Annotated in this window: 53 protein-coding genes, 1 tRNA gene and 1 pseudogene (1 of these 55 running past the window's edge); 31 read left to right on the top strand and 24 right to left on the bottom strand. The window is 67.5% G+C overall.

Translation table 11 applies throughout. The annotated features are described in order from the left end of the window. The 3 genes from AUL34_RS12900 to AUL34_RS12890 all read right to left on the bottom strand — a co-directional run. Positions 1–357 carry the 5' portion of a phosphatase PAP2 family protein gene (locus tag AUL34_RS12900; protein WP_156420914.1) on the bottom strand. The gene continues 387 nt to the left of window position 1, outside the view, so the window shows 357 of its 744 coding nt (coding positions 1–357); the start codon lies at positions 355–357; the stop codon falls past the left edge of the window. Between the two features lie 73 nt (positions 358–430). After that, positions 431–817, bottom strand: a complete 387-nt coding sequence (locus AUL34_RS12895) for a DUF305 domain-containing protein (RefSeq protein WP_061934426.1) — start codon at positions 815–817, stop codon at positions 431–433. Then, the gene (locus tag AUL34_RS12890) at positions 814–1146 is read right to left on the bottom strand and encodes a four-helix bundle copper-binding protein (RefSeq protein WP_061934424.1); all 333 of its coding nucleotides are present in this window, start codon (positions 1144–1146) and stop codon (positions 814–816) included. The genes AUL34_RS12895 and AUL34_RS12890 overlap by 4 nt, the downstream gene beginning before the upstream one ends. Before the next feature lie 242 nt (positions 1147–1388). On the opposite strand from AUL34_RS12890, the gene AUL34_RS12885 reads away from it, so the two are divergent. Further along, positions 1389–2054 (top strand): sulfite oxidase-like oxidoreductase, encoded by a 666-nt coding sequence (locus AUL34_RS12885; RefSeq protein ID WP_061934422.1) that lies wholly within the window; start codon positions 1389–1391, stop codon positions 2052–2054. 93 nt (positions 2055–2147) lie between these two features. Then, complete coding sequence (locus tag AUL34_RS12880) at positions 2148–2939, top strand: SDR family NAD(P)-dependent oxidoreductase (protein ID WP_061934420.1); 792 nt, start codon at positions 2148–2150, stop codon at positions 2937–2939. A gap of 61 nt (positions 2940–3000) precedes the next feature. Here AUL34_RS12880 and AUL34_RS12875 read toward each other — a convergent pair whose 3' ends face one another. After that, positions 3001–3915 carry a D-alanyl-D-alanine carboxypeptidase family protein gene (locus AUL34_RS12875; RefSeq protein ID WP_061934418.1) on the bottom strand — a complete coding sequence of 305 codons (915 nt, stop codon included), beginning with the start codon at positions 3913–3915 and terminating at the stop codon, positions 3001–3003. A 174-nt stretch (positions 3916–4089) separates the two neighbouring features. Here AUL34_RS12875 and AUL34_RS12870 point away from each other — a divergent pair, with 174 nt between their 5' ends. Next, positions 4090–4938 carry an oxidoreductase gene (locus AUL34_RS12870; RefSeq protein WP_061934416.1) on the top strand — a complete coding sequence of 283 codons (849 nt, stop codon included), beginning with the start codon at positions 4090–4092 and terminating at the stop codon, positions 4936–4938. Between the two features lie 249 nt (positions 4939–5187). Here the strand turns inward: AUL34_RS12870 and AUL34_RS22845 are convergent. Together AUL34_RS22845 and AUL34_RS12860 are read right to left on the bottom strand one after the other, a co-directional pair. Next, positions 5188–5529, bottom strand: a pseudogene (locus AUL34_RS22845) (cell wall hydrolase); the annotation flags it as partial. Between the two features lie 229 nt (positions 5530–5758). Further along, positions 5759–6736, bottom strand: coding sequence for a malate dehydrogenase (locus AUL34_RS12860; RefSeq protein WP_061934414.1), 978 nt, complete (start codon positions 6734–6736; stop codon positions 5759–5761). A gap of 500 nt (positions 6737–7236) precedes the next feature. Here AUL34_RS12860 and AUL34_RS12850 point away from each other — a divergent pair, with 500 nt between their 5' ends. The 4 genes from AUL34_RS12850 (at position 7237) to AUL34_RS12835 (ending at position 11527) form a co-directional block, all read left to right on the top strand. After that, a complete protein-coding gene (locus tag AUL34_RS12850) occupies positions 7237–8280 on the top strand; it encodes a substrate-binding domain-containing protein (protein ID WP_061934410.1) in 1044 nt (347 codons plus the stop codon). A gap of 110 nt (positions 8281–8390) precedes the next feature. Beyond that, positions 8391–9440, top strand: coding sequence for an ABC transporter permease (locus AUL34_RS12845; protein ID WP_061934408.1), 1050 nt, complete (start codon positions 8391–8393; stop codon positions 9438–9440). 43 nt (positions 9441–9483) lie between these two features. After that, positions 9484–10491 carry a hypothetical protein gene (locus tag AUL34_RS12840; RefSeq protein WP_202814952.1) on the top strand — a complete coding sequence of 336 codons (1008 nt, stop codon included), beginning with the start codon at positions 9484–9486 and terminating at the stop codon, positions 10489–10491. Positions 10492–10495: 4 nt separating this feature from the next. Further along, positions 10496–11527 carry a carbohydrate kinase family protein gene (locus tag AUL34_RS12835; RefSeq protein ID WP_061934406.1) on the top strand — a complete coding sequence of 344 codons (1032 nt, stop codon included), beginning with the start codon at positions 10496–10498 and terminating at the stop codon, positions 11525–11527. Between the two features lie 18 nt (positions 11528–11545). On the opposite strand, the gene AUL34_RS12830 is transcribed toward AUL34_RS12835, so the two are convergent. From AUL34_RS12830 to AUL34_RS12820, 3 genes are all read right to left on the bottom strand, one after another. Continuing rightward, complete coding sequence (locus AUL34_RS12830) at positions 11546–13300, bottom strand: ABC transporter ATP-binding protein (protein WP_061934404.1); 1755 nt, start codon at positions 13298–13300, stop codon at positions 11546–11548. A gap of 125 nt (positions 13301–13425) precedes the next feature. Next, positions 13426–13872, bottom strand: coding sequence for an RbsD/FucU family protein (locus tag AUL34_RS12825; protein ID WP_061934402.1), 447 nt, complete (start codon positions 13870–13872; stop codon positions 13426–13428). A 10-nt stretch (positions 13873–13882) separates the two neighbouring features. Next, positions 13883–14908: a hydroxyacid dehydrogenase gene (locus AUL34_RS12820; protein WP_061934400.1), complete on the bottom strand. Its 1026-nt coding sequence runs from the start codon at positions 14906–14908 to the stop codon at positions 13883–13885. 169 nt (positions 14909–15077) lie between these two features. On the opposite strand from AUL34_RS12820, the gene AUL34_RS12815 reads away from it, so the two are divergent. The 6 genes from AUL34_RS12815 (at position 15078) to AUL34_RS12790 (ending at position 21090) form a co-directional block, all read left to right on the top strand. Next, positions 15078–16118 (top strand): Ldh family oxidoreductase, encoded by a 1041-nt coding sequence (locus AUL34_RS12815; protein ID WP_061934398.1) that lies wholly within the window; start codon positions 15078–15080, stop codon positions 16116–16118. A gap of 92 nt (positions 16119–16210) precedes the next feature. Beyond that, positions 16211–16999 carry a FadR/GntR family transcriptional regulator gene (locus AUL34_RS12810; protein ID WP_061934396.1) on the top strand — a complete coding sequence of 263 codons (789 nt, stop codon included), beginning with the start codon at positions 16211–16213 and terminating at the stop codon, positions 16997–16999. Continuing rightward, a complete protein-coding gene (locus AUL34_RS12805) occupies positions 16996–17970 on the top strand; it encodes a sialic acid TRAP transporter substrate-binding protein SiaP (RefSeq protein ID WP_061934394.1) in 975 nt (324 codons plus the stop codon). Before AUL34_RS12810 ends, AUL34_RS12805 begins: the two co-directional genes overlap by 4 nt. 106 nt (positions 17971–18076) lie before the next feature. Continuing rightward, positions 18077–18649: a TRAP transporter small permease gene (locus AUL34_RS12800; protein ID WP_061934392.1), complete on the top strand. Its 573-nt coding sequence runs from the start codon at positions 18077–18079 to the stop codon at positions 18647–18649. A 3-nt stretch (positions 18650–18652) separates the two neighbouring features. Then, positions 18653–20059: a TRAP transporter large permease gene (locus tag AUL34_RS12795; RefSeq protein ID WP_061934390.1), complete on the top strand. Its 1407-nt coding sequence runs from the start codon at positions 18653–18655 to the stop codon at positions 20057–20059. After that, a complete protein-coding gene (locus AUL34_RS12790; protein ID WP_061934388.1) occupies positions 20056–21090 on the top strand; it encodes an L-idonate 5-dehydrogenase in 1035 nt (344 codons plus the stop codon). Before AUL34_RS12795 ends, AUL34_RS12790 begins: the two co-directional genes overlap by 4 nt. Positions 21091–21117: 27 nt before the next feature. Here the strand turns inward: AUL34_RS12790 and AUL34_RS12785 are convergent, their stop codons facing one another. After that, positions 21118–22254, bottom strand: coding sequence for a siderophore-interacting protein (locus tag AUL34_RS12785; RefSeq protein WP_061934386.1), 1137 nt, complete (start codon positions 22252–22254; stop codon positions 21118–21120). 186 nt (positions 22255–22440) lie between these two features. On the opposite strand from AUL34_RS12785, the gene AUL34_RS12780 reads away from it, so the two are divergent. Genes AUL34_RS12780 through AUL34_RS12770 form a run of 3 tightly spaced genes read left to right on the top strand, consistent with a single transcriptional unit; the run spans position 22441 to position 25726 of the window. Beyond that, on the top strand, positions 22441–23946 hold the full coding sequence (locus AUL34_RS12780; protein ID WP_061934384.1) for an ABC transporter substrate-binding protein: 1506 nt from the start codon (positions 22441–22443) through the stop codon (positions 23944–23946). 14 nt (positions 23947–23960) lie between these two features. Further along, complete coding sequence (locus tag AUL34_RS12775) at positions 23961–24908, top strand: ABC transporter permease (protein ID WP_061934382.1); 948 nt, start codon at positions 23961–23963, stop codon at positions 24906–24908. After that, on the top strand, positions 24905–25726 hold the full coding sequence (locus AUL34_RS12770; protein WP_244492551.1) for an ABC transporter permease: 822 nt from the start codon (positions 24905–24907) through the stop codon (positions 25724–25726). The genes AUL34_RS12775 and AUL34_RS12770 overlap by 4 nt, the downstream gene beginning before the upstream one ends. Before the next feature lie 59 nt (positions 25727–25785). Here AUL34_RS12770 and AUL34_RS12765 read toward each other — a convergent pair whose 3' ends face one another. Next, the gene (locus tag AUL34_RS12765; RefSeq protein ID WP_061934378.1) at positions 25786–26487 is read right to left on the bottom strand and encodes an endonuclease/exonuclease/phosphatase family protein; all 702 of its coding nucleotides are present in this window, start codon (positions 26485–26487) and stop codon (positions 25786–25788) included. Continuing rightward, complete coding sequence (locus AUL34_RS12760; protein WP_061934376.1) at positions 26465–27028, bottom strand: sugar transferase; 564 nt, start codon at positions 27026–27028, stop codon at positions 26465–26467. The genes AUL34_RS12765 and AUL34_RS12760 overlap by 23 nt, the downstream gene beginning before the upstream one ends. 52 nt (positions 27029–27080) lie before the next feature. Between AUL34_RS12760 and AUL34_RS12755 the strand changes: the two genes are divergently transcribed. The 3 genes from AUL34_RS12755 (at position 27081) to hemA (ending at position 29552) form a co-directional block, all read left to right on the top strand. Then, positions 27081–28013 carry an NAD-dependent epimerase/dehydratase family protein gene (locus AUL34_RS12755; protein WP_061934374.1) on the top strand — a complete coding sequence of 311 codons (933 nt, stop codon included), beginning with the start codon at positions 27081–27083 and terminating at the stop codon, positions 28011–28013. Between the two features lie 9 nt (positions 28014–28022). Then, positions 28023–28199, top strand: a complete 177-nt coding sequence (locus tag AUL34_RS22590; protein ID WP_192845746.1) for a hypothetical protein — start codon at positions 28023–28025, stop codon at positions 28197–28199. 75 nt (positions 28200–28274) lie between these two features. After that, on the top strand, positions 28275–29552 hold the full coding sequence (hemA, locus tag AUL34_RS12750; protein ID WP_061934494.1) for a 5-aminolevulinate synthase: 1278 nt from the start codon (positions 28275–28277) through the stop codon (positions 29550–29552). A gap of 48 nt (positions 29553–29600) precedes the next feature. On the opposite strand, the gene AUL34_RS12745 is transcribed toward hemA, so the two are convergent. The 4 genes from AUL34_RS12745 to AUL34_RS12730 form a co-directional block, all read right to left on the bottom strand. Beyond that, positions 29601–30713 carry an AbrB family transcriptional regulator gene (locus tag AUL34_RS12745; protein ID WP_244492550.1) on the bottom strand — a complete coding sequence of 371 codons (1113 nt, stop codon included), beginning with the start codon at positions 30711–30713 and terminating at the stop codon, positions 29601–29603. After that, positions 30710–31879 carry a pyridoxal phosphate-dependent aminotransferase gene (locus tag AUL34_RS12740; RefSeq protein WP_061934372.1) on the bottom strand — a complete coding sequence of 390 codons (1170 nt, stop codon included), beginning with the start codon at positions 31877–31879 and terminating at the stop codon, positions 30710–30712. The genes AUL34_RS12745 and AUL34_RS12740 overlap by 4 nt, the downstream gene beginning before the upstream one ends. 108 nt (positions 31880–31987) lie before the next feature. Further along, entirely contained in the window at positions 31988–32446 is a 459-nt protein-coding gene (gene mscL, locus AUL34_RS12735) for a large conductance mechanosensitive channel protein MscL (RefSeq protein ID WP_061934370.1), read from the bottom strand. Positions 32447–32547: 101 nt separating this feature from the next. Next, positions 32548–32985 carry a secondary thiamine-phosphate synthase enzyme YjbQ gene (locus AUL34_RS12730; RefSeq protein WP_082653348.1) on the bottom strand — a complete coding sequence of 146 codons (438 nt, stop codon included), beginning with the start codon at positions 32983–32985 and terminating at the stop codon, positions 32548–32550. Positions 32986–33052: 67 nt separating this feature from the next. On the opposite strand from AUL34_RS12730, the gene AUL34_RS12725 reads away from it, so the two are divergent. From AUL34_RS12725 to AUL34_RS12710, 4 genes are read left to right on the top strand one after another with little or no spacing between them, the layout of a single operon-like run. Further along, positions 33053–34066: an alpha/beta hydrolase gene (locus AUL34_RS12725; RefSeq protein WP_061934366.1), complete on the top strand. Its 1014-nt coding sequence runs from the start codon at positions 33053–33055 to the stop codon at positions 34064–34066. Positions 34067–34098: 32 nt separating this feature from the next. Next, entirely contained in the window at positions 34099–34452 is a 354-nt protein-coding gene (locus AUL34_RS12720; RefSeq protein ID WP_061934364.1) for a DUF952 domain-containing protein, read from the top strand. Next, positions 34449–35570, top strand: a complete 1122-nt coding sequence (locus AUL34_RS12715; protein WP_061934362.1) for a quinone-dependent dihydroorotate dehydrogenase — start codon at positions 34449–34451, stop codon at positions 35568–35570. The genes AUL34_RS12720 and AUL34_RS12715 overlap by 4 nt, the downstream gene beginning before the upstream one ends. 13 nt (positions 35571–35583) lie before the next feature. Continuing rightward, on the top strand, positions 35584–36483 hold the full coding sequence (locus AUL34_RS12710) for a histone deacetylase (protein ID WP_061934360.1): 900 nt from the start codon (positions 35584–35586) through the stop codon (positions 36481–36483). Positions 36484–36487: 4 nt separating this feature from the next. Here AUL34_RS12710 and AUL34_RS12705 read toward each other — a convergent pair whose 3' ends face one another. From AUL34_RS12705 to AUL34_RS12695, 3 genes are all read right to left on the bottom strand, one after another. Beyond that, the gene (locus AUL34_RS12705; RefSeq protein WP_061934358.1) at positions 36488–36757 is read right to left on the bottom strand and encodes a DUF6460 domain-containing protein; all 270 of its coding nucleotides are present in this window, start codon (positions 36755–36757) and stop codon (positions 36488–36490) included. 91 nt (positions 36758–36848) lie between these two features. Beyond that, positions 36849–38516, bottom strand: coding sequence for a cisplatin damage response ATP-dependent DNA ligase (locus AUL34_RS12700; protein WP_061934356.1), 1668 nt, complete (start codon positions 38514–38516; stop codon positions 36849–36851). A gap of 146 nt (positions 38517–38662) precedes the next feature. Next, positions 38663–39475: an exonuclease domain-containing protein gene (locus AUL34_RS12695; protein WP_061934354.1), complete on the bottom strand. Its 813-nt coding sequence runs from the start codon at positions 39473–39475 to the stop codon at positions 38663–38665. A gap of 178 nt (positions 39476–39653) precedes the next feature. Here AUL34_RS12695 and AUL34_RS12690 point away from each other — a divergent pair, with 178 nt between their 5' ends. Together AUL34_RS12690 and AUL34_RS12685 are read left to right on the top strand one after the other, a co-directional pair. Beyond that, complete coding sequence (locus AUL34_RS12690; RefSeq protein ID WP_061934352.1) at positions 39654–40607, top strand: nitronate monooxygenase family protein; 954 nt, start codon at positions 39654–39656, stop codon at positions 40605–40607. Positions 40608–40700: 93 nt separating this feature from the next. Beyond that, a tRNA-Thr gene (locus tag AUL34_RS12685) sits at positions 40701–40776 on the top strand. A gap of 360 nt (positions 40777–41136) precedes the next feature. On the opposite strand, the gene AUL34_RS12680 is transcribed toward AUL34_RS12685, so the two are convergent. Further along, positions 41137–42174, bottom strand: coding sequence for an NAD-dependent epimerase/dehydratase family protein (locus AUL34_RS12680; protein ID WP_244492549.1), 1038 nt, complete (start codon positions 42172–42174; stop codon positions 41137–41139). 242 nt (positions 42175–42416) lie between these two features. Here AUL34_RS12680 and AUL34_RS12675 point away from each other — a divergent pair, with 242 nt between their 5' ends. Continuing rightward, the gene (locus tag AUL34_RS12675; RefSeq protein WP_061934350.1) at positions 42417–43679 is read left to right on the top strand and encodes a glycosyltransferase family protein; all 1263 of its coding nucleotides are present in this window, start codon (positions 42417–42419) and stop codon (positions 43677–43679) included. A 2-nt stretch (positions 43680–43681) separates the two neighbouring features. After that, the gene (locus AUL34_RS12670; RefSeq protein ID WP_061934489.1) at positions 43682–44974 is read left to right on the top strand and encodes a glycosyltransferase; all 1293 of its coding nucleotides are present in this window, start codon (positions 43682–43684) and stop codon (positions 44972–44974) included. Here the strand turns inward: AUL34_RS12670 and AUL34_RS12665 are convergent. The 3 genes from AUL34_RS12665 to AUL34_RS12655 are packed head-to-tail and all read right to left on the bottom strand — an operon-like array spanning position 44964 to position 49344. After that, positions 44964–46310, bottom strand: coding sequence for a nucleotide sugar dehydrogenase (locus tag AUL34_RS12665; RefSeq protein ID WP_061934348.1), 1347 nt, complete (start codon positions 46308–46310; stop codon positions 44964–44966). The two genes, AUL34_RS12670 and AUL34_RS12665, sit on opposite strands and share 11 nt — an antisense overlap. Beyond that, positions 46307–48211: a glycosyltransferase gene (locus AUL34_RS12660; protein WP_061934347.1), complete on the bottom strand. Its 1905-nt coding sequence runs from the start codon at positions 48209–48211 to the stop codon at positions 46307–46309. The genes AUL34_RS12665 and AUL34_RS12660 overlap by 4 nt, the downstream gene beginning before the upstream one ends. Further along, on the bottom strand, positions 48199–49344 hold the full coding sequence (locus AUL34_RS12655) for a glycosyltransferase family 4 protein (protein WP_061934344.1): 1146 nt from the start codon (positions 49342–49344) through the stop codon (positions 48199–48201). The genes AUL34_RS12660 and AUL34_RS12655 overlap by 13 nt, the downstream gene beginning before the upstream one ends. Before the next feature lie 179 nt (positions 49345–49523). Between AUL34_RS12655 and AUL34_RS12650 the strand changes: the two genes are divergently transcribed. Genes AUL34_RS12650 through AUL34_RS12635 form a run of 4 tightly spaced genes read left to right on the top strand, consistent with a single transcriptional unit; the run spans position 49524 to position 54839 of the window. Then, positions 49524–52238 (top strand): ABC transporter transmembrane domain-containing protein, encoded by a 2715-nt coding sequence (locus tag AUL34_RS12650; protein WP_156420913.1) that lies wholly within the window; start codon positions 49524–49526, stop codon positions 52236–52238. A 27-nt stretch (positions 52239–52265) separates the two neighbouring features. Further along, positions 52266–52730: a cyclic nucleotide-binding domain-containing protein gene (locus AUL34_RS12645; protein ID WP_061934340.1), complete on the top strand. Its 465-nt coding sequence runs from the start codon at positions 52266–52268 to the stop codon at positions 52728–52730. Between the two features lie 25 nt (positions 52731–52755). Continuing rightward, entirely contained in the window at positions 52756–53598 is an 843-nt protein-coding gene (locus AUL34_RS12640; protein ID WP_061934338.1) for an MBL fold metallo-hydrolase, read from the top strand. An 8-nt stretch (positions 53599–53606) separates the two neighbouring features. Beyond that, positions 53607–54839, top strand: a complete 1233-nt coding sequence (locus AUL34_RS12635) for an adenylate/guanylate cyclase domain-containing protein (RefSeq protein ID WP_061934336.1) — start codon at positions 53607–53609, stop codon at positions 54837–54839. Positions 54840–54848: 9 nt separating this feature from the next. On the opposite strand, the gene AUL34_RS12630 is transcribed toward AUL34_RS12635, so the two are convergent. Then, positions 54849–55925, bottom strand: a 1077-nt coding sequence (locus tag AUL34_RS12630) for an ABC transporter permease (protein ID WP_061934334.1), incomplete at its 5' end; no start/stop codon positions are given.

Genomic DNA, 55925 nt, shown 5'->3' with positions numbered 1-55925 from the left:
CATCGCCGAAGCCCGCTTGCCCTTCATGAGAAGGTAGGTGATCGCCAGAACCGTCAGCAGTGCCAACACGGTGTAGCCGCCGAGTGCCGTGAGGTCGCGCATCACCGCCTCGACCCAGAACGGTCCGATCGGATCGGCCGCGTCGGCCGGGTTGCGCAGCGCCCGAAGGATCGCGTCGTCGAAGGCGTGGGTTTCCCCTTCCCTCACCTCACTCGCGATCGTCAGAAAGCCGAAGAGCGAAGCGGACACGACGCCGAGAATGAGAAGCCCGCGGACCTCGACCTTGCGCAGGATCGGGACGCGCCCGATCGCTCGGGATGACTTGGCGAGGTTGGCGGGTGCGTCGATGGGTTCCATCGGCGGCAACATATGGCGCGGCCGCGAGCCGGCGAGACGCGGACCGCGTGGATAAGCCCCGCCTCAATCGCTCCTAGCGGTTGCGGTTCGCCTCGATCCAGGCCCTGAGCTCCGCGATCTCCTTTTCCTGCGAGGAGATGACGTCGCGCGAGATGCGTGTGAGCGTCGGGTCCGTCTCGCCGCTGTCGAGATAGGCCTTCGCCATGTCGATCGCGCTCTGGTGATGCGGGATCATCATGGTGGCGAAGTCGAGGCCCGGCTTGCCGGTCATCGGCGTCTTCGCCATCGCGGTGTTCATGTCGTCCATGGCCCGCATCATGCGTTGGCTGGCCGGGCTGTTCGAGCCGTCGGCCTGGACGCCGTGCCCCATCGCACCGTGATCGACCTCCTGTGCCGCAGCGCTTCCCAGCGCCAATGCCATGGCCAGGAGAGTTGCGGCGGCGCCGCTCGCCCGGATCATCGAGCCGCCCCCATCTCGCGGCAGAGGCGCGCGCATTCGCGGCAGGCCGCGACGCATTCGTCCATGTCGCCGACGCGCTCGCAGTCGGCCGCGCAGGCGTCGCAAATCTCGGCGCAGGCGGCACAGGAATGGCGGTGCGCCTCCGATCCGGTCAGCATGATGTGCGCCGAGGCACGGCACATCTCTGAGCAGGCCGCCATCAGGCGGAAGTGCGAGGGCTCGGTATGCCGGCCGCCGGCTTCGAGGCAATGGTGCATGGCCGTGGAGAGGCATGTCCGGTAGCAGGCAAGGCAGGCGTCGATGCAGGCCTGCATGTCGTGATGGGTCATGGTGCAATCCTGTCCGGTTCGCGCAGGGATCGGCCGGGCTCGTCGCGGGAACGCCCCGCGGGCATGCCACCGGCCCGACACCGGTTCATCGAGGACAACGTGCCGTCGCGGGCCGCCATTTCAAGGTGGTTACGCGGGCGGCGGACGGAAGATCGCCCGTTCATCCCCGATCTTGCAGACTGGCCTGATTTTGCAGACGGGCGCCCCATCTTCCGCGCAGACGTTTCAACGGAGGCTTCGCCATGGCCGATGAACCCGAGGACACCCCGCCGGAGTCCAAGCTCACCCGCACCAAGCAGGAATGGGCGAGGCTCGGGCGCTTTCTGACCGGCCGGCAGGAGCGGGCGGAGAGCGACCGCCTTCCCCCCGGTCAGCACCTCGTCAAGAACTGGCCGGTGCTCGACCTCGGGCTCCAGCCGAACGTGTCGACCGAGCGCTGGCAGCTGCAGATCAACGGCGCGGTGGACGCACCCCAGATCTGGGACTGGGCTCGCTTCCAAGACCAGCCGCAGAGCGAGGAGACCACCGACATGCACTGCGTGACCACATGGTCGCGCTTCGACAACCGCTGGGCGGGCGTACTGACGCGGGATCTCATGGCCGTCGTGCGACCTCGAGACGACGCGGCCTTCGTCGTGCTCGGCTCCTACGACGGCTATACGACCAACCTGCCGCTTGCGGATTTCGCGGCGGCCGACGCGATGCTCGTGCACTCCTGGGAAGGCCGGCCGCTCACCAAGGAGCACGGCGGACCCGTGCGGCTGCTGGTGCCGCATCTCTACCTCTGGAAGAGCGCGAAATGGCTGCGTTCGATCGAGTTCCGCACCGCGGATCAGCCCGGCTACTGGGAAGTGCGCGGCTATCACGAGCGCGGCGACCCGTGGACGGAAGAGCGGTATTCCGACTGACGAGCGGGCACGCTTAGCGCTGGCCTTCCCCGCCCTGCCCGGCCCACAATCCCCATCACGAATCGGCCGGGAGGGCCGAAGGGAGATACGCTGATGGACATGGGTCTGAGGGAGAAGGTCGCGATCGTCACCGGCGGTTCGGTCGGCATCGGGCTGGCGGTGGCCGAGGGGCTCGCCGCGGAGGGTGCGAACGTCGTCCTCGCCGCGCGCGGCCGCGAGCGGGCCGAGGCGGAAGCCAGACGCATCGCGGACGCCCACGGGGTCCAAGCGCTCGGCGTCGAGGCGGATGTCTCCACCGTCGAGGGCGTCGACGCGCTCATGCGCGCCGTCGAGGAGCGGTTCGGCGGGACCGACATTCTCATCAACAACGCCGGCACCGGTTCCAACGAGACGGTGATGGATGCGCCCGACGACAAGTGGCAGGCCTACTGGGACCTCCACGTCATGGCGGCGGTTCGCCTCGCGCGCGGCGTGATCCCCCAGATGCGCCGGCGCGGCGGCGGCGTGATCCTGCACAACGCCTCGATCTGCGCGGTGCAGCCGCTGTGGTACGAGCCGATCTACAACGTCACCAAATCCGCCCTGATGATGTTCTCGAAGTGCCTGGCGACGGAAGTCGTCGGCGACAACATCCGCGTCAACTGCATCAATCCCGGCCTGATCCTGACACCCGACTGGAAGAAGACCGCGCGCCAGCTGACCGAAAATTCAGGAGGCGACTGGGAGGGCTACCTCCAGGGCGTCGCGGACGAGCACGCGCCGATCAAGCGCTTCGGCACGCCGGAGGAACTCGCGAACTTCTTCGTGTTCCTGTGCTCGGACAAGGCGACGTATTCGATCGGCTCGACATACTTCGTCGACGGCGGGATGCAGAAGGGGCTCTGAAACGTCACCGGGCGATGCGGGCGCGCATCGCCGTCGGACCATGCGACGACGGAGAGAGCTCTCAGCTGCCGGGGCCGAGATAGGTGTCGATCAGCGCCTCGACCGAGGCGTCGCGCTCGCGCCCCGTCCGGCCGCCCAGCACCACCACGATGACCCCGCGCCCGTTGCGGCGGGCGCTGGCCACGAGGTTGAAGCCCGAGGCGTTGACGTAGCCGGTCTTCATGCCGTCGACGCCCGCGACGCGGCCGAGCAGCTTGTTGGTCGCGGCATAGTGCCGGCCGCCGTATTCGAAACCCTCTGTCTTGAACAGCGCGGCATATTGCGGGAAGCGCTTCCGGATCTGCTGGCCGAGGATCGCCATGTCGCGCGCGGTCGAGATCTGCGCCTCGTCGGGCAGGCCGCTGGGGTTGGCGAAATTGGTGCGGGTCATGCCGAGCTGGCGCGCCTTGCGCGTCATCGCGAGCGCGAAGGCGTCGTCCGTGCCGCCGAGCGCCTCGGCGACCACCGAGGCGACGTCGTTGGCCGACTTCACCGCAAGCCCGGACATCGCGTCGCGCACGCGGATCGTCTCGCCGGGCCTCAGGCCGAGCTTGGACGGCGCGCGCGCGGCGGCGAAGGCCGTGACGGGCATGGCGTCGTCGAGGCCGATGCGCCTGGCCTCGATCGCCTCGAACAGGAGGTAGAGCGTCATCAGCTTGGTGAGCGAAGCGGGATGGCGCAGGCCATCGGCGTCGTCGGCATGGAGCACCCGGCCGCTGTCCATGTCCACGACAATCGAGGCCGGCATGCGCTCCGCCACGACCTCGGCGCCGACGCTCAAGGCCGGCGCCTTGGACGGGGGGATCAGCCCGGCGCGAACGTCGCTGCGCGACAGATCCATCGACTGGCACGAGGCGAGCGCGACGGACAGAAGCAGGGCGGACGCGAGGTACAGGCGCCGGACGAAGGACGAGCGGCCGAAATGATGCGACGACAAGGGCTGAAATCCGGCTGAATCCAATCTCGAAGGATCGAGTAGCACGGCAAACGTTTCGGTAAGCTTTCCGAATCGTTCGCTTCCCACACTTGCGTCTGGCAGGACGCTCGGCCGCTCCCAGATACCGGGCTCAGTCGACGAAGATCCATCCCTCACCGATCGAAAGCCGAGCCCATGTCCTCCATCGAAACGCCCGTTTGGTTCATCACCGGCTGCTCCACCGGCTTCGGCCACGAACTCGCCAAGCTGGTGATCGGCCGCGGATGGCGGGTCGTCGCCACGGCGCGCGACAAGGAGCGGCTGTCGAGCCTGACGGCGCTGGCCGGCGACAACGTCCTCCCCCTTTCGCTCGACGTGACGGACCGGGTGGCGATCGACGCGGCGGTGAAGGCCGCAGAAGAGCGGTTCGGACGCATCGACGTCCTCGTCAACAATGCCGGCTACGGCTACCAGGCCTCGATCGAGGAGGGCGACGACGCCGAGATCCGCGAGCAGTTCGACGCCAACGTCTTCGGCCTCTTCGCGATGACGCGCGCCGTGCTGCCCATCATGCGGCGACAGCGCTCGGGCCATATCCTCAATCTCACGAGCCAGGCCGGCTTCATCGGCTTCGCGGGGTCCGGCTACTACGCCGCGACCAAGCATGCGGTGGAGGGCTTCTCCGACGCCTTGGCGGCGGAGGTCGCAGCCTTCGGCGTGCAGGTGACCTGCGTCGCGCCCGGCCCCTTCCGGACGGACTGGGCCGGCCGTTCTTTGCGCCAGACGCCGAACCAGATCGCGGAATACGCCGAAACGGCCGGCGCGCGTCTGAAGATGACGGCCGATATCAGCGGCAAGCAGGCCGGCGATCCCGTGCGAGCCGGCGAGGCCATGATCCGCGTGACCGAGATGACGAAGGCCCCGCGCCATCTGGTGCTCGGCAAGGTGGCCTACGAGGGTATCACCGCGAAGCTCAAGCAGCGTCTCGCCGAGATCGAAGGCCTGAAGGCGGAAAGCCTGTCGGCCGACTTCCCCGACGCCTGAGCGAGCTCAGCCGCCGTTCTCGCGGATCAGGTCCTCGATGCTCATCGTCTCCAGCGCCGGCTGCGCGCTGGTGGCGGTGGTCGCCATCCGGCGGGCGATGCGGCTTTCGCGGACCGGCGCGCGCATCCCGGCCGGGGCCGGTGCCTGGGCAGCGGCCATGGCGCGTTCGCGCGGGGTGAACGGCAGTCGCCCCGCCTTCGCCGCCTCCATCCGCTCGGCCACCATGGATTGCGTCGACGTCGCGTTCTTGCGCTTCTCGTAGAACGAGTTGCCGCCCTGGATCGTCACGTAATGCATGTTCGAATAGGGGTATGAGTAGCCCGCGGTGTGGAAGAACATGGCCTTCTGCACGTCGGAATGACGGGCGCCACGAAGCACCTGCCGGGCCGTCTTGGTCGCGAGGTCCCTGCCCTTGCCCATGGGCTTCGACAGGACGCCGGGCGCGAACTGGTTCTTCTGGCCGACGACACCGCAGACGGATTTCGGGTATTTGCCCGACTCCAGCCGGTTCATCACAACGGTACCGACCGCGAGCATGCCCGCCTCGGACGAGCGGTTCGACTCGAAATACATGGCGCGCGCCAGGCACTCCTCGGCGCCCATGCGTGGCTCCATCCGCGCGCAGCCGCCCGCGACGCTCAAACCCGCGGCGGCCATGATGAGTGTTAGGCTTCGGCTCCGAGACATCCTGCGGCCCGTTTGCAACGTCGGGTGAATTTCGCGCCGGAAGCTTAAGGACCGGTTGATCCTTTCGGATGCGAAAGGGCCGCCCCGCCGAGACAGCGGGACGGCCCTTTCGAACGGCGTCAGTACGCTGGGATCAAAGAAGCGCCGAGACGGCTTCGCGTTCTTCGGAAAGCTCGGCGACCGTGCGGTCCAGCATCTGGCGCTGGAACTCGCCGAGTTCGAGACCGGTGACGCGCTTGTAGGAACCGCCCTCGCAGATCACCGGCACACCGGCCATCAGGCCCTCCGGGATGCCGTAGGAGCCGTCCGAGGAGACGCCCATCGACACCCAGTCGCCGTCCGAGCCCTGGATCCAGTCGCGCATGTGGTCGATCGCAGCATTCGCGGCCGAGGCGGCCGAGGATGCGCCACGCGCCTCGATGATCGCCGTGCCGCGCTTGGCGACGGTCGGGATCAGCGTCTCCTTGTACCACGCCTCGTCGCCGATCACCTCGGAGAGCTTGCGCCCGTCCGCCGTGGCGTTGGTCCAGTCGGCGAACATCGTCGGCGAATGGTTGCCCCAGACCACGAACTTCTTGATCGCGTCGACCGAGACGCCCGCCTTCTGGGCGAACTGCGTGAGGGCGCGGTTGTGGTCGAGCCGGAGCATCGCGGTGATGTTCTCGGTCGGGAAGTCCTTGGCGTTGGCGGCCAGGATCATGGCGTTGGTGTTGGCCGGGTTGCCGACCACGATCACCTTGGCGTCGCGCTTGGCGCCCTCGTTCAGGGCCTCACCCTGGACGCGGAAGATCTCGGCGTTGGCATTGAGCAGATCGCGGCGTTCCATGCCCTGCGTGCGCGGGCGCGAGCCGACGAAGAAGCCTGCGTCGATGTCGCGGAAGGCAGCCTTCGGATCGTCCGTGATCACGACGTCCTGCAGCAGCGGGAAGGCGCAATCCTCCAATTCCATCACGACGCCCTTCACGGCCTTCTGCGCCTGGGGCAGATCGAGAAGCTGAAGGGAGACCGGCGTGTCCTTGCCGTAGACGTCGCCGTTGGCGATGCGGAACAGCAGGGAGTAGCAGATCTGACCGGCCGCGCCGGTGACGGCGATGCGTTTGGGCTGCGTCATGGATGAACCTTTCGTACCTGTCGGTCGAGCGAGGATGCGGCCCTGCCCTACCGCGACTTGGGTTAGCAATCCACGACGAAGTTTGCGGAAAAATCGATGTTTGCGGCTCGAGGGTGGGCCTAATGCCGTCACACTCCGCGCCCGGACACCTTGCATGATCGGTTTCGACATGTTTTGCGCAGATGCGATGACGCCCGCCGACCAATCGCATCGGTTCGTATGCCGACCATATCGATTGAACCCGTAAACCTTCCAACCGCGCGCAAAAAGTTCTGAACCTGAGCAGATGGCGATTGTGTTTTCAGCCGATCGCGATTTTACTTCGATCCTGGGAGGCGTGCCGGGCGGAAAGGCGCGCGGGCATGGCGGCGGCGAGCCGTCTGCCGTGAAATCGCGGCACCGTCGGCCAGTCGGTTCCGAGACGAATGTCGGGCGCGAATCGCCGGGCAAGGGAGCGGGCACGCCCGAAGAGGCGTCCCATGAACCACAAGGGAGGAAGCATGACGTCGCGCAGCACCATCCACCGCCTCACCGGCCTCATCGCCGGCACGGCCTTGGCCACCTGCCTCATCGCGGCGGCGCCCGCCCGTGCCCAGGAGGACATCCTGGTCGGGCTCGTCGTGAAGACCGAGGCCAACCCGTTCTTCGCCAAGATGCGCGAGGGCGCCAGCCAGAAGGCGGCCGAACTGGGCGTGAAGTTCCAGGGCTTCGCCGGCAAGTACGACGGTGACCACGACAGTCAGGTCACCGCCGTCGAGAACCTCATCTCCGCCGGAGCGAGCGGCATCCTCATCACCGCGAGCGACCCCAAGGCGATCGCCCCTGTGCTCGACCAGGCGCGCCAGGCCGGCATCCTCGTGATCGCGCTCGACACGCCGCTCGACCCCGCCGACGCCGCCGACCAGACCTTCGCCACGGACAACGTGAAGGCGGGCGAGCTGATCGGTCAGTGGGCCGCCAAGACGGTCGCCGATCCGAAGACCGCCAAGGTCGGGTTCCTTGACGCCATCGAGACGCAACCGACGGTCGACGTGCAACGCGACCAGGGCTTCATGAAGGGCTTCGGCATCGATCCGAAGGACATGAGCCGCTATCTCGACGAGGACGACGCGCGCATCGTCGGCCACCAGTGGGGCGCGGGATCGGAGGAAGGCGGCCGCACCGGAGCCGAACTGCTTCTCCAGAAGGACCCCGATCTCAACGTCTTCTACACGATCAACGAGCCGACCGCCGCAGGCGCGTACGAGGCGCTGAAGGCCGCCGGCAAGGAAGGCTCGGTCGTCATGACCTCGGTGGACGGCGGCTGCCCGGGCGTCGAGAACGTGAAGGCCGGCGTGATCGGCGCGACCGCCATGCAGTACCCGTTGCTGATGGCCTCGAAGGGCGTCGAGGCGATCGTGAACTTCAAGAAGACGGGCGAGAAGCCGGCGGCGACGCAGGGGCTCGACTTCTTCGATACGGGCGTGACCCTCGTCACCGACAAGCCGGTGGACGGGGTGGAGTCCATCACCTCCGCCGAAGCCCTCAAGAAGTGCTGGGGCTGATCCCCTCGTCCTGACGATGCGCGCGCCGGCTCCGGCGCCGCAACCGCGGTCGGTGCGAAAACCCCTTTCGCACCGACCGTTTCGACAGGCGCAGAGAAAGGTGTGGGACCATGGCCAGCATCGAACCGGCAGCAAACAACGCGGACGCCGTCGCCCATTTCGCCGAAGAGCGCCGGTCGCCGCTGCGGCGCCTGCAGCATCTCCTGCACCAGTATCCGACGATCGTGCCCTTCGTGGTCCTGGTCGCGGGGCTCCTGGTCTTCAGCGCGATCGTCGGCTCGCGCTTCTTCCAGCCGTTCAACCTGTCGCTGATCATGCAACAGGTGACGATCATCGCCGTCATCGGCATCGCGCAGACGCTGGTGATCCTGACGGCCGGCATCGATCTGTCCGTCGGCGCGATCATGATCCTGGCGACCGTCGTGATGGGCCGCCTCGCCGTGATGATGGGCGTCCCGGCCGAACTGGCCTTCTGCATCGGTCTCGGCGTCGGCTTCGCCTGCGGCTTCGTGAACGGGCTCCTGATCACCTACGTCAAGCTGCCCCCCTTCATCGTGACGCTCGGATCCTGGAGCATCTTCGGCGCGATCTTCCTCTGGTACAGCGGGTCGCAGACGATCCGCGCCCAGGAAGTCGCGGCGGAAGCGCCGTTCCTCCAGCTGACCGCCACCGCCATCCAGGGCGGCGGCGCGCGCCTCACCTTCGGCACGGTGTTCACGCTCATCGTCGCCGCGGTCGTCTGGTACATCCTGAACCGCACCGCCTTCGGCCGCCACGTCTACGCCACCGGGGACGACCCGGAGGCGGCGCGCCTGTCGGGCATCGACACGCGGCGCGTGCTGCTGGCGGTCTACTCCCTGTCCGGCGTCATCTGCGCGCTGGGCGCCTGGGTGCTGATCGGGCGCGTCGGCGCGATCAGCCCGACGTCCGGCGGCACGGCCAACCTCGATTCCATCACCGCGGTCGTGATCGGCGGCACCTCGCTCTTCGGCGGGCGCGGCTCGATCGTCGGCACCCTCATCGGGGCCCTGATCGTCGGCGTCTTCCGCAACGGGCTCGCCCTCTCCGGCCTCGACGCCCTCTGGCAAGAATTCGCCGTCGGCGTCCTCATCATCGTGGCCGTCGGCCTCGACCAGTGGATCCGCAAGGTCTCGGCCTGATCCCCCTCCACCACGTTACCCGCATTCCTCGGAGCGCATACCCATGACCACAACCGCCAAGACCATGGACCTCAAGCTCGCCCGCATCCGGCGCGGCGAATACACGCCGAAGGACTTCATCATCGCGGACGCCAAGGACGGCGACATGGCGCTCGGCGTCGGCGTGTCCGGCCCCGAGCACGACGCCGAGGGGAAGCCGACGGGCCGCATGCGCCCGCTCAAGGTCTATCGCGACGCGATGGAGGAGATGGTCCAGTCCGGCCTCGTCGACATCATGCTGACGTCGCTTTCGTCCGCCGAGCACCTTCAGTCGCGCGGCGCCTATGCCCATTCCGATGTGACGCCCGCCGTGCGCCTCAACGACGGCAGCGACATCTGGCACTGGCGCGGCGCGAACTACAAGCACCTGCCGACCGTGCCCTTCCGCACAGCGCGCCTCGACCGGGTGAAGCCGGTTTCGGACCTCGGCCTCTACGCCGTGACCTTCTTCAACGAGCTCGACCAGGACCTGCGTACGATCGAGGCCTATGCGAAGTTTCGCGACGAGGCGTCGGCGTCCGGGGTGCGCCACTTCCTCGAGGTGTTCAATCCGCAGTTCGAGGTGAAGGCGCCGGGCTCGGACTTCTACACCTACAACAACGATTTCATCGCCAAGATCCTCGCCGGGGTGTCGAAGCACGACCGGCCGGAGTTCCTGAAGGTCGTCTACAACGGCCCGAAGGCGACCGAGGAGCTGGCGTCCTTCGACCCCGGCAACCTCATCGTCGGCATCCTGGGCGGCGCTTCGTCGACCAACCGCGACACGCTGGAAATGGTGAAGCAGGCCGAGAATTACGGCGCGCGCGTCGCCCTGTTCGGCCGCAAGATCTTCTTTGCCGAGGACTCAAAGGCCATCGTGCGCGCCATGCGCTCGGTGATCGAGGACGACGTTTCCTCAGAGGAGGCGACCAAGGCCTACCACGATCATCTCCAGAAGAACGGCATCCGCCCGAAGAAGGCGCTGGCCGAGGATCTCGAGATCACCGATCCGTCGCTGAAAATGGGAGCCTGACCCCATGGCGGCAGCGCAGCGGCGCGGCTTTCTCACCGGGGGAACCTGGTGCGCCGACCACAACAAGCTCCTCGACCGCTGGCCGGTCGAGGAAACCGTCACGCGCATCCTCGAGGAAAGTGTCGAGGGCGGCGGATCGGCCTGCAACTTCGGCATCGACATCCGCCGGCTCGACCCGTCGATGCCGGTGGCCACCATCGGCTGCGTCGGCGACGACGAGGACGGACGCATCCTCCTTCGCTATGCCGACGAGAACGGCATCGAGCGCAGCGGCATGCGCGTGATCAAGGGTGGGCGCACCAACTACACCGACGCCTACAGCGCGCGCGACACCGGCAAGCGCACGCATATCTTCCACCAGGGCACGAGCGCCCTCCTCTCGCCCGACCATTTCGACTTCGGAAGCACCACCGCGCGCATCTTCCATCTCGGCCTGCCGGGCATCCACGACGTGATGGACAATGCCTGGAAGGGCGAGGTGAACGGCTGGGTTGCGACGCTGAAGGCAGCGCGCACGGCAGGGCTGGAGACGAATTTCGAGCTCCTGCAGATCGCGCCCGAGCGCCTGCGCGAACTCGCCGAGCCCTGCCTGCCCCATCTCGATACGCTGGTCATCAACGACTACGAGATCGGCGCGATCACCGGCACGCAGACGACCCGGGACGGCCAGACCGACATCGCGGCCTGCGAGGCGGCCGGCCGTCGCATCATGGAAGCGAGCGCCATCAAGGTCCTTGCCATCCACTTCCCGCGCGCGGCGGTCGCCTTTACGCGCAACGGCACGGTGCATCGCCATCCCTCGGTCAACGTACCGCAGTCCGAGGTTCGCGGGGCGAACGGTGCCGGCGACGCCTTTGCCGCCGGCTTCATGTACGGCCATCACGAAGATCAGCCGGTCGGCGATTGCCTCAAGCTCGCCCATGCCAGCGCGGCCGCATCGCTGCGCAGCGTCGGCACGACGGGCAGCGTCGAGACAGCAGCGAACTGCCTCGCACTCGCCGAGCGCTGGGGCTGGCGCGAGATGCCGACGGCGTGAGGAAGCGACGCCCGGCGGCTATTCCGCCGCCGGGCGTGCCACGCTGTCCTCGCCAAGGTGCAGGCGATCCTGCGCCTGCGTCAATCGGAGATAGGCCCCGCCCTGCGCCATCAGTTCCGCATGGGTGCCGAGTTCGGCGATATGACCGTCCACGACCACCGCGATACGGTCGGCGTGGCGGATCGTCGAGAGACGGTGAGCGATCACCAGCGTCGTGCGACCCCGGGCGAGATCGGCAAGCGAGGCCTGGATGGCGCGCTCGGTCTCGGTGTCGAGAGCGGAGGTCGCCTCGTCGAGAATCAGCACTTCCGGGTTCTTCAGGAACATGCGCGCGATCGACAGGCGCTGCTTCTGACCGCCGGACAGCTTGACGCCGCGCTCGCCCACCACGGTATCCAGCCCGTCCGGCAAGGCCGCGACGGTTTGCGCGAGGTGAGCACGCTCGATCGCTTGCGCGATCTCGGCCTCGGAGGCGCCCAGACGGCCATAAGCGACGTTGTCGCGCACCGTGCCGCCGAACAGGAACACGTCCTGCTGCACGATGCCGATGTGCCGGCGAAGCGACGCGAGCGTCAGGGAACGGATGTCCTGCCCGTCGATCAGGATCGCGCCGCCGTCGACGTCGTAGAAGCGCGGCACCAGCGAGCAGATCGTCGTCTTGCCGGCCCCGGAAGGTCCGACGAAGGCCACGGTCTCGCCCGGTCGGATGTCGAGGTCGATCCCTTTCAGAACGGGTCGCGAATCCTTGTAGGCGAAATGGACGTCGCGGAAGGCGATCGCGCCTCGGGCGCCGCGAAGTTCGACCGCATCCGGCGCGTCGGCGATCTCAGGCTCCGTGTCCAGGAACTCGGTGTAGCGCCGAAAGCCCGCGATGCCCTTCGGATAGGTTTCGAGCACCGCGGCGATCTTCTCGACCGGACGGAAGAACACGCCGACCAGAAGCAGGAACCCGACGAAGCCTCCGTAGCTGAGTTCACCGGCCATCACGTACCAGGTGCCGGCCAGCATCACGATCACCTGCGTCAGGCGCATGGTCAGGTAGTTGAGCGACTGGCTGACAGCCATGATGCGGTAGGCGTCGAGCTTGCGGGAGCGATAGCTCGTGTTGTTGTGCGCGAAGAGGGCCCGCTCGTGCTCCTCGTTGGCGAAGCTCTTCACCACGCGGATACCGCCGACATTCTCTTCGATACGGGCGTTGAAGTCCCCGATCGAACCGTAGATCGCCTGCCATGTGGCGGTCATCCGAGCGCCGTAGCGCGTCGTCACCCAGGAGCCGACCGGCACCACCACGGCGGTGATGACAGCCAGCTCGACATGCACCGACAGCATCAGAAGGAAGGCGCCGATGAAGGTCATCACGGCGATGAAGAGGTCTTCCGGCCCGTGATGAGCAACCTCGCCGATCTCTTCCAGATCCTTGGTCAGCCGACCGACGAGGTGGCCGGTCTTCTGGTTGTCGAAGAAGCCGAAGGAGAGCGTCTGAAGATGCTCGAAGGCCTTGCGGCGCATCTCGGTCTCAATGTTGATGCCGAGCATATGGCCCCAATAGGTGACCACCGCCATCAGGCCCGTATTGAGGACGTAGATGCCCAGCAACCCCGCCGACGCCAGGACGATCATGCCCCAGTTGCCGCTCGGCAGGAGGTCGTCCACGAAGAGCTTCACCGCGATCGGGAAGCCGAGTTCGAGAAGTCCAGCCACCACGGCGCAGGAGAAATCCAGCAGGAACAGCCCGCGCCAAGGAGCGTAGTAGGAAAGGAAACGCGCGAGCATGGCAGCCTCTCGGACCGGGCACGGGCGAACACGCCCGCCTTCCCGGTCTCCGTATCATGGGCTCGTTCCGGCCCTCGCGCGTCGTGTAGGAAACCTGATTGTGCCCGTCAAATTTCCTTCCGCGATCAATCGAAGATGACGCCCTTCTTGAAGATGAAGCAGCCGTGCGGCCGGGCCTCGCTGGTGCGCACCACGGCATAGGCCGACTTCGCCGCGTCGTAGAAGGCGAAGCGCTCGACGCGCTCGATGGTGATCGCCTTGCCCTCGGCCGCATTCACGACCTCCTGCATCTCGCGATGCACGTCGGGGGTGGCGTCGGGATCGCCGACGACGGCCATCAGGCGGACCGGTGCGTCCACGTACGAATCGAGCGGCAGCAGCGACAGGATCGCCTTTGCGGCCTCGGTCGTGCCGACACCGGAAAGCTGGACGCAGGTGCCGGTCACCGTCTCGGCGGCGGTGGATTCCGCGGGATAGTTGCGATCGACCAGCACGAGGTCGTCGCCATGCCCCATCTCGGCGAGGATGGTGAGGAGGTCGGCCGTCACGATCGGTGGGATGTTCTTCAGCATGGAACGGTTCTCAGCTTTTGGAGACGGGTTTGGAGCGCATGCGGCGGACGGTCTCGCGCTCGGCGCGGCGGGCGCGAACCGGGGGCAGCCCCCTGTCCATCAGCGCGAGATCGTCGAGGAGGATGTCGCCCATGCGCTGGAACACGACATCGAGGGCGCCGGCGCGATGCGCCGAAAGCAGAAGGTTGGGTGTGGAGCGAACGGGATCGTCCGTTGTGGGCGGCTCTTCGGGAAAGACGTCGGTCGCCACCTTGATGCGCCCGCTCCGCGCCGCCTCGCGCATCGCATCGAAATCGACGATCCCCGCACGACTCAGCAGCACGAACGCGGCACCGGGCTTCATGGCGGCGAACGCGGAAGCGTCGAAGAGATGCTGGTTGTCGCCCGTCACGGAGGCGGTGACGAACACGGTGTCGCAGTTCGCGAGAACGTCCTCCAGCGGCGCCGCCGCGGCGCCGTGGTCGGCGATGACGGAGGCGGGCAGCCAGGGATCGTAGACATGCACATCGGCTCGGAAGCCGAGGAGCAGCCGATGAAGGGCACGGCCGAGGTCCCCGAAGCCGACGATGCCGATCTTCGAACCGGACAGGAGCCGTGCGGACCCGTTGCCGTCGAGGCCCCAGACCTCGGCCCCTCGCCGGAAGGCGGCGTCGCTTTCCGCGATCTGCCGGTGCAGCGACAGCGCCATGCCGAGGCCCATTTCCGCCACCGGCTCGGCGAAGACCGAACTCGTGATCAGAACGTGGATGCCCCGCTCGAAGCAGGCCTGATAGGGCATGTTGTCGGTGAAGTTGCCCTCGACGTTCACGATGGCCCGGAGCCCCGACATCGCCGCCAGCAGCGAGTCCGAGATGTCGGGCTGGCCGACGAGGTAGCGCGCCCGCGCCAACGAATCGGCCGGCAGGGCGTCGATCTCGCCGGCCGTCGTTTCCACCAACTCGTAGCGCTCGCGGAACCGGACCAGCGCATCGGGCGTGAAGATCATGTCCAGGTCGCGCGGATGCGGCGCGACGATCACCAAGGGTCGTTCGCTCATTCGTCCTCCCCGGAGGCTCAGCGACGGGGTCTGCCTCCGATCTCTGCGATAGCGGTGATCGACGCCGATCTCAAACGGCTTCTCCCGTCGTCCCCACGATCAGAGCGTTTGCGCCGCGCGGCCTGATCGCGCTACGCGGATGCATTCGGCACGAGTGGAGGAAACGGACATGACGAGCGCGATCTTGGTCGACGCGGCGCAACTGAAGCTCAGCGTCCGGGCGGCGCTCGAAGGGGCGGGAGCCTCCAGCGAAGCCGTCGACGCCACCACGCGGGCGTTGATGCATGCCTCGCGCGTCGGCGTCGACAGCCACGGGGTGCGGCTCGTTCCCCACTACTGCAAGGTCATCGCCGGCGGACGCGTCAATCCGCGCCCCAACGTCTCGGTCAGGCGCACCGCGGCCGGAACCGGGACCGTGGACGGCGACGACGGTCTCGGCCATCTCACGAGTTATCGCGCCGCGGCGTTCGCGGTCGAGATCGCCCGGGAAAGCGGCATCGGTGCGGTGGGCGCCGTGCGCTCGTCCCATCTCGGAGCCGCCGGCGCCTATGCGCTGGCCATCGCCGAGGCCGGCATGATCGGCTTTGCCACCACCAACACCGATTCGGTGGTGGGTCTCTTCGACGGAACGCAGGCCTTCCACGGCACCAACCCGCTTGCCTTCGCAGCGCCGGTAGAGGGACAGAAGCCGTGGCTCCTCGACATGGCGACCTCCTCGATCCCGATGAACCGGGTGCTCCTCTATCGTTCGCTCGGGCAGATGCTGCCGGCCGGCGTCGCGGCCGACACGCAGGGTCTGGCCACGCGCGACCCGCAAGAGGCCGACATGCTGCTGCCGCTCGGCGGCGAAGGCTATGGCTTCAAGGGCGCCGCGCTGGCCGGCGTCGCCACGCTGTTCACGGGCATCCTCAACGGCACCACGCTCGACCACGAATTCATCCCGATGGTCGGCGACGTCGACTACAGCACCCCTCGCAACATGGGACACTTCTTCCTCGCGCTCGATCCCGAACGCTTCGCCGGGGCGGCACTCTTCGCCGACGGCATGCGGCGTTATCTCGAAGCGCTGCGGGCCGTTCCGCCAGTGGAGGGCGGTAAGGTCATGGCGCCCGGCGATCGCGAGTGGGACGTGGAAGCGCGGCGGACGGCGGAAGGCATTCCGGTGGATCCGGATACGGCGCGGTTCCTGGGTCTGGACAAGCCTCGGTAACGCCGGCTTGACGAAAGCGACACAGCCGGACAGTATCTGGCCAATTGGTCAGATCAATTGGCCAACGCGCGGCTTGGGAGGGCTGTTGCGGCATGCCCCTCGAGGCCATCGAACCCCGCCGGCTCTATCGCCAGGTCGCCGACCAGCTCCGCCTTCTTATCGAGTCGGGCGAGTACGGGGTCGGCGACCGGCTTCCGACTGAGCGCGAACTCGCCGAGCGTCTCGGCATCTCGCGCCCGACGGTGCGCGAAGCGTTGATCGCGCTGGAGGTCGAAGGCCGCATCCGCATTCGTGTCGGCTCGGGCATCTACGTCACGGCGCCGCCGGCGGACGAGCCGGTCGGCGGCGAGATCGAGGGCCCCTTCGAACTGCTGCGCGCGCGCGAGTTGATCGAGAGCGCGCTCGTGCGCGAGGCGACCGTGAAGGCGACGCCGACGGACGTCGCGGCGCTCGATGCCATTCTCTCGCGCATGGAAAGCGGCAACCATCCCTCGCCCGAGACCATCGCACTGGACCGCGAGTTTCACGTCGCCGTTGCGGGGATTCTCGGCAATGCGGTGGTCACGCGCTTCGTGGGCGAACTCTTCGATCAGCGCATGACACCCTATTTCGCGCGTCTCTCGGAATATTTCGAGACTGGGCAGACCTGGCTCGTGGCTCATGCCGAGCACCGGACGGTGCGCGACGCCATCGCCGCTGGAGATCCGGCAGCCGCCGAGGCCGCCATGCGCCAGCACCTGCGCCAGTCGCAGCTTCGCTTTCAACACAGTTTCGGCGAGGACGCCGGCATGGGCAAGGCCGGCGGGAGGATGCCGGACGCGCCCCCAACGCGGCGCAAGGCGAAGGCCGGCGCGGGTATCAACGGGAGGAACGAAACATGATGACGAAGACGACATGGGCGCTCGGCGCCCTGGCCTTTGCCACCCTCATGTCGGGCTCTGCGCTCGCGCAGACCAAGCTCACCTGGGGCCACGTCTACGAGGTGACGGAACCCTTCCACACCGAGTCCGTCTGGGCGGCCGAAGAGATCAAGAAGCGCACGGACGGCCGCTACGAGATCAGCGTCTTCCCGGCCTCGCAGCTCGGCAAGGAAGCCGATCTCAACCAGGGCCTGACCCTCGGCACCGTGGACATGATCATCTCCGGTTCGAGCTTCGCCTCGCGCGAGTTCACGCCGATCGGGGTGACCTACTACCCCTACATCTTCCGCAATCCCGAGCACCTGCTCGCCTACACCAAGAGCGACATCTTCCGCGAACTCGCGGCGGGCTACGAGGAAGAGTCCGGCCATCACATCACGGCCGTGACCTACTACGGAACGCGCCACACCACGGCGAACAAGGACATCAAGACCTGCGCCGACCTCGCCGGCGTGAAGATGCGCGTGCCGGACGTGCCGGCCTATCTCGCCATGCCGCGCGCCTGCGGCGCCAACACAGCGCCGATCGCCTTCGCCGAGGTCTATCTGGCGCTTCAGAACGGCACGGTGGAGGCGCAGGAAAATCCGCTCACCGCCATCGAGGCCAAGAAGTTCTACGAAGTGCAGAAGACGATCGCCCTCACCGGCCACATCGTCGACCACCTGAACACCGTGATCTCGCAGACCCGCTGGGCCTCGCTCTCCGACGAGGACAAGAAGATCTTCACCGAGGTGACGCTGGAGGCCGCCGAGCGCGCCACCAAGATCGTGCAGGAGCGCGAGGCGAAGCTCGTCCAGACCTTCAAGGACAAGGGCCTCAACGTCGTCGAGGTCGACAAGGCCGACTTCGAGAAGAACGTGAAGGAAAAGGCGCCGCTGGAGACCTACGGCTACCGCCAGGCCGACTACGACGCCATCCGCGCCGTCCAGTAACGCCCCTCCATGCCGCGTCCCGCGAGACCGGGGCGCGGCGCGGCCGCTTGCCATCCTTTCCGCGCCGAACGTCACGCGGGGCCCCGGCGCCCCGCAAGGAGCCGTCATGGCCACAGAACACCACACGCAGACCACGCCCGAAGAGATCGCGCACGCCTTCGAGGACTCAGGCCCGACCGCCGACCTCTCGCCCTATTCCTTCGAGGACTGGGTGACGCTCCTTGTCTTCTGGGGCATGGCGGTCTGCGTGTTCCTCCAGTTCTTCACGCGCTACGTCCTCAACAACAGCCTGGCGTGGACGGAGGAGATCGCGATCAACTGCCTCGTGGTGGTCGTGTTCCTGGGCTCCGTCGCCTGCGTGCGCATGTCGCGCCACATTCAGGTGGACGTGCTCTACCACTACCTCCCGGCTGGTATCGCGCGGCTCTTGTCCACCTTCGTGGACGTCCTGCGCATCGCCTTCTTCGCCTACGCCTCGTATCTCCTATGGCGCTACGTCAACGTGGTCTCGCGCGAGCGGATGGTCACGATCGACCTGCCGCGCTCGATCGTCTTCTACACCGTGTTCGCCGCCTTCGTGCTGATGCTCCTGCGCGCCGTCCAGGTCGCCTGGGGCAATTGGCGCCGCGGCTATTCCGTTCTCGAGCGCCCCGGCGCCTTCGACGGCCTGGGAGAGTAATCCATGCTGGTTCTGATCGGCGCCTTTCTCGTCCTCATGGTGGTCGGCGTGCCCGTCGCGATCTCCATGTTCGTCGCCTCGGGCCTCTATCTCCTGATCTACGGCGTCGCGCCCGACATCATCATCGCCCAGCGTATGATGGCCGGCGTCGAAAGCTTTCCGCTCCTCGCCGTGCCCTTCTTCATCCTGGCCGGCAACCTGATGAACGTTGCGGGCGTCACGGGCCGCATCTACGCCTTCGCCGTCGCCCTCGTCGGCTGGATGAAGGGGGGCCTCGCGCAGGTGAACATCATCGGCTCGGTGATCTTCTCCGGCATGTCTGGCACCGCGCTCGCGGACGCCGCCGGCATCGGCACGATCGAGATCAAGGCGATGAAGGACCACGGCTACCCCGTGGAGGCCGCGGTCGGCGTCACCGCCGCGTCCGCGACCCTCGGGCCGATTTTCCCGCCGTCCCTGCCCTTCGTGATCTATGGGATGATGGCCAACGTCTCGATCGGCGCGCTCTTCATGGCCGGCATCATCCCCGGCGTCGTGATGACGGTGCTGATGATGATCACCGTGGCGATCTTCGCCTATCGCAAGGGCTGGGGCTCCGACACGCCCTTCGAGATGCGCCGTCTCCTGTCGGCCTCGCTCGAGATCCTCGTCGTCGCGCTGTTTCCGATCTCGGTCTATGTGCTGGTCCACCTCGGCCTGTCCCTGAACCTGTCGGTGCTGATCGCGCTGGCCGCGCTCGTCGCGCTGGACTGGAAGTTCGACTTCTCCGCCGTGATGGCGCTGATGACGCCCGTGATTCTCATCGGCGGCATGACCATGGGCTGGTTCACCCCGACGGAAGCGGCCGTCGCGGCCGTGATCTGGTCGCTCTTTCTCGGCCTCGTGCGCTACCGCACCATGACGTTCCGTACCCTCGCGAAGGCAAGCTTCGACACGATCGAGACCACCGCGTCGGTGCTCTTCATCGTAACCGCGGCTTCCGTCTTCGCCTGGCTCCTGACGGTCAGCCAGGCCGCGCAGGCAATGTCGGACCTGATCCTCTCGATCACCGACAACCCGTGGGTCTTCCTGATCCTCGTCAACATCCTGCTCCTGATCGTCGGATGCTTCCTCGACACGATCGCGGCCATCACCATCGTCGTGCCGATCCTCCTGCCGATCGCGCTGCGCCTCGGCATCGACCCCGTGCATTTCGGCCTGATCCTCACGCTCAACCTGATGATCGGCCTGCTGCATCCGCCGCTCGGCATGGTGCTCTTCGTGCTGTCGCGGGTCGCGAAGCTGTCGGTGGAGCGAACGACGATGGCGATCCTGCCCTGGCTGGTGCCCTTGTTCCTGGCCCTGCTGGTCATCACCTTCTTCCCCATAGTAACGCTCTGGCTTCCGACGCAGATGGGACTGATCCAATGAACACCGCGCGCGCAGCGACGATCTTCAGCGCAGAGGACCTCCGGGTCGTGGACCGCGATCTCGGCGCGCTGGCGCCGGGGCTCGTGCGGATCCGCTTCGGAGCCGGCGGCATCTGCGGTTCGGACATGCACTACTTCCGCCACGGCAAGACCGGCGACTACGTCGTGCGCGAACCGCTGGTGCTGGGCCACGAAATTTCCGGCATCGTGGACGCGGTCGGCTCCGACGTCACGGGCCTCGAGCCCGGCACACGCGTCGCGGTCAACCCGTTCCGCCCCTGCGGCCAGTGCCCGCGCTGCCGCGAGGGCCGGGCAAACCTTTGCGAGAACGTGTTCTTCATGGGTTCGGCCTCGAAGAACCCGCACATGCAGGGCGGTTTCTCCTCCTATTTCGACACGACACCCGGCCAGTGCGTGCCGGTGCCCGACCACGTGGCGATCGAAGCGGCGGCGCTCGCCGAGCCGCTGGCTGTCTGCCTCCATGCCGTGAAGCGCGCGGGCGATCTGACGAGCAAGTCGGTCGCGGTGGTCGGCGCCGGGCCGATCGGTCTCTTCACGCTCCTCTCCGCCCAGTTGAAGGGCGCAGGCCGCACCACGGTCGTCGACATGGCCGCGGCTCCCCTCGCCTTCGCCAGCAAGCTCGGCGCGGACGAGGTCATCGATCTGTCGAAGGATGCGGACGGCTTCTCGAAGATCACGCCGCCCGACGTCGTGTTCGAGGTCTCGGGCACCCCGCAGGGCCTGTCCTCGGCCATCCAGAACGTGCGCCGCGGCGGCATCGTGGTGCAGGTCGGCAACCTGGCCGCCGGACCGCTGCCGATCCCGGCCAATTCGGTCATGTCGAAGGAGCTCGACCTGCGCGGCTCCTTCCGGTTCGACGTCGAGTTCGCGGAAGCCGTCGGCCTGATTTCGCAGGGCAAGGTGGACGTCCTCTCGATCGTCACCGCGCGCCGGCCGCTGACGGAGGCCCCGGACGCGTTCCGCCTCGCCCTCGACCGCAGCCAGAGCGTCAAGGTCGTGCTGACTGCTTGACGCTCTTCGGAGCGTGAGCCGACCGGCTCACGCCTCCTCGTCGGCGGACGGTGCGTCGTCCTGCCTCTTGCCGCGCCGCCAGTACGCGACGACCAGATGCCCGTTCTTCCTGAGCCCGAGGTCCTTGCGGCAGAAGCGGCGGATCGCCTTGAAGGCCTCGAACTCGCAGCCTGCCCATACGAAGGGCGGCGGGCTTCCCGGCGCCACCGACGCGCGCGCCGCGTCCTCCAGAAGCGTGGTGGTGCCGGCCGGCGCTCCGTTGCGATGGAGCCATCGCACCTGCATCCCCACGGGATGGCGCAGCGATTGCTCCTCGTCTTCCCCGTCCACCTCGATGAAGGCATGGCCCTTCGCGTCGTCGGGGAGTTCTGCGAGCGTGCGGGCGATCGCCGGCAGGGCGGTTTCATCACCGAGCAGAAGGTAGCGCTCCGCCTTTCCGACCTCGCCCCCACCGGGTCCGAGCATGCCGACCGGATCGCCGGGCCGGGTCTCCCGGCACCAGCGACAGCCGGCGCCTGGCGGATCATGCAGCACCACGTCGATGTCGACATGGCCCGCCTCGGCGTCGATGTTTCGGATCGTGTAGACGCGGGTGACGAGTTCGTCCTCGCCCTCCGGCCAGACCGGCAGAGCGGCGGGTCCGGAATGCGGCCAGACCGGCGTTCGCCCCTGCGGCGGGAAGAGAAGCCGGACATGCAGGCCACCGCTCGCGAAGCGGGCGAGATCGCTGCCCGCCAGCCGCACGCGGCGCATATGCGGCGTCAGCTGGATCGAGGACACCACGCGCATTTCGCGGAAATGCGCGAGTTCGCGCGTGTCCGCCCCGTCCCCCGACCAGACCAGCGGCGGGCAATCGTCGCCGAGGATATGCTGGAGGTAATAAGCGACGACGCCCTTGGCGACGCCATGCTGACCGGGCTCCCGACCCTCGACGACCACCGAGAGCGTCGGGCCGGAGAAGCGCAGGCGCATGTCGCAGTCGTATAGCATCAGACGCGTCTCGCCGTCGGGATCGACGGAATCAGCGGCATCCTCGTCGAGGTGTTCGAGGAGATGGCGCAGGAACTCCGCGCGGTCGGCGACGGGAGCGGACAGCCGCGAGACCAGCGGGCGCGTCGATCGCCCCGCGTCGGTCGACTGCGCGATCGGTTCGATCTGATCCATGCCGGCTCCTATCAAGATGCTCCGGCCTACGATTTGTGGAGAACTGAAGTCAAGTTTCTGCAGCGGCGCAGTCCGCATGTTTCTTCGCGGCGCACTCTCGACTTTCGCAAGGCCATATGGTGCCTATGGCCGCCCCGCCATGGGCTTCAACGGCGTCGAACCGCCGCACAGCGGAGATCAGCAGACATGACGATCCTCTCATTCCGCGCCCTGCGAATGACGGCCGCCGCGCTGGTGCTCCTCGCCGCAAGCGCGCCTGCCGGCGCCGCGCCCCGCGATACGATCACGATCAGCATCGGCGTCGAGCCGGCGGGGCTCGATCCGACGATCGCCGCGCCCGTCTTCATTGGCCAGGTGGTCTGGCAGAACCTGTTCGAGGGGCTGACGCGGATCGACGCCGAGGGCAAGGTCCTGCCGCAGCTGGCCAAGCAGTGGACCGTTTCCGAAGACGCGAAGACCATCACGTTTCAACTCCAGGAGAACGTGACCTTCCACAACGGCGCGGCCTTCGATTCGTCGACTGCCAAGTTCACGCTCGATCGGGCGCGGGGAGAGACGTCCACCAACCCGCAGAAGCAGTTCTTCCAGGTCATCGACAGCATCGAGACGCCCGATCCCGCGACGCTCGTGCTGCACCTGAAGGAGCCGTCCGGCAACCTGCTCTATTGGCTGGGGTGGCCGGCCTCCGTCATGGTGGAGCCTGGCTCAGCCGAGACCAACCGTTCCCAGCCCGTCGGCACCGGACCGTTTCGGTTCGCCGAATGGCGGCCGGGCGACAGGGTCCGCCTGGAGCGGGCCGAGAGCTATTGGGACGAGGCGAACAGGCCGGCGCTGCGGGAAGCCGAGTTCCGCTTCATCACCGACCCGCAGGCGCAGGCAACGGCGATCCGGTCCGGCGACGTCGACGCCATCGCCGAATTCGGCGCCCCCGAACTCTACAAGAGCTTCGAGGGCGATCCGCGGCTTGCCAGCGTCGTCGGCAATACCGAGCTCAAGGTCGTCGCCGGCATGAACCTGCGCCGCAAGCCCTTCGACGATCCGCGCGTGCGTCGCGCCCTGATGATGGCGGTCGACCGTGCCGGGCTGGTGGAAGCGGCGATGAGCGGCTACGGCCAGCCGATCGGCAGCCACTACACACCCAACGATCCCGGCTATCGCGACCTGACGGGCGTCGCACCCTACGATCCGGAAGCCGCCAAGGCCTTGCTCGCCGAGGCCGGTTATCCCGATGGGTTCAAGACGACGATCCGCACGCCGCAGATGGCCTACGCCACGCGCACGTCCGAGATCCTTCAGGCGTTCCTTGCCGAGATCGGGGTGACGCTGGAGATCGTGCCGACCGAGTTTCCCGCCGTCTGGGTCGACCAGGTGCTCAAGGGGCACGACTTCGACATGACGATCGTCGCCCATGCCGAACCGCTCGACATCGGCATCTATGCCCGGCCGGACTACTATTTCGGCTACCGCAGCGAAGCCTTCGACACGGAGAATCACGAGGCCGAACGCGCTGCCGATGAGGCGACGCGTCTCGAGCACTACGGACGCGCTCAGGAGATCCTCGCCGCGGATCTTCCTGCCCTCTACCTCTTCGTGATGCCCAAGCTCGGCCTCTGGGACAAGCGTCTCACCGGCCTCTGGGCGAACGAGCCGATCCCGTCCAACGATCTGACCGACGTCCGCTGGACCGAGTAAGTCGAACGATCGTCTTGGCGGCTCTCCTTTTCCGGCGGTCCTGCAGCCTCCTCGCCCTTCTGGTCGGCGTATCGCTTCTCGTCTTCGTGGTGTTCGACCTCCTGCCGGGCGATCCGGCTTCGGTGATGTTGGGGACCTCGGCGCGTCCCGATACGCTGGCCGCGCTACGTGCCGAACTCGGGCTCGACCAGCCGGTGATCCTTCGCTGGCTCGGATGGCTCGGTGCGGCGCTGACGGGAGACTTCGGGCGTTCGTTGACCTATGGGATGCCGGTCTCGGGCCTGATCGGCCAGCGGATCGCCGTGACGCTGCCGCTCGCCGTCCTGTCGCTCGGGCTCGCGCTGGCGCTCGGTCTTTCCGCCGGCTTCCTCGCCGCGCGCCGACCGGGCGGGTGGGCGGACCGATCGGCGACGGTCTTCGCGCAGGTCGGCATGGCGGTGCCGAACTTCTGGATCGGGCTCCTTCTGATCCTCGTCTTTTCCACCACGTTCGGCTGGATGCCGGGCGGCGGCTTCCCTGGCTGGACGTCGGGCGTCGGTGTGGCGCTTAAATCGCTCCTGCTTCCGGCCGTCGCGCTCGCCCTGCCGCAGGCTGCCGTTCTGTGCCGCGTGACCCGCGGCGCGCTTCTGGAGACGGCGAGCGAGGATTTCCTGCGCACCGCGCGCGCCAAGGGCCTTTCGGATACGGCCGCACTCCTGCGCCACGGCGCGCCGAACGCACTGCCCCCGATTCTCACGATCATCGGCTTCCAGTTCGCCTTCCTCGTCGCGGGCGCCGTCCTCGTCGAAAACGTCTTCGCCCTGCCCGGTCTCGGACAACTCGCCTACCAGGCGCTGGTGCAGCGCGATCTCGTGACCATGCAGGCCGTGGCGCTGCTGCTCGCGGCCAGCGTCCTTCTCGTGAACGCTTTCGTGGATCTCCTGCAACTTTGGATCGATCCGCGCACGAGGTCGCCGGCGTGAGGCGGGGTCGCGCCAACGCACGCCTTCTCGTCGGCGGCCTCATCGTTGCCGCGCTGACAGGGGCAGCGCTCGTCGCCCCCTGGTGGACCCCTTCCGCCAATCCGCTACGGCTGCGCCTCGCCGAGCGGCTCGAAGCGCCGCTGTCCGGCGGGCTCCTCGGCACCGACCAGCTCGGGCGGGACGTCCTGTCGCTTCTGATGCTCGGCGCCGGCAACAGCCTCGGCACCGCGCTGGTCGCCGTCGCGATCGGCACCGTTCTTGGTGGGTCGGTCGGGCTTCTGGCGGCGGAGGTCGGCGGGCGCATCGGCGAGGCCCTGATGCGCGCCGTCGATATCCTCTTCGCCTTCCCGCCTCTCCTGTCGGCGATGATGCTGGCGGCGGCCCTCGGGTCGGGCTTCTGGAGCGCCACGAGCGCGATCGCCCTCTTCACCCTGCCGGTCTTCGCGCGCGTGACGCGGGCCGCGACGGTGTCGGTCCTCGCGCGCGACTTCGTCACCGCCGCGCGCGCGCTCGGGCGAAGCGGGCCGGCGATCGCCCGGCAGCACGTCCTGCCCAACATCGCCGGCACGATCGCGATCCAGGTCTCCCTGCAATTGGGCCTCGCGATCCTGACCGAAGCGGGCCTTGGCTATCTCGGCCTCGGCCGGCCACCGCCCGCTCCCTCCTGGGGACGGATGCTGGCGGATGCGCAGACCTACATGGGCGCCGCCCCCTGGCTGGCGCTGGCGCCGGGCTGCGCGATCGCGCTCGCGGTTCTCGGCTTCAACCTCGTCGGAGACGGTCTTCGCGACCGGTTCGATCCGAAGACGCGGCGCTAGAGCATCTCCGGCGAAAACCGTGTCGGCTCTCGCATCCGGACCATGCGACAGGCAGGCAGCTAGAACACGATCTCGGCGACGAGCGGCAGATGGTCGGACGCTGCCGCCGCATCCGACCGCGCCCGGATGGTGCGGAGCGTCACGTCCGACGAGGCGTAGATCCGATCGAGGCAGGCGAAGGGTCGCCCGACGGGCCAGGTCGGCACGGGCGTGTGGACCGGGAGCGCCGACGCGAGCCGGCGATGCACGGGCCCCCCGCGCCACCATTCGTTGAAGTCGCCCAGCACGACCGTCGGCACGCCCGCCGTCCTGAGACCGACGACGGCAGCGGCCTGCCGAGGTCGGCAGCGGGGGTCGAGGCCGAAATGCGCCGCAACGATGCGCAGCGGTCCGAGCGGTGTCACGATCAACGCCTCGATCGCCCCGCGCGGCTCCATGCCCGGTCCCGGGAGCGGGTGGATTGCGGAGGTCTCGATCGGATGGCGGGACCAGAGAACGTGCCCGTATTCGCGTCCCGAAGGACCGAAGAGACGCGCCTCGACCAGATGGCCGCCGAGCGCGTCCCGCACCCTCTCGAATGCCTGTGGAAGGCGCCTGAGGTGCGTCCGCCCGTCCACTTCCTGAAGCGCGAGAATGTCCGCCGCCAGGCTGTCGATCACCCGGAAGCTGCGGTGGGGATCGGGCCGTCGCCCCTCGCCGACGAAGCCGTGGAGGTTCCATGTCGCGATCCGCAGACCGTCAGTTGCGCTCGGTTCCGACACGATCCCCTCGCCCTCTGCCCGTGACCGTCTGCAGAATCAGGAGCACGTCACCGAAGATGTTGCGCTTCGCCAGATACAAGGCATCGGCCTCTGCCAGTCGCTCCGGCTGCGACATGTCGATGTCCTGGACCTGCGCGAGCCCGGTGATGCCGGGGCGCAATGCGTAGACGCCGCGCGCGCGCCGCGCCTCGATCACCTCGCCCTGCACCGGCAGCGAGGGACGCGGGCCGACGAAGCTCATTTCGCCCTTGAAGACGTTCCACAGCTGGGGCAGCTCGTCCAGCTTCCACTTGCGCAGAAAGGTGCCCAGGCGCGTCACCGCCGACACCGGCGTCTCGTGCGAGGCCGCCGACACGGTGCCCTGTCGCATCGTCCGCAACTTGTAGCAGGTGAAGACGCGCTCGCCTCGCCCGACCCGCTCCTGTGCGAAAATTCCGGGTCCGGGACTGTCCCGACGCACCAGGGCGGCCAGGATCAGGATCACCGGACCGAACACGATAAGGCCTACACCGCTTGCCAGAATGTCGAACACACGCTTCATGAGTGGCGAGTGCCGCGAAAACGCGGACAGAGCAAGTGGGGGACGATCCGACGTGCGCATTCTCGTGACCGGTGCATCCGGTTTCATCGGCCGGCACCTCGTCGCCCATCTGACGGAACGTGGGGACGAGGTGACCGCCGTTTCGCGCGGTCGCGACGGCGCGCCGGACGATCTGCGGCAGGTCGACGACTGGGCGGGTTGGCCGCAACGCCTCGACGCGGTGATCCATCTGGCGGCGCTTAACCCCGCGCGCTCGGAAGCGGCCGCCCGGGACGACGCGGCCCTGATGGAGGCCAATGTCGCGGTGACCAAAACGCTCGCCGAGACCGCCGTCCGACGCGGCGTCGGGCGGTTCGTCTACGCCTCGACCAACCTCGTGCACCCGCTGACGTCCGAACCCTTCGACGAGAGCGCGCCCGAGCGACCGCAGAACGCCTATGCCTCGTCCAAGCTCGCCGGCGAGACCGCCGTATGGGGCGCGCTCGGTTCCGGTTCGACGGAAGGCGTCGTTCTCCGCCTGCCGCCGGTCTACGGACCGGGGGGACGGGGCGGCGTCGCCGCGCTTCTGCGCATCTCCAGCCTGCCGGTGCCGCTTCCGCTCGCGGCGCCCAGCGCCAGCCGCAGTCTCCTGTCCATCGCCAATGCGGTGGATGCGCTGACTGTCGCGGCAGCGGCCCCGGATGCGGCGGGCGGCACGTTCCTGATCTGCGACGGCGAGCCCTGGAGCCTCGGCGAGATGGTCGCCTTCTCGCGCCAGGAGATGGGCCGCTCGCCGCGCCTCTTCTCCCTGCCGACGCATACCCTTGCGAGGCTCGCGAGCCTTTTCGGACGCAAGAAGCAGTACGAGCACGTCTTCGGGTCGCTCGTGGTGGACGACAGGGCCTTTCGCACCGCCACCAACTGGCAACCGCCGGAGACCACCGAAGACGGGCTTCGCCGCATGTTGCGCGACCTGCACTTGAAGCGGCGGGGCAAGCGGCGCTAGAGCCCGACCATGACCCACGCCCCCATCGATCCCGCCAAGCAGAAGCGCCAGAAACGGCTGGAGGAAACGCTCCGCGAGAACCTGCGGCGGCGCAAGGAACAGGCCCGCGGCCGGGCCGACGCATCGCCTGACGACGCCTCGGACGCGACGCCGGAAACGGCCGACGACGACGCGGCCCAAGGGTGAGGCTTGGACATTCTGTCCGGGTGGACTTCACCGGGACCTGAAATTAGAACCCTTCTCACGAAGGAGTTCCGGATGATCGACTATCAAACCCACTTCGCATCCGCGATCGAGGCCCTCCACGCAGAACGCCGCTACCGGGTCTTCGCCGACCTGGAGCGCATCGTAGGCCGCTTCCCCGCCGCCATCTGGCGCCACGAGGGACAAGCGCGCGAAATCACCGTGTGGTGCTCGAACGACTATCTCGGCATGGGCCAGCACCCCGCCGTGGTCGATGCGATGACGCAGGCGGTTGCCTGCATGGGCTCGGGTGCGGGCGGCACGCGCAACATCTCGGGCACCAGCCATCCGCTGGTCGAACTCGAGGCGGAACTCGCCGACCTCCATGGCAAGGAAGCGGCGCTGGTCTTCACCTCCGGCTTCGTGTCCAACGACGCGTCGATCTCGACCATCGCCAAACTCCTGCCCGACTGCCTGATCCTGTCGGACGAGCTGAACCACGCCTCGATGATCGAGGGCGTGCGCCGCTCCGGCTGCCGCAAGCAGGTGTTTCGCCACAACGATCTCGTTCATCTCGAAGAACTTCTCAAGGCCGCCGATCCCGCGCGACCCAAGCTCATCGTCTTCGAGAGCGTCTACTCGATGGACGGCGACGTCGCGCCCATTGCCGCGATCTGCAATCTCGCCGAGCGCTACAACGCGATGACCTATATCGACGAGGTCCATGCGGTCGGCATGTACGGCCCGCGCGGCGGCGGCATCACCGATCGCGAGGGCGTCGCGCACCGGCTCGACGTGATCGAGGGTACCCTCGCGAAGGCATTCGGCGTCCTCGGCGGCTACATCGCCGGCAGCCGCGCCCTGGTGGACGCCGTTCGCTCCTACGCGCCGGGCTTCATCTTCACCACCGCTCTGCCTCCCGCGCTGGCCGCGGCGGCGGCCGCCTCGATCCGTCACCTCAAGCAGTCGGCCAGCGAGCGCGCGGGCCAGCAGCGGCAGGTCGCCGAGGTGAAACGCGAGTTGGCGGGCGCCGACCTGCCGGTCATGCCGTCCGACACGCATATCGTGCCCCTTCTGGTCGGCGATCCCGACCTGTGCAAGCAGGCCAGCGACCGCCTCCTCGATCGCCACGGCATCTACATCCAGCCGATCAACTACCCGACCGTGCCGCGCGGCACGGAGCGGCTGCGGATCACGCCGACCCCTCTGCATGACGACGTGCTCGTCGGGGCGTTGCGCGCGGCGCTGGTCGAGACGTGGACGGCGCTCGGCATCCCCTTCGCCTCGGAGCGACCAGCTGGCGAAGACCGCGAGGACCATGCGCCGGCCCTGGTTCTGGCGAAGGCCGGCGGCTGACAGCTGACGGCATGGCGTGAGCGCCCGCATCGCGCGGGCGCCTGCGCATCAGGCCTCGCGCGTCGGATCGTCCTCGGTATCGTGCGCTGCGGCGGCAGGAGCGGCTTCCTTTCGGATCATGCTCCCTTCCGTTTGCGCTCGCGGCAGGCGTCGAGCCAACACGGGGACCATGAGCGCGAGGCCAACGAAGCGCACAACGTGGTGTGCCGCGACGTAGGCGGGATCGAGGTTGAACTGGAAGGCGAGCACCGTCAGCGCCTCCAGCGCGCCCGGCGCATAGGCCAGCGCGATCTTGCCGAATGCGATGCCGAGCGTCGCGAATGCGGCAAGTCCCGCGAGCCCCGAGAGCCCCAAGCCGATCGCAAAAGCGCCGAGCGACGCCGTCAGCAGCTCCACCATGGCCTTGCGGTGCTCCGGCCGCAGACGGGCCCCGATGGAGCAGCCGAGCACGACGAGGGCGGGGATCGCGATCCAGGTCGGAATGGCGACAGGCGCGATATCCGTGCCGTGCAGGAAGGCACTGGCGAACAGGGCGCCGAGGATCAGCCCGCCGGGCAGCCGGCTGCGCACCCCGACGAAGGCGCACAGTGCGCAGAGACCCGCGAGCGTCGCATATTGAAGCGGCGTGCCGATGACCCCTCCGCGCAAGCCACCCTCTAGGACGTTTCCGCCTTCCAACCACGCAAGGAGCGGCGTCAGTGCGCCGATGAGCAGAAGCAGTCGGACCGACTGAACGACGATGATGCGGGTCATGTCGGCGCGCGTTTCCGACGCGGCGGCCAGCACGAAGGACATCGCCCCCGGCAACGAGGCGAACAGCGCGGTCTCGCGATCCCAACCGAAGACGCGCTCCAGGAACACCTTGGTCGCCACCACGATGAGCGCGACGCCGACCATCTGGATCGCGAACGACAGCGGCCAGAGCGCGAGCTGGTTGACCACATCCGGCGTGACGCCGGACCCTGCCTGGATACCCAGAATGAAGAAGGTGACATCGCGCAACCGGTCGGGTACGCGCAGCGTGAGGCCGGACAGGGTGGCGACGACGACGGCGAGCGTCGCCCCGAGAAGCCAGGCCACCGGCAGCTGAGCCATCGCGGCAAGGCCGCCGCCGATCGCTCCGATGGCGATCGTCAGCGCCGCCTGGGCGAAGCGGTTCAAGGCTGACGCCCGATCCACTCCACAAGTCGGGCGGCCGACATCTCGACCTGATCGAGCCGCCGGTGGAAGCAGGCCCGCAGGTAGCCCGGCGTCGTCGGCGCGAAGGCGGCCCCCGGTGCGAGGCCGACCAGCGCCTCGTCGGCGATGCGCAGCGCGGCCTGCATGCCGTCGTCGATCCCGTCGATCGCGAAGAAGGCGTAGAAGGCACCGTCCGGTGGCGCGATCGACACCCGGTTGGTTGCGGCGAGCGCCCCGGTGAAGATGCGGCGTGCCTCGCTGGCGCGCGCGACCTGGCTCGCCACGAACGCCTCGCCCTGCTCGATGGCGGCCACCGCGCCGCGCTGCATGAAGGTCGCAACGCCCGAGTTGGAATACTGGACGAGGTTCTCGATGAGCTGGCCGAAGGCCGCGGGCGCTTCGATCCAGCCGACGCGCCAGCCGGTCATCGCCCAGTTCTTCGAGAAGGAGTTGACGAAGACCAGCGCGTCCTCGTCGGTCATCGCATCGTGGAAGGACGGAGCGCGGGCGCCGGCGTAGAAGAACCGGCTGTAGATTTCGTCAGCCACCACGAAGACGCCGGCCTCGCGCGCGATGCCGAGGATCGACTGGATCGTCGCGGCATCGGCGGTCCAGCCCGTGGGGTTGTTGGGGGTGTTGACGAAGATCGCGCGGGTGCGCGGGGTGATCGCATCACGCAGCCGATCGAGATCCAGCTGCCACGCGGCGCCGTCCCAATTTAGCGCGACCTCGACGGCCCGTGCGCCGCAAACCCCTGCGGCTGCCGCGAAATTCGGCCAGAGCGGCGACACGAAGACGACCTCGTCGCCCTCGCCCGCAAGAGCAGTCAGCACGAGCTGGATCGCGTGCATGCCCGACCCGGTGACGAAGACGCGGTCGGCCGAGGTGGAGCGGCCGTAGAGGCGCTCGATGTAGCCGGCGATCGCCTGCCGCAGTTCGGGGATGCCGCGCTGCCAGGTGTAGAATGTCTCGCCGTCGCGAAGCGATTGCGCCGCCGCGTCAGCGATGAAGGCCGGTGTCGGCAGATCCCCCTCGCCGGCCCAAAGGGGAATCAGCCCTTCCCGGCCTCGAGCGTGGTTGATGACGGCGACGATTCCGCTTTCGGGCGCGGCGAGCGCAGCCGGACGCAGACGCTGGAGCAGGCTCATGACGGGCAGTCCCGGAGATCGGTTCGGACCGCCCGTGCTTCGCGGTCCGTTCAGCCGGGACTCGGTCTTTCCGTCCGGTTCGTCAAGTCTGAACCGGCAACGAAGACGCTAGAAGTCGCCGCCCGGCACCTGACCCGGCCGCACGCTGGACCGTCCGTTGGCCAGGAGATCGCGGATCTCCTCCAGAAGTTCCTGCTCGCGCGGCACCTCCTTGGCTTCCGAAGGCTTCGCCTCTTCCTTGCGCTTCAGGCGATTCATGCCCTTGACGACCATGAACAGCACGAAGGCGACGATCAGGAAGTTGATCGCTAGCGTCAGGAAGTTGCCGTAGGCGATCACCGCGCCCTGCTCGCGCGCCTGAGCGAGGCTGCTGGCGGTGACGTTGGAGCTCAACGCGATGAACTTGTTGGAGAAGTCGACGCCGCCCGACACGACGCCGACGATGGGCATGATGAGATCCGCGACGATCGAATTGACGAGGCCGGAAAAGGCCGCGCCGATGATGATGCCGATCGCCAGATCGACCATGTTGCCCTTGAGGGCGAACTCACGAAACTCCTTGAGCATGGCCTGTATCCCCTTTAGCCGACTCACGACCTCGTGAGATCAACGTATCGCAGGGGTGCGCGATTGCAACTGCCGGGCGAAACGATGCGCCGCAGGCGGTTTCAGCCGCGACCGGTTCCCAGGAAGTGCAGGACGACTTCCCGCCGGCGGGGATGGCTTCGATGCTCGAACAGATAGATGCCTTGCCATGTGCCCAGCACCATGCGCCCGCGCTCGACGGGAACGGACAGGCTCGTGTCGGTCAGTGCCGTCTTGACATGGGCCGGCATGTCGTCCGGCCCCTCGATCGTATGGACGTAGGGAGCGGTTTCGGGCGCCAGTCGGTCGAAGGCGGCAACGAGATCCGTTCGCACGTCGGGGTCCGCGTTCTCCTGGATCGTCAGCGAGGCCGACGTATGCCGGATGAAGACGGTCAGGAGGCCGTCGCCAGCCCCCTCCGACGCCAGGACGGCCGCGATCTCGCGCGTCATGTCGGTAAGGCCCCGCCCACGGGTCTGGATGCCCAACCGGTGGAGAAACTGCTGCGTGACCGATTGCATGATCGACTTATCCCTCGCGTGCCGTTCCATATGGCCTCCGGGCCGGACGCGGCGAGAGGAGAGACCGATGAGCGGCGACAACGGCCTTTGGGCGTCCGTCTTCCTCGAGCGCGACGACGAACTGCGCCGGCTGAACGCGGAGATTGCGGCTTTCCAGGCCAGTCGTCCGAGTCCCTGGTCCTTCCCGATCGATGTCGTGCGGGAGGCGCGACGACAAGGGCTCGGGGTGTTTCCAGGTGTTGCGCCGGACGGCAACGCTTCGGTCTTGGAACTGCCGACCGAGGACGGACGCACCGTCCCGATCCGCATCCTGCGGCCCGCCGACGGGCGCTCGCTCGGCACCTATCTGCACTTCCATGGTGGCGGATGGGTCTTCGGGGAGGCGGTCGAGAACGACCCGCGCCTGCGCCGCCTCGCGGATGCGACGGGGCTCTGCGTGGCCTCGGTAGACTACCGGTTGGCGCCGGAGCATCCCTTTCCCGCCGGCCCGGACGATTGCGAGGCGGCCGCCCTGGCGCTCGTCGCGGGACGGATCGCGGATCTGCCCACTAGCTTCCTTGCCATCGGCGGCGAGTCGGCCGGCGCCCATCTCTCCGTCCTGACGCTTCTGCGCCTGCGCGACCGTCACCAAGCCGCTCCCTTCCACGCGGCCAATCTGGTGGCGGGTTGCTACGACCTGTCCATGAGCCCGAGCGTGCGCAACTTCGGCGCGGAGCGCTTGATTCTCAACACGGACGACATCGCCGAGTTCGTGCGGCGCTGCGTGCCGGAAACGCAGGACGTTCGCGACCCCGCCGTGTCGCCGCTCTATGCGCGACTGGACGGCATGCCGCCGGCCCACTTCAGCGTCGGCACGCGCGACCTGCTTCTGGACGATACGCTGTTCATGGCCGCGCGCTGGCGTGCGGCCGGCAACGCAGCGGAGCTTCGCGTCCAGCCGGACGGGTGCCATGTCTACGAGACCTTCGCCAGCGAGGCGGGCACACGGTCCGAGCAGGCGATGGCGGATTTCCTCGTTCATCGGATCGCGAAGGTTGCATCATCGGGTCCGACGTCCGCGCTGGAGGCCGGCGCCGATTGACGGCGGCCGGCCCGTCTGGCAGGCGAATTCGCATGGAACAGCGCGCGCTCATCTTCAAACTCTCGCCCCGTTCGCAATGGCTGGAGGCGGAGGCTTCCGGCCGTTTCATCGGCGCGCCGGTCGACCTGAAGGACGGCTACATCCACTTTTCCACCGGCGCGCAGGTGCGCGAAACGGCGGCCAGGCATTTCGCGGGCGAGACCGCGCTGATCGTCGCCGCCGTCGACCCGGAGAAGCTCGGGCCGCCATTGAAGTGGGAACCGTCGCGCGGCGGCGACGTCTTTCCCCATCTCTATGGCGAACTGCCGATGGAGGCGGTCGTCTACGTCGCCGACGTGCCGCTCGGCGACGACGGGCGCCATGTCTTTCCGGGAAGCGTGCGATGAGCCGGGCCTTCTACGACGTCGCCCGGCCCCTGCTGTTCAAGCTCGACGCCGAGCGCGCGCACGGCCTGTCGGTGGAGGCGCTGAAACGCGGTCTCGTGCCGCGGCGCAACCGACCGATCGATCCGCGGCTGCGCACCGACGTCGCGGGCCTCTCGTTCCCCAATCCGCTCGGTCTGGCCGCCGGATACGACAAGAACGCCGAAGTTCCGGACGCCGCGCTTCGGCTGGGTTTCGGCTTTGTCGAGATCGGCACGGTCACACCCCTGCCCCAGGAGGGCAATTCGAAGCCACGCGTCTTCCGCCTGCCCGAGGTTTCCGCCGTCATCAATCGTCTCGGCTTCAACAACCATGGGCATGCCGACGTCGCCGAGCGGCTGGAGGCACGTTCGCGCAAGGCCGGCATCGTCGGAGTGAACATCGGTGCCAACAAGGATGCGCAGGATCGGATCGCCGACTACGTCGCCGGCATCCACCGCTTCGAGGCGCTGTCGAGCTATCTGACGGTCAACATCTCGTCGCCCAACACGCCGGGCCTTCGCAAGCTGCAGCAAGGTTCCGACCTCGACCGGCTGCTGGAATTCGTCATGGCCGCGCGCGACGGCGCAGCGGCGATCGCCGCCACCAAACGTCGACCGGTGTTCCTGAAAGTCGCGCCGGACCTTTCGGAAGACGAGATCTGGGCCATCGCCGACACTGCCAAGCACCGCAAGGTGGAAGGGCTGATCGTCTCCAACACCACCTTGTCGCGGCATGGCGTCGAGGGCCGCATGCATGCCGACGAGGCCGGCGGCCTTTCCGGGCGCCCGGTGTTCGATCGCTCCACCTATGTGCTGGCGATGTTCCGCCGCGCGATGGGACCGGATGTTCCGCTGATCGGCGTCGGCGGCGTGGAGAACGCGTCGACCTTCCTGCGCAAGATGGAAGCCGGAGCCGATCTCGTCCAGCTCTATACGGCCCTCGTCTACCGCGGACCGGGCCTTCCGATCCGCATCCTCAACGACCTGTCGCGCCATCTCGACCGCGCCGGCATCGATACGATCGCCAGCGTTCGCGACAGCCGGGTGGACGAGATCCTGTCCGGCGGCCCGCCTCTGGGCTGGGAGGTCCGGCGGCCGTGAGGGACTGAAGCCGGTGGCGCTCGCGATCGTCCACCACCCGGCCTTCGATGCGCAGTTCAACGAGGCGCACCGCTTTCCGATGTCGAAGTTCACGCGCCTCGCCGCCATCCTCGTCGAGGACGGACTGGCCCCGAACGGCTTCTTCCAGCCGATCCCGGCGCCCGAAGGGTGGCTCGAACTCGCCCACGACGCCGCTTACGTCGATGCCGTGCTCACCCAGCGCGTGGACAAGGCGACCGAAAAGGCCATCGGCTTCGCGGTGGACGAGCGGGTCGCGCGGCGGTCGCGCCTTGCCACCGGCGGCACCGTTCTTGCGGCGCGCCTCGCGCTGGAACGCGGGCTGGCCTGCAACACGGCGGGCGGCAGTCACCACGCCGCCCGCCAGGGCGGTGCCGGCTTCTCGGTCTTCAACGATGTGGCGGTGGCGGCCTGCGTCCTCATCGCGGACGGCGAGGTCGGCCGGGCGCTGGTGTTCGACTGCGACGTCCATCAGGGCGACGGGACGGCGCGGATCTTCGCGGACGACCATGCGGTCCTGACCGTCTCGATCCACGGCGAGCGCAACTACCCGCATCCGAAGGCCGTATCGGACATCGATCTCGGCCTGCCGGACGGGACAGGCGACGACGCTTATCTTGCCGTCCTGCCCGATCTCCTGCAGACGGCCTACGACAGAGCGCGACCCGAGATCGTGTTCTACAATGCCGGCGTCGACCCGCATGCCGAGGACAGGCTCGGCCGGCTGTCCCTTACCGACGCGGGGCTCGCCGAGCGCGACCGGCGCGTCATCGGTTTTTTCCGCGATCGCGGCGTGCCCGTCGCCGGCGTGATCGGCGGTGGCTACTCCAGGGACATCGAGGCGCTGTCGCGCCGCCACACGATCCTGCATCGCGTGGCGAGCGAGTTCGACTGAGCCGTCACCCGCGCCCCGTCTTCAGGAGACGGGAGACGATGAAGACCGGCACCACCACGGCCGCGCCGAGGAGCACGTAGTCGATCACGCGGTTGAGCGACCCGAAGACGCTCACCCAAGCCCACTGGACGAAGTCCTTGATCCAATCCACGATCTCGTAGGGGCGGATGTCGAACCACGACAGGAGGATGCCCACGAGCAGCGAGATCACCAGAAGCCGGACGATCACGGCCAGCGGCGAGCCGCCCAGGAATGTCGTCACGCGATCCGCCATGTCGGTCCTCTTCGTTCCAGTCCGACTTCGAGGTAGAGGGCGGATTGTGGCGATGCAAGCACCCCGCCCGTCACAGGTATGAACGCACGCCTCAGCCGTCGATCATCGCCTGCAGCGTTTCCAGACGGTCGGCCTCGGCGGCCGGCTTGTCCCACCGCAGGCGCGACACGCGCGGGAAGCGCATGGCAACGCCCGACTTGTGGCGGCTCGAGCGGGCCAGCCCCTCGAACGCCACCTCGAGGACAAGCCCGTGGTCCGGGTCGGCGCGCACCGAACGCACCGGACCGAACCGCTCGATCGTGTTGTCGCGGATATATTTGTCGAGTTGCTTCAGCTCTTCATCGGTGAAGCCGAAATAGGCCTTGCCGACCGGCACGAGCTCCGGCTGGTCCTCCGGCCCCGTCCAGACCCCGAACGTATAGTCCGAGTAGAAGCTCGACCGCTTGCCGTGGCCGCGCTGGGCGTACATCAGCACCGCGTCGATCAGATGGGGGTCCTGCTTCCATTTGAACCAGGGCCCCTTGGGACGGCCCGGCACGTAGGAGCTGTCCCACCGCTTCAGCATCAGCCCTTCGATCACAGGATGAGGTGGATCGGCGCGCAGCCGCGTGAGGTCCTCGAAACGCTCGAACGGGACGAAGGGCGAGATGTCGAAGCGGCTCGGCTCGAGCCCTGCCACGAAGGCGTCCAGCCTTTTCCGGCGTTCGGCGAACGGCAGCGCGCGCAGGTCCTGCGTCCCATCCTGCAGGAGATCGTATGTGCGCAGGAACACCGGATGCTTCTTCATCACGGCGGCGGACACCGTCTTGCGGTTCAGCCGCTGCTGAAGGTCGGAAAAGGTGCCGACCACGATATCGTCGCGCACCGCGCCCTGGTGCGGATGCACGGCCGGGCGCCCGCTTCCCTTCGCGGCGGGACGCGCCACGAGAAGCTCGCCGTCGAGCGAGCCCTCAAACGTCATGAAGTCGAGAAGATCGGGAAAGGCGCCCGATACGTCGTCGCCGGTGCGCGAATACAGCCGCTTGACCCCGCGCTCCACCGTCGCCTGGACGCGAATGCCGTCCCATTTCCATTCGGCGGCGTAGTCGTCCGCATTGATCCGCCCGTAATCCGGCTCCTCCAGCGGTTGCGAGAGCATGACCGGGCGGAACGGCGAGGCGGCGGCCGAAACGGGTTTCTCGGCCCGCCCTTCCAGCCAGTCGAAGAGTTCGAGATACGGCACCTCGAGCCCGTGCCACAACTCCTCGATCTCGACGATGTCCTTCGATCCGAAGTCGGCCAGTGCCTGCTTGGCAAGGCGCGAGGAAACGCCGATGCGCATGGCGCCGGTCACGAGCTTCAGCAGCGCATAGCGCCCTGACGAGTCTAGCTTGTCGAGCCAGTCCTCCACGAGGCGTGGCCCTTCCGCCCGCGTCGCGGCATCCAGCTCAGTCACGACCTGTTCGAGGGTCGGCGTGTCGTTGCGGCGCAGAACCTCTCCGTCATGCGGCGCAGGCCAGACCAGCGCGATCGTCTCCGCGAGATCGCCGACATAGTCGTAGGAATAGCCGAACAGCACCTCGTCCATGCGTTCGGTCATCAGGTCTCGCAGCATCGCAGGCTTCACGGAGCGGATGCCGAGTTCGCCCGTGATGGCCGCCAGCGCGTACCCGCGCTCCGGATCGGGGACGCTGCGGAAATGGTCGGCCATCAACCGCAGTTTCCCGTTGCGGGACGGCGTCAGGACGAGACGGTCGAGGAGATCGGCAAAACGCTGCAAGAGGGCTGAACCCGGTGTCGGTCGACCCTTCTAGATAGCTCCGGCCCACGGATCGGCCAGCACATGGCGACCCTATCGTCGCAGGCGTTCCGCCGCGTGCCGGTCGGGCAGCCCCTTTCGGCCGTCGGCGTTCGATCCACCGACCGCTACGCCGTCACCGGCAGCGGACGTGCGATCGCCGCCATCGCGGCGCGCTCGCGCAGGGCGACGTGATGTTTCGCGGTAAAGACCGCATCCGCATCCATCCCCGGCTCCCGCACGAGCCATTCGAGGTAGTCGGTCGGCACCTCGCGGATCGGCACGTGCTTGTGGCGTCCGAACCGCAGGCGCGCCAGAAGCGCCGGTTCGGCGGACACCCGCTCGGCGCGATCAAGGAAATCCGCCGCGTCCGCACAGCGCGGCATCAACTCCTGCGCGATGCGGCGCAGGAGCACGGCCGTGCAGAGCGCGTCATACAAAGCGCGATGCGCGTGCGAATCGCGCAGGCGGTCCGCCACGTCCGAAAGATCCAGCGGCACATACTTCACCAGCGACTGGAGCCCGTGCGCCCGCACCTCGGGAAACGCACGCAGCGCCAGCTTGTAGGTGCAGAGCCATCGGCCCGGCAGCGCCAGACGCGACCGGTCGAACGACGCGCGCTGCGCGGCATAGATCGGAGCCCCCGCGAACCGCGACCGGGCCGTCGCGAAATCGGGCGCGCCCGCCAGCATCTCGTCCGAGATCCGATGCACGCGGCGCGCGCCGGGCGAGATTTCGACACCGCCGGGATCGACCAGACTTTCGCGCGGATCGAAGATCGCCCCGGCGGAAAGGTCGACGTCGACCGATCCGATCTCGATCACCGCATCGTCCTCGAGCCGATGCCCGGCCGTTTCCACGTCGATCACGCGAACCACGAGGTCGGGCATCCCGGCAAACAGGCTGGGCGTGGCGGCGACGGGAGGGAAAAGATCCGGCATGCGGGATATATCGGCGTTCCCGCCCGCCGACGCCAGTGCGGCGCAGGATCGCGATCGGCCGGGTGCGGTCTCCTCGACCGACGGGATCGGGGCGGCGTTTCCCCTTAAGCATCCTTGGCGCATCGCCCGGATCGGGCTAAGGCTTGCCTTACGTTTACGTCAATGATGGAGCGATGCCATGACCCTGCCCCCGATCCTGCAAGGACGCCTCCGGCTTCCGCTCATCGGCGCGCCGCTCTTCATCATCTCGCATCCGGCACTCGTGATCGCGCAGGCGCGCGCCGGGGTCGTCGGGGCCTTTCCCGCCCTCAACGCGCGGCCGGCGGCACAGCTCGACGACTGGCTTTCCGAAATCGCCGAAGCGCTTCGGGCGCCCGGTCCGGACGGAAGGCAGCCCGCACCGTTCGCGGTGAACCAGATCGTCCACCGTTCCAATACGCGCCTCGAAGCCGATCTTGCCGTCTGCGTGCGCCACAAGGTGCCGATCGTGATCACGTCTCTCGGAGCGGTCGAGGAGGTCAACCAGGCCGTCCATTCCTACGGCGGCATCGTGCTCCACGACGTCATCAACGACCGGTTCGCCCACAAGGCGATCGAGAAGGGCGCGGACGGTCTTGTGGCGGTGGCCGCGGGTGCGGGCGGACATGCCGGCACGCTCTCTCCCTTCGCGCTCGTCGCGGAAATCCGACGCTGGTTCGACGGCCCGCTCTTCCTGTCCGGTGCCATCGCGACGGGTGCCGGCATCCTCGCCGCTCAAGCAGCGGGTGCCGACGGCGCCTATGTCGGCTCCGCCTTCATCGCAACCGAGGAAGCCCGCGCCGACGAGCGCTACAAGGCCGCCATCGTCGCCGGTCGCACCCAGGACATCGTCTACTCGAACCTCTTCACCGGCATCCACGGAAACTACCTGCGCGCTTCGATCGAAGCGGCGGGTCTCGACCCCGAGCACCTCCCGACGAGCGATCCGTCGAAGATGGATTTCGGTGCCGATGGCGGCGCGAAGGCCTGGCGCGACATATGGGGCGCCGGCCAAGGCATCGGTTCGATCGACGCGGTCACCTCGGTCGCCGCCCTCGTCGACCGTCTCGCCGCCGAATACGACACGGCGCGCGCCCGTCTCGCCCTGCGTTGAGCTCGGCTCCACATTCGGGCTCGAACCCGCTTGAAACGCAAACGCTTTGGCGCTATCAGAACGCCATCCGCCGGGCACAACCGCTTCGGCCGGGCCGCTTTAGCTCAGTCGGTAGAGCACATCATTCGTAATGATGGGGTCAGGTGTTCGAATCACCTAAGCGGCACCATTTTTTCCTGACTGACTACTTCGGCATTTGGAACGCGCTGGCCTGTCGGCGAGGTTGACCATGGGTTGTCTGGGAAGTGGTGTTTTGGGCAACACCATTACGAACCCCTGACAATCCGTTGACAACTAAGCCTCCAGAACGACTGCTGGTCCGCGATGTCGAGGCGCTGGTACCGGCGTGGGGGTTGCAGTTCGCGACATCCGTCCCTGGATGCGGGGATGCGGATGCTCTTTGCGTGCTGCTCCGAGCCTCCAAACCAGATCCTGCAGGGAACTCGGACAATCCGACGAGACGCGCACTAACTCCCACGCGGCCCGCCTAACGGATCGGCTCACGGGCCAGCGGACGCCAAAGCAATGTTCAAACAGCGTGGTAGTGCCTGAACCAGGTCACGAACGATGCCAATCCGTCCGCGATGTCGGTGGAGGGGACGAAACCGATGGCCTCGCGCAGACGCGTCGTGTCGGCATAGGTAAGCACCACTTCGCCCGGCTGGCGTGGCCGGTGGACCTTCGGCGCCTCGCGCTCGAGAAGACGCTCCAACGTGTTGACGAAGTCGAGCAGCCCGATCGGCCGGGCGTTTCCGATATTGTACAGGGAATGCCTGGTCTCGGCGAACGATGCGCGCGCCGCGATACCACGATCGAGCAGGCGGACCACCGCCTCCACGGCGTCGTCGATATAGGTGAAATCGCGCCGCATGGCTTCTGCCTCGTGCAGCGCGATCGGGCGCCCGGCCAGGATGTCTCGGGTGAAGCTGTAATAGGCCATGTCCGGCCGACCCCAGGGACCGTAGAGCGTGAAGAAGCGCATTCCGACGCAGGGAATGTCCTCCAGACCTGAGAACGCCTGCGCCATCAGTTCGTTGGCCCGCTTCGTGGCAGCATAGAACGAGGCGGGTCGATCGCTTCGATCGTCCTCGTGATAGGGGACCGGCGATCCGACGCCGTAGACGGAGCTCGACGACGCGTAGGCGATGAGTTGCGGCCGCACGCGCCGACACGCGTCGAGGACGGAGACGAAGCCGTCGAGGTTCGGCCGCGCATAGGCCCAGAGGTCTCCGCTCGGGTTTCGTACGCCCGCCCGCGCCGCCAGATGGACGACGATGTCGGGGCGGAACCGCTCCATCAGCTCGAAGAACGCCGTGCCTTCGCTGAGATCCAGCTCGTGGAAACGAAAGCCGCGCTCGTGAATCAGTCGCTCGAGCCGCGCGCGTTTGAGCGCGGGGTCGTAATAGGGGTCGAAGTTGTCGATGCCCAGGACCTCCCGGCCCTCCTGCAGCAGCCGGAGCGAAAGGTGATGGCCGACGAAACCGGCGGTGCCGGTGACGAGAACGCGTTGGATGCGAAACCTCCCGGCAGTCTGCCGCCAGCTCGGACGCTGCAGGCCGTCTTGCACGCGACCCTGCGTCCTTTCGATTCGCAGTTCCTAGCCGGAACGGGGCGCCGAAAGAAGCCGGCGCCCGAGTTCGTCCGTCGATTCCGGACGTGCGAGGAACATGCCATACAGGCCGGGAAAGGCGCCGTGCCGGACCGCAGCCGGCGCAAGGCGTATTTTCCGCTTTCGCCAATCGCGCGCCTCTGTCGTATAACGAACCCCCGCAGACAATCGGTCTCGCGTCGGAGGCCTGGAAATCTTTGATGTCGATCACACCCCTCAGGACGCCTCATCCGGCACGCTCGGGCGGCCCGCGCATCCTGATCTACAGCCATGACACGTTCGGCCTCGGCCACATCCGTCGATGCCGCGCCATCGCCAACCGACTGGCTCTCGGCCTCGATCGGCCCTCGATCGTCATCATATCGGGATCTCCCGTGATCGGCAGCTTCGAGTTCGGCGACGGGATCGACTTCGTGCGCGTGCCCGGCGTTGTGAAGCTGCCGGACGGCACCTACTCCACGTCCAGCCTCTCCCTCGACCTCGAAGAAACCGTTCGCATGCGCGAAGCCATCATTATGGCGACCGCGCGGGGTCTCAAGCCCGACATCCTGATCGTCGACAAGGAGCCCACCGGCTTTCGCGACGAGCTTCTCCCGACGCTTCAGTATCTCAAGGGCGTGGGAACCCGTATCGTGCTCGGACTTCGCGACATTCTCGACGAGCCGGCAGTGATCGTGCCCGAATGGGAGCGCAAGGATGCGCTGTCCGCGCTGGAGCGCTTCTACGACGAGATCTGGGTCTACGGACTGCCCGAGATGCACAAGCCGCTCGATGCCTTCGACCTCCCGCCAGCCGTGGCGGAACGGATCGTCTATACCGGCTACATCCGCCGCGAACTGCCGCCCCGGCCCCAGACGACACGCTATCCACGCCTGACCCGCGAGCCGTTCGCGCTCGTCACGACGGGGGGTGGCGGCGACGGCGAGGAACTCATCGACTGGGTGATCTCGGCCTACGAAGCCGATCCCACGATCCCGCTCGGCGCATTGCTGGTGTTCGGACCCTTCATCCCGCGTGCGCGCCGTGCCCTCTATATCGAGCGTGTCGCGACACTGCCCCGCGTGGATGCCATCACCTTCGATTCCAAGATCGAGCACCTCATGCATCGCTCCGAAGGGGTGATCGCGATGGGGGGATACAACACGTTCTGCGAGATCCTGTCCTTCGACAAGCGTGCGCTGATCGTGCCCCGGCGGACGCCTCGCCTGGAGCAGACGATCCGCGCCGAGCGGGCGGCGGAGCTCGGTCTCATCGCCATGCTGGACGGGGCGATGCTGGAGCCCGGAGCCCGGCGCGACCCCGGCGTCATGGGCGAGGCGATCCGCGCCCTCGCGCAACAGCCGCTGCCGTCGCAGAGCTTTCCGGCTGGCCTGATGGAAGGACTCGACCGCATCGAGATCGCGGCGCACGGGCTCCTGGCGGACGGATATTCCGGGGCGGACCGTGGCGCGGTTCGGGCGTGAAGATGGACATTCGAACGAGGCCGGATACGCACGGCCCGGCCGCCCGTCGCCTTCCGATCGTGGTGAAGGGGTACCCTCGCCTTTCCGAGACCTTCATCGCGCAGGAAATCCTGGCTCTGGAGGAGGCAGGTTTCCTCGTCGAGATCTGGTCGTTGCGCCGACCGACCGACAGCGCGCGCCACGAGCTTCACAAACGCATACGGGCGCGGCTTCACTACCTCCCGGAATATCTCTACCAGGCGCCGCGGCGGGTGCTCGCAGGCCTTCTCCATGCGCGGCAGCTGCCGGGTTGGGGTGCGTTCCTGTCCACGGCCCTGCGCGACCTGCGGCGCGATCCGACGCCCAATCGCATGCGCCGGCTCGGACAGGCGCTGGTCCTGGCGCGCGAACTCGATCCCGAGCTCGCGCATCTCTACGTGCACTTCCTCCACACGCCCGCTTCGGTCGCTCGATACGCCGCGCTGCTACGCAACGGCACCTGGAGCTTTTCGGCGCATGCGAAGGATATCTGGACGACCCCGGAGTGGGAAAGACGCGAGAAGATCGCCGCGAGCCGCTGGGGCGTAACGTGCACACGGCAGGGCTACGCAGAGCTCATGCGCCTGTCCCCGACGGACGACCCCGGCCGGGTTCGGCTCGCCTATCACGGGCTGGATCTGACGCGCTTCCCACCGCCCCCCCAGCGAACCGCGCGGCGCGACGGCCATGATCCTCAAGATCCCATCCACCTCGTGAGCGTCGGGCGGATGGTGGCGAAGAAGGGCTTCTCGGACCTCCTCGACGCGCTCGCGATGCTGCCCGCGGACCGACACTGGCGCCTCGTCCATATCGGGTCGGGCGAATTGAAGGATCAGCTCAAGGCACAGGCGGAACGGCTGGGCATCGCCGGTCGCATCGAATGGAAGGGCTCGCAGCCGCAGGACGGCGTGGTGAAGGCACTGCGCGAGGCCGATCTCTTCGTGCTCGCCTGCCGCGAGGGGGATGGCGGCGACCGCGACGGCCTACCGAACGTCCTGATGGAGGCCGCATCGCAGAAACTCGCAATCGCCTCGACGAACTACGCGGGCGTGCCGGAATTCGTCACGGACGGCGCGAACGGTCGTCTCGTCCCCCCCGGCGATGCCGCCGCGCTGGCCGCTGTGCTGGCCGAACTGATCGCCGATCCGGATGCGCGAGAGCGTCTGGGCGCGGCCGCGTTCGCCACGCTCGTCGATCAATTCTCACTCGACGGCGGAATCACGACGCTGAAGCGCCTTCTCCACGACAGCCTGATGGACGTCGAACTCACGCCTTGACGACGCGCGTGAGGTCGAGGTTCCGCTTGGCGAAGACGTTGCGCGTGTCGAGACCGAGTCGCATGTGGCGCGCCACGAGCGCGTAGTCGACGTCGTCGTGGTCGGTCGCGATCAGGATGGCGTCGAAGCCCGCGATCGCGTCTGCGCTCAGGTCGATCGACCGACGCCCCGCCAACTGCGCGTGCTCCCGGGTCGGGCCGATCTCGGGCACATGCGGGTCGTGGTAGCTTGTCTGCGCGCCCCGGTCCTCCAACAGCTCGATCAGCCGGAACGAAGCGCTTTCGCGCGTGTCCTCGACATTGCGCTTGTAGGCAACGCCGAGCACGAGAATGCGGGCGCCGTTGAGGCCGAGACCGAAGCGGCGATCCAGCGCTTCGGCCAGGCGATCCACCACGTGGCGGGGCATGGCCGTGTTGATCTCCCCGGCCAGTTCGATGAACCGCGTGGGAACCTCGAACTCGCGTGCCTTCCAGGCGAGGTAGAACGGATCGATGGGAATGCAGTGCCCTCCGAGGCCCGGCCCGGGCTGGAACGGCATGAAGCCGAAGGGCTTGGTCGACGCCGCGGCGATGACGTCCCAGACGTCGATGCCCATCGCGCCGTAGACGACCTTCAACTCGTTGACGAGCGCGATGTTGACCGACCGGAAGATGTTCTCGGTGAGCTTCACCGCTTCCGCCACGGCCGGGCTCGATACGGGCACCGTGGACGCCATCGCCGCACCGTAGAGCGCCTCGGCCAGCCGCAGCGCATCCGCTCCGTCGCCGCCGACGATCTTGGGAATGTCGCGCGTTCCGTAGTTCGGATTGCCGGGGTCTTCGCGCTCGGGCGAGAAGGCGAGGAAGAAGGTTTCGCCCGAGCGCGCGCCACCCTCTTCGAGAATGGGCCGCACGAACTCCTCCGTGGTCCCCGGCCAGGTCGTCGATTCCAGCACCACGAGCTGTCCGGGCCGCAGGGTCCTGGCGATCTGACGGCTGGCAAGCTCGACGAAGGACAGGTCCGGCTCGCGCTGGCGCGTCAGCGGGGTCGGCACGCAGATCAGGATCGCATCCGCCTCGCCGAGCCGGGCGAAGTCCGCGGTGGCCTCGAAGCGGTCTTCATCGAGCGCCGTTCGGATCGCATCCGCCGCGATGTGCCGGATACCGCTCTCGCCCCGATTGAGCAGCGCGACGCGACGCTCGTCGATGTCGAAGCCGAGCACGGGGAAACCCGCACGGCACAACGCCAGCGCCAGCGGCAACCCGACATAACCGAGCCCGATCACGGCGACGCGCGCGCGTCGTTCCGTGATCAACCGCCCGAGCGCGATCGCCGCCGCGTTCGCTTCCTGGCTCATGCCCTTGTCCCCTCGTCTGGTATTGCGGCCGCAAACACGGCATCCGTGCGCATCCAACGGATTCCGGGATGAACGGCAAGGCGGGACAACAGCGTCTCCGTGAAGTGCCAGATCCGATCGTCATGGACGAGGTGGTGCGTCAGGAGGCCGATCGACTCCTCGCGCCCGAGATCGCGGACAAGCTTCGTCAGAATGTCCACCTCGTCGGCCAGCCCGCGGCCCTGCCGCCAGGCGATCGGGTCGCAATGCGTGTTGACGATGCACAGCCCATCCAGGGCGGCGCCGGCGCGCGGACCGAAGGTCGAAAGACCGCGATAGCCGATCGCGGACAGCTCCGGGACGAGGGCGGCATCGATCCGGTTCCAGGGCGGCACGAGAACCGGCAGCACCCGAGCGCCGAAGCGCGTCCGCAGATCTTCGAGACCGTCCGTCAGCGCAGTCAGAAGGTCCCCGATGGGCCGAAACCCGAGTTCGCAGCTCTTCATGCCCGTCGGCGCATGGTTGGCATGCTCGATGCCGTGGACGAGTACAGCGAGATCGTCTCCCTCGCGGCGCAACCGGGCTGCCAGCCTGTCGGTGGCGAGCCGCGGGCTGATCGCAAGCGCCAGCGGCATGCCGAGGCGCGCGCGCAGGTCGAGCAAGCGGTCCAGCGCCTCCGTCGGCTCGGCCGCGTCGTCGTCTCGCCACCAGACCGTAGCCGGCCGCCCGCCTTCCGCTAGCGTTTCGAGCTGCCGGTCGAGGGCAGCCCAGGCTGCCCGGACCTCCTGCGCCCGCGTACCGGCTTCCCGTATCAGCGCGACGCTTCGCGCAACGCCCGCGGTATCGATCGCGGGCGCGGCATCGACCGGCAGCGAACGCGCCGCGTCGACGGCACGCAGAAGCGTCTGCGGCGCCAACTCGCGTGCCGGCAGGAGCACGGCGAGGCCGGATGCCGCGAGCCGCGCCGCCCGGAGAGCCTGCTCGCGCTCGCCCGCTTCTTCGAAGGGCACCAGAACGGCGGGCGTTCCGGCCGCTGCGAGATCGAGGACCGTGTTGTACCCGCTTTGGCTGACGGAAACAGCGGCCCGCGAGAGGAGCGCGCGGAAGTCACGTCGGGCGCGTTCCACCACGAGGCGCGGATGGGCTCGTTCCGCCAGATGCCGGAACGCGTCGTCCGGCACGCCGTGACCGACGAGGACGCGCCAGCTCAAACCATCTGCGTCGAGATGCGAGGCCGCGACGGCGGCTTCGAACAGGGGAAGACCCGCCGTCCCTCCGCCGCCCGAGACGATGATCTCATCCGTCCGCTCCTGCGGCTTGTCGCCGGAAGCTCCGTCCGTGATGTAGCCGGTGTAGCGCAGGCGCGACCCCAGTCGCTCGCCGACCGGCCAGGACGCCTCCAAAGGGACGGCGGCCGGATCGCCGTGAACCAGGACGCCGTCGTAGTACCCCGCAACCACGGCGTCGGCCTCCGCCGCTTTCGCCGCGCGCGACGGCGGGTTCAGGATGTCCCGGATCGAGGCAAGGAGCGCGGGGCGATCGGGACGCTCCCAGACTGCCCGCACCAGTGCCTCGAACTCGCCGCGCAGAGAGCGGCGGCCGAAGGGATAGGTTTCGGTCACCACCACGTCCGGCACGAAGCGACGGAAGGCGGCGAGAAGCGCATCGCGCCGCGCCGCCTTTCCCGCATCGTCGAGAACCGTCCCCGCGTCCGTCCAGAGCGTTCGGAAATCCGCATCCCGGCAATGCACGGCCGGGAGTTGCACGACGTCGACGCCCTTGAGATCGAGGTGGGGCACAGGTCGACCGCCGGTCGCAAGGCACACCTCGTGTCCGCGGACGACCAGCCCCCGGGCCAGTTGAGCGGCGCGCGCGAGATGGCCGACGCCCAGGAGATGGGTGACCGCGATCAGGACGCGCACGACACCGTCCCTGCCCGCAGAAGAGGCCGAAGCGCCGCCGACAATCGACCAACCGCCTCCTCGAAACCGTGTCGCCCCGTTGCCCGCGCGCGCGCGCCTTCCCCAAGGCGCCGAAGAAGCGCCCGGTCGTCGGCAAGGCGGCTCAGACCTTCGGCGAAACCCGTGCAGTCCCCGGCGTCCACGAGGAGACCGGAAACGCCGTGCTCCACGACTTCGCAAACGCCGCCATAGCGCATCGCAAGAGCGGGTCGGCCGTGCCTGGCCGCCTCGAGATAGGACATGCCGAATGCCTCGTTGAAACCTGGCCACACCAGAAGATCGGCGGAGCGGTAGACGTCGTTGAGCCGATCGGGATCGGTGACGAGCCCGTGGAAGCGCACGCGTTCGGGCCAGGGCGCGAATGCGGCCTCGACCATGGTGCGCGCGGTGCCGTCCCCGCAGATCTCCAGCGACCAGTCGGCGTCGACCTCAGTGAGCGCCTCCGCCAGCAGACGATACGATTGCAGCTTGTCGGGCGGCCGCATCATGGCGACGGCGACGAGCCGCAAGGGGCCTGTCGACGACAGGGGCGCCGGTGCCGTCGTCGCCGCACCCGCGACGAAGGGAGGCAGATGGGCGAGACCCGCGTCGCCCCCTCGAAGCGCGGCAAGACCCGGCCCGTCGCGTCGGTTGAGGACGAGATGGAGATCGGCCGCCCTCGCCGCGACGGCCGAGGCCTCGTGCAACCGGGCGTAGGGCCCATGCCGCCGCTTTTCGGCATGCGAGGCTTCCGCGAGGACATAGGGGATGTCGAGCGCGCGCGAGACCGTCGGCCCGAGGAGGTCGGGCGCCTTGTAGTAGCTGTGATAGGTGAACCAAAGGCGGGGACGTCGCTCGCGCGGCAGGTTCGCGACCGCCTCGACAAGCCGCTCGGCTTCCCGGCGACCGCGATCGAGGATCTCGGTCTGGTCGCCTCCATCGCGCGAGAACGCCCGGAATGTGCTGGCTACACGCGGGTCGAAGCCGGCGGACCGTAGGCCCGACATGAGAAGACGCGCAACCGTGCGATCCCCCGAGGGTACGGGATCGTCCGGCGACTTCAGCGGAGCGTAGAAGAAAAGCGGAGGGCGAGCCGCCATCAAGTCGATTGGCATAGCCCATTCGCCGAGATCATCGAGTGGAAAACCTACCTGACGCGGATCGCGTCCACAAGGGTTCGAGCGCCTCGGGAAGCGCCGCCGCGGTCCGCATTCCGCCCGTCTTGACGGACGCCGAGCTTCCTGCGCTCCTGCCCACGAAATCCACCAAGCCTTTCGAAGCAGCAGCGCATCCCATGGCGACCTCCCTGTATCGCTACATCTGGCGCCACACGCGCCGCGACCAGATCTGGATGCTGGTGGTGGTCATCCTGTCCATCATTCCGTTCTTCCTGTCGCTGAACCTGCCCAAGCTCATCATCAACGGCCCGATCCAGGGCGACGGCTTCGGGTCGCCCGGATCGACCGTGGACTACTTCCGGCTCACGATCCCGCTCCCCGGCTTCTTCGGTGGTCCGGACGAACTCGTGCTTCTGGACGGCACGCCGTTCGAGCGGCTGGAGGCGCTGTTCGTCCTGTCGTCCCTGTTCCTGCTCTTCGTGATCGTGAACGGGGCCTTCAAGTTCTATCTGAACACCTACAAGGGGCGCCTCGGCGAGCGCATGCTGCGCCGCATGCGCTACGAGATGGTGGACCGCGTCCTGCGCTTTCCCATCCGGCAGTTCCGGCGGGTGCGGCCGGCCGAAGTCGCCTCGATGATCAAGGACGAGCTGGAGCCGATCGGCGGCTTCATCGGCGACGCCTTCGTGCAGCCGCTCTACCTCGCCAGCCAGATCCTGACGGCGATGATCTTCATCTTCCTCCAGAGCTGGACGCTCGGCGCCGTCGCCTTCGCGGTGACGGCCTTCCAGGCGCTGCTGATCCCGCGCATGCGCCGCCGGCTGCTGGTGCTGGGCCGCGAGCGGCAGCTGACCGCCCGGCGGCTGGCCGGCTCGGTCGGCGAGATCATCGAGAGCATGCCGACGATCCGCACAAACGACACGTCCAACATCGTGCGGGCCCGCATCTCCGAGCAGCTCGGGCGCATCTTCCTGATCCGCTTCGACATCTACCAGTGGAAGTTCTTCGTCAAGTTCCTGAACAACTTCCTCTCGCAGGCGACACCGTTCATCTTCTACATGTTCGGCGGATATTTCGCGATCCGCGGCCAGATCGACATCGGCGAACTCGTCGCGGTGATCGCGGCCTATCGCGAGCTGCCCGCACCGCTCAAAGACCTCATCGACTGGGACCTGATGCGCCTCGACGTCGACGTGAAGTACGAACAGGTCGCCCAGCAGTTCGAGATCGACGGCCTGCTCGACCCGGCGACGCAGGCCGCCGGCAGGACCAGCCCCGAAACCCTGGAAAGCGGGTTCCACCTGATCGACGCGACGATCCGCGACGATACCGGCGCGACGCTTGCGAGCGGGATCACGCTCGAACTGCCGCTCCAACAGCGCATGGTCGCGGTGGGGCCGCTCGGTGAGGGCGCCGAGAGCGTCGCGGAAGCGCTCGCGGGCCTCGCTCCCCTCGCCTCGGGCGCGATCACGCTCTCGAACCGCCCCCTAGCGGCCTGGCCGGAATCCGTAACCGGACGCCGCCTCGCTTATGCCGAGGCCGCGCCCTACTACCCGCGCTCGACCCTTCTCGAGGCCCTGCTCTATCCGCTGATGCACTATCCGCTGGAGGACGCCGCCGAGCCCCGGACGCGCACGGAAGCGCAGACCCGAATGGAGGCGAAGGCTTCGGGCAACATGGTGCTCGACGCCGGCGCGGACTGGGTGGATCGGATGGTCCTGCCGGCGGAGCCGGACGGCGAGATCAGGCGGATCGAAGAGGTCGTGGCGACCGTGGAGTTGAGCCGCGACATGACGCGCATCGGTCTCTCCGGTCGCGTCCCCGCGCAGCTTACCGGCCAAGCGAGATCGAAGGTGGTCCGGGCGCGCAGACAGTTTGCCGAACGGCTTCGGGAAGCAGGCCTGGAAGCGGTCGTGGAACGCTTCGACCCGGCCGCGTTCATCAGCCATGCGACGCTTTTGGAGAACCTCGTCTTCGGCGCGTCTCGCGAGGACGAACTCGTCGCCACCCGCCTCCTTGTTCGCTCGGATGCCCGACGCGTTCTGGAACAGACCGGCCTCGACCGGACCCTGGTCGAAATGGGACGCAAGATCGCGGTGACCCTCGTGGAAATGTTCGGCGAACTCAGCGCGGACGATCCGCTGCTGCGCCGCATGGACATCATCAAGGCCGAGGACATCGACTTCTACCGGCAGCTCGTGATGCGGTTGGGAATGACGGGGCGCCCCGCCGAGACGAGCGAGGACCGTGGCGCTCTCATCCGGCTGGCGCTTGCCTATGTCGAGCCCCGCTACCGCCTCGGCCTCGTGGATGACGGGCTTCGCGCGCAGGTGATCGAGGCCCGCGACATCTTCCATGCGACGGCGTCCGCGATGGTGCGTGAGAGCGTCGTGTTCTACGATCCCGAGCACTTCAACTCGGCCGCGACGCTTCAGGACAACATCGTCTTCGGCCGCGTGGCCAACGCGACGCCCAAGACGAGCGCCATGATCGATGCACTTCTCGCCGAGACGATCGGCGCGTTCGATCTCGGCTCCGTCCTGCTGCGCACGGCGCTCGAGTTCGATGTGGGCGCCGGCGCCAAGCGGCTCAGTCTCGGTCAGCAGCAGAAGCTGACCCTGGCACGCGCTCTCCTGAAGACACCGGACTACCTCATCGCCAATCGTTGCCTGTCGTCGCTCGACGCCGACACGCAGGCACGCATCCTCAGGGCGGTTCTCGAACAGTCGCGCGACCCGCAGCGTCCGTTCGGCATGTTCTGGGTACCCTCGGCGCCCGTGGACGAAGAACTTTTCGACCGCATCGTGCGTTTCGAACGTGGACAGGTCACAAGTGACAGTCTTGCCGATCAGCGCCGCGTCGGCCTATCCTTTCCTGCCAAGGCGCAATGACTTCGAGGACGCCCCGGAGCAGCCATCATGAGTCTTCTTGTCGATGAAGTGGAAGTTCTTCGTCGGGCGCCGCTGTTCCAAGGGGTGGCACTCAGCCGTCTGAAGCTTGTGGCCTTCACTTCGCAGGTCATGCGCTTTTCCGGCGGCGACGCGCTGTTCCACCAGGGCGACGTCGGCGACAGCGCCTATCTCATCCTGTCGGGCGAAGCGATCGTGGTGGCCGAATCGCCGATCGGCGAGATCGAGCTGGCCCGCCTCGGGCCGAACGAGGTCGTTGGCGAGATCGGCATTCTTTGCGACATCCCGAGGACCGCCACGGTGCGGGCGGCGGGTGATCTCGCGACGCTGCGCATGGGGAAGGAATGCCTGTCGGACATGATGGACGCCTTCCCGTCCATGGCGCGCGTCATGCTTCGGGAAATGGCGATGCGATTGAATCGAACGTCGGCCGAACTCGTATCGGCGCGCGCCGCGGCAGCGCAGCTCACGTGACGCCGTGAGGACTGCCGAGGACGGAATGCGCATGGTCGTTTGGGGCGCACGGGGAACGCTTCCCTTCGCTCCCGACGACCCTTCCCAGTTCGGCGCGCGGACCTGCTGCGTCTCGATCGAAGCGGAAGGACGGATGCTCGTCTTCGATGCCGGCACCGGCATCGTCGATCTCGGCAACCGGATCATGGCATCGGACCAGCGCGAGATCGACCTTTTCCTCGGGCACGCCCACTACGATCACGTCATCGGGCTGCCCTATTTCGCCCCCTTCTACCATCCCGGCTGCCGCATCCGGATCCATGCCGGCCACATGCAGGACGGCCGCAGTTGCCGCGAACTCCTGGCGGATTTCCTGCGCCCGCCGTTCCACCCGGTCGGCCTGGAGAAGTTCAAGGCCGACATCGACTACGTGACCTTCCGGCCGGGGGATCTCTTGCGTCCCGGCCCCGGGATCGAAATCACGACGCACGAACTCCACCACCCCAACGGCGCCGTCGCCTATCGTGTCGTGTCAGCCGGGCGGTCCATGGTCTACGCGACGGACCACGAACATCGGCCGGGCAAGCGAGACGCCGCGCTGGAAGGCTTCTTGAGCGGTGCGGACGTCCTCGTCTTCGACACCACCTTCACCGATGCCGAGATGCAGACCTACGCGGGCTACGGGCATTCGAGTTACGAGGAAGGCGTGCGACTGGCCACCTATGCCGGTATCGAGCACCTCGTTCTGTTCCACCATTCCCACAAGCGCCGCGACAGCGACCTCGCGCAGATCTTGCGCGAGATGCAGGCATTGAGACCGGGCGTCGTCGCCGGACGGCCGGGGCTCGAGATCATGCTCTCGGCCTTGCGCCGCGAAGCGGAAGCATAGAAACCGCGATGGTGCTCAACACTACCAAGATCCTCGAGATCGGCGACTGGCTCCTGCATCAGGCGCTCGCGGAAAAGCCCCTGGAGTCGATGCTGGAGGGCCTGGCGCACAAGCTCAATCGCGTCGGCGTCCCGATCGACCGGTGCCGCATGACCTGGTCGACCCTTCATCCCCTCTTCGAGGCGGAAACGGTGCTCTGGACCGTAGGACGGGGCATCGACACCAAGCGCTTTCTTCATCAGGAGGAATCGTCGCCCGAATATCTCCGCAGCCCCATCAAGTGGATGCTGGATAACGGCGCGACCTTCCTGAGGGGCCGGCTCGACGTGACCGGCGCCCTTCCCTTCGACCTCTACGAGGAACTGCGGAGCGACGGTTTCACCGATCTCATCGGCCTTCGCACCGAGATGTTCATGGGCCGATCCGTGCTGCCGCTGCGCGAGGACGATCTCGGCCTCTACGTGACCTGGGCCACCCGCGCGCCCGGCGGCTTCCACGACACTGTAGTGGAGATCCTGCAGCAGCTCCAGCGCTACATGGCGCTCGCCTGTAAGCTCGGCATCTATCCCCGCCTCATCACGAGCGTTGCCGACACGTATCTTGGACCCACCATCGCGCGCGAGGTCTTGGGCGGTCACATCCGTCTGGGAAGCGGCAGTCAGGTCCGGGCGCTGGTCTGGTATTCCGATCTCAGAAATTCGACCGGCCTTGCGGAAGACCTCGGCGAGGATCGTTACCTCTCGCTTCTCAACGACTACTTCGAGTGTTCCGGCCACGCCGCGATGGAAGCGGGGGGCGAGATCCTCGCCTTCATCGGCGATGCGGTGCTGGCCGTCTTCCCGATCCAAGAGGACAAGCTCACGCAGCAGGACGCGATCCGGCAGGGCGTCGAGGCCGCGCGCGCGGCCCGAAGCGCGCGCCGCGAGATCAATGTCAGGCGTCGTGAAGCGGGCGAGATCGAGTTCGATTTCGGCATCGCGCTTTGCGTCGGCGAGGTACGGCTCGGCAATATCGGCATCCGCCAGCGCCTCTCCTTCTCCGTGATCGGGCCGGCCGTCAACGAGGCAGAGCGGATCGAGAAGGAAACGAAGCGCCTCGGTGTGCCGGTGCTCGCGACGGAAGACATCGCGGGAGCCCATGCGCCGCAATGGCGCGAGGTCGGGCACTTCACCCTGCGGGGAACCCACCACACCACCGCCCTCTACGGCCTTCTCTCCGAAGACGCCACGTCTTGGCTTTAAGCCGTCCCGTCAGTCCGACAAGGGATCCAGCGCGTCGCGCAGCCCGTCGCCAAGGAACGAGAAGGCGAGAACCGTCGCCATGACGGGCGCCATGGGCAAAAGCAGCCAGGGATACAGCACCACCGCCTCGATGTTCTGGGCTTCCGTCAGGAGCACGCCCCAACTCGTGATCGGGGCGCGAAGACCGAGATTGAGGAAGCTTAAGGCCGTCTCGGCCAGGATCATCGAAGGGATCGCGAGCGCCGCCGAAACCACGATATGGCTCATGAAGTTGGGCAGGAGATGGCGCGCGATGATGCGCGTCGGACCCGCCCCCATCATCTCGGCGGCGGCGACGAAATCCTCCTCGCGCAGGGACAGAAGCTTCGACCGCACGGCGCGCGCCAGTCCCGGCCATTCCAGGAACGCGAGGATGCCGGTGATCGCGAAGTAGACCAGAAGCGGGCTCATGGTCACGGGGAGCGCCGCGGACAACGCGAGCCAGATCGGCAGATGGGGCAGCGAGCGCAGGATCTCCGTCACGCGCCCGAGCCAGAAGTCGGCCCAGCCGCCGAGGTAGCCCGCGATGCCTCCGAACAGCAGGCCGAGTGCGAGCGTCAGCGTGACGCCGAGAAGCCCGATCGTCAGCGAGATCCTTGCTCCATGCACCAGCCGCGAGGCCATGTCGCGCCCAAGGCGGTCCGACCCGAGAAGAAAGGCCGTGCCGCCTTTCGGCGCGCAGTAGAGGTGGCGATCTCCCTCCCAGAGACCCCAGAAGCGGTAGGGCTCGCCTCGGCAGAAGAACCGGAGCGGCATCGGCGCCGAGCGGTCCTGCACATAGCGGCGCTGCAGCGTGTCCATGTCGAGCGAACCGTTCATCGCGTAGACGAAGGGCCCGACGAACCGACCCTCGTGGAAGAGATGGATCGGCTGCGGCGGCATGAAGATGTGGCGTGTGTCGCGCGTGGCAACGCCTGTCGGCGCGACGAATTCGGCCGTGGCCGCGACGAGGTAGGCGGTGACGAGGAACACGAGCGAGAGCACGGCGAGACGGTGGGCGCGCAGCCGCCACCAGAAGAGCCGGCGGCTGCTGGCGCGGGCGTATTC

The organism is Aureimonas sp. AU22, assembly GCF_001463745.1.
GTDB lineage: Bacteria > Pseudomonadota > Alphaproteobacteria > Rhizobiales > Rhizobiaceae > Aureimonas.
Note: the sequence above shows the minus strand (reverse complement) of the source record. Positions and strands in the feature narration are given on the sequence as shown.

Excerpts from the sequence above, each read along its gene's own strand:
- AUL34_RS12895 (WP_061934426.1), bottom strand. The coding sequence starts at position 817 with ATGATCCGGGCGAGCGGCGCCGCCGCAACTCTCCTGGCCATGGCATTG.
- AUL34_RS12890 (WP_061934424.1), bottom strand. The coding sequence starts at position 1,146 with ATGACCCATCACGACATGCAGGCCTGCATCGACGCCTGCCTTGCCTGC.
- AUL34_RS12885 (WP_061934422.1), top strand. The coding sequence starts at position 1,389 with ATGGCCGATGAACCCGAGGACACCCCGCCGGAGTCCAAGCTCACCCGC.
- AUL34_RS12880 (WP_061934420.1), top strand. The coding sequence starts at position 2,148 with ATGGACATGGGTCTGAGGGAGAAGGTCGCGATCGTCACCGGCGGTTCG.
- AUL34_RS12870 (WP_061934416.1), top strand. The coding sequence starts at position 4,090 with ATGTCCTCCATCGAAACGCCCGTTTGGTTCATCACCGGCTGCTCCACC.
- AUL34_RS12860 (WP_061934414.1), bottom strand. The coding sequence starts at position 6,736 with ATGACGCAGCCCAAACGCATCGCCGTCACCGGCGCGGCCGGTCAGATC.
- AUL34_RS12850 (WP_061934410.1), top strand. The coding sequence starts at position 7,237 with ATGACGTCGCGCAGCACCATCCACCGCCTCACCGGCCTCATCGCCGGC.
- AUL34_RS12845 (WP_061934408.1), top strand. The coding sequence starts at position 8,391 with ATGGCCAGCATCGAACCGGCAGCAAACAACGCGGACGCCGTCGCCCAT.
- AUL34_RS12840 (WP_202814952.1), top strand. The coding sequence starts at position 9,484 with ATGACCACAACCGCCAAGACCATGGACCTCAAGCTCGCCCGCATCCGG.
- AUL34_RS12835 (WP_061934406.1), top strand. The coding sequence starts at position 10,496 with ATGGCGGCAGCGCAGCGGCGCGGCTTTCTCACCGGGGGAACCTGGTGC.
- AUL34_RS12830 (WP_061934404.1), bottom strand. The coding sequence starts at position 13,300 with ATGCTCGCGCGTTTCCTTTCCTACTACGCTCCTTGGCGCGGGCTGTTC.
- AUL34_RS12825 (WP_061934402.1), bottom strand. The coding sequence starts at position 13,872 with ATGCTGAAGAACATCCCACCGATCGTGACGGCCGACCTCCTCACCATC.
- AUL34_RS12820 (WP_061934400.1), bottom strand. The coding sequence starts at position 14,908 with ATGAGCGAACGACCCTTGGTGATCGTCGCGCCGCATCCGCGCGACCTG.
- AUL34_RS12815 (WP_061934398.1), top strand. The coding sequence starts at position 15,078 with ATGACGAGCGCGATCTTGGTCGACGCGGCGCAACTGAAGCTCAGCGTC.
- AUL34_RS12810 (WP_061934396.1), top strand. The coding sequence starts at position 16,211 with ATGCCCCTCGAGGCCATCGAACCCCGCCGGCTCTATCGCCAGGTCGCC.
- AUL34_RS12805 (WP_061934394.1), top strand. The coding sequence starts at position 16,996 with ATGATGACGAAGACGACATGGGCGCTCGGCGCCCTGGCCTTTGCCACC.
- AUL34_RS12800 (WP_061934392.1), top strand. The coding sequence starts at position 18,077 with ATGGCCACAGAACACCACACGCAGACCACGCCCGAAGAGATCGCGCAC.
- AUL34_RS12795 (WP_061934390.1), top strand. The coding sequence starts at position 18,653 with ATGCTGGTTCTGATCGGCGCCTTTCTCGTCCTCATGGTGGTCGGCGTG.
- AUL34_RS12790 (WP_061934388.1), top strand. The coding sequence starts at position 20,056 with ATGAACACCGCGCGCGCAGCGACGATCTTCAGCGCAGAGGACCTCCGG.
- AUL34_RS12785 (WP_061934386.1), bottom strand. The coding sequence starts at position 22,254 with ATGGATCAGATCGAACCGATCGCGCAGTCGACCGACGCGGGGCGATCG.
- AUL34_RS12780 (WP_061934384.1), top strand. The coding sequence starts at position 22,441 with ATGACGATCCTCTCATTCCGCGCCCTGCGAATGACGGCCGCCGCGCTG.
- AUL34_RS12760 (WP_061934376.1), bottom strand. The coding sequence starts at position 27,028 with ATGAAGCGTGTGTTCGACATTCTGGCAAGCGGTGTAGGCCTTATCGTG.
- AUL34_RS22590 (WP_192845746.1), top strand. The coding sequence starts at position 28,023 with ATGACCCACGCCCCCATCGATCCCGCCAAGCAGAAGCGCCAGAAACGG.
- AUL34_RS12740 (WP_061934372.1), bottom strand. The coding sequence starts at position 31,879 with ATGAGCCTGCTCCAGCGTCTGCGTCCGGCTGCGCTCGCCGCGCCCGAA.
- mscL (WP_061934370.1), bottom strand. The coding sequence starts at position 32,446 with ATGCTCAAGGAGTTTCGTGAGTTCGCCCTCAAGGGCAACATGGTCGAT.
- AUL34_RS12730 (WP_082653348.1), bottom strand. The coding sequence starts at position 32,985 with ATGCAATCGGTCACGCAGCAGTTTCTCCACCGGTTGGGCATCCAGACC.
- AUL34_RS12725 (WP_061934366.1), top strand. The coding sequence starts at position 33,053 with ATGAGCGGCGACAACGGCCTTTGGGCGTCCGTCTTCCTCGAGCGCGAC.
- AUL34_RS12720 (WP_061934364.1), top strand. The coding sequence starts at position 34,099 with ATGGAACAGCGCGCGCTCATCTTCAAACTCTCGCCCCGTTCGCAATGG.
- AUL34_RS12715 (WP_061934362.1), top strand. The coding sequence starts at position 34,449 with ATGAGCCGGGCCTTCTACGACGTCGCCCGGCCCCTGCTGTTCAAGCTC.
- AUL34_RS12705 (WP_061934358.1), bottom strand. The coding sequence starts at position 36,757 with ATGGCGGATCGCGTGACGACATTCCTGGGCGGCTCGCCGCTGGCCGTG.
- AUL34_RS12695 (WP_061934354.1), bottom strand. The coding sequence starts at position 39,475 with ATGCCGGATCTTTTCCCTCCCGTCGCCGCCACGCCCAGCCTGTTTGCC.
- AUL34_RS12690 (WP_061934352.1), top strand. The coding sequence starts at position 39,654 with ATGACCCTGCCCCCGATCCTGCAAGGACGCCTCCGGCTTCCGCTCATC.
- AUL34_RS12675 (WP_061934350.1), top strand. The coding sequence starts at position 42,417 with ATGTCGATCACACCCCTCAGGACGCCTCATCCGGCACGCTCGGGCGGC.
- AUL34_RS12670 (WP_061934489.1), top strand. The coding sequence starts at position 43,682 with ATGGACATTCGAACGAGGCCGGATACGCACGGCCCGGCCGCCCGTCGC.
- AUL34_RS12665 (WP_061934348.1), bottom strand. The coding sequence starts at position 46,310 with ATGAGCCAGGAAGCGAACGCGGCGGCGATCGCGCTCGGGCGGTTGATC.
- AUL34_RS12655 (WP_061934344.1), bottom strand. The coding sequence starts at position 49,344 with ATGCCAATCGACTTGATGGCGGCTCGCCCTCCGCTTTTCTTCTACGCT.
- AUL34_RS12650 (WP_156420913.1), top strand. The coding sequence starts at position 49,524 with ATGGCGACCTCCCTGTATCGCTACATCTGGCGCCACACGCGCCGCGAC.
- AUL34_RS12645 (WP_061934340.1), top strand. The coding sequence starts at position 52,266 with ATGAGTCTTCTTGTCGATGAAGTGGAAGTTCTTCGTCGGGCGCCGCTG.
- AUL34_RS12640 (WP_061934338.1), top strand. The coding sequence starts at position 52,756 with ATGCGCATGGTCGTTTGGGGCGCACGGGGAACGCTTCCCTTCGCTCCC.
- AUL34_RS12635 (WP_061934336.1), top strand. The coding sequence starts at position 53,607 with ATGGTGCTCAACACTACCAAGATCCTCGAGATCGGCGACTGGCTCCTG.